This window comes from Denitromonas halophila (assembly GCF_007625155.1).
Lineage (GTDB): Bacteria > Pseudomonadota > Gammaproteobacteria > Burkholderiales > Rhodocyclaceae > Nitrogeniibacter > Nitrogeniibacter halophilus.
The window spans coordinates 1-54,035 of record NZ_VMNK01000014.1; the positions used below are offsets into that span (position 1 = coordinate 1).

At 62.8% G+C, this 54,035-nt stretch carries 65 protein-coding genes and 6 tRNA genes (1 of these 71 running past the window's edge); 53 read left to right on the top strand and 18 right to left on the bottom strand.

Annotation, left to right across the window (positions count from 1 at the left end; genetic code table 11):
• The 9 genes from FHP91_RS13565 to FHP91_RS13605 form a co-directional block, all read right to left on the bottom strand.
• A partial coding sequence (locus FHP91_RS13565; RefSeq protein WP_144310110.1) for a hypothetical protein occupies positions 1–423 on the bottom strand: 423 nt, incomplete at its 3' end.
• A gap of 180 nt (positions 424–603) precedes the next feature.
• The gene (locus tag FHP91_RS13570; RefSeq protein WP_144310111.1) at positions 604–1,035 is read right to left on the bottom strand and encodes a hypothetical protein; all 432 of its coding nucleotides are present in this window, start codon (positions 1,033–1,035) and stop codon (positions 604–606) included.
• A gap of 8 nt (positions 1,036–1,043) precedes the next feature.
• Positions 1,044–1,304, bottom strand: a complete 261-nt coding sequence (locus tag FHP91_RS13575) for a hypothetical protein (protein WP_144310112.1) — start codon at positions 1,302–1,304, stop codon at positions 1,044–1,046.
• A 48-nt stretch (positions 1,305–1,352) separates the two neighbouring features.
• Entirely contained in the window at positions 1,353–1,601 is a 249-nt protein-coding gene (locus tag FHP91_RS13580; RefSeq protein ID WP_144310113.1) for a hypothetical protein, read from the bottom strand.
• Positions 1,602–1,833: 232 nt separating this feature from the next.
• Positions 1,834–2,067, bottom strand: coding sequence for a hypothetical protein (locus tag FHP91_RS13585; RefSeq protein ID WP_144310114.1), 234 nt, complete (start codon positions 2,065–2,067; stop codon positions 1,834–1,836).
• A gap of 3 nt (positions 2,068–2,070) precedes the next feature.
• Positions 2,071–2,412 (bottom strand): hypothetical protein, encoded by a 342-nt coding sequence (locus tag FHP91_RS13590; RefSeq protein WP_144310115.1) that lies wholly within the window; start codon positions 2,410–2,412, stop codon positions 2,071–2,073.
• A gap of 2 nt (positions 2,413–2,414) precedes the next feature.
• Positions 2,415–2,618 carry a hypothetical protein gene (locus tag FHP91_RS13595; RefSeq protein ID WP_144310116.1) on the bottom strand — a complete coding sequence of 68 codons (204 nt, stop codon included), beginning with the start codon at positions 2,616–2,618 and terminating at the stop codon, positions 2,415–2,417.
• Positions 2,619–2,715: 97 nt separating this feature from the next.
• Complete coding sequence (locus FHP91_RS13600; protein ID WP_144310117.1) at positions 2,716–3,006, bottom strand: hypothetical protein; 291 nt, start codon at positions 3,004–3,006, stop codon at positions 2,716–2,718.
• On the bottom strand, positions 3,003–3,221 hold the full coding sequence (locus FHP91_RS13605; protein WP_144310118.1) for a hypothetical protein: 219 nt from the start codon (positions 3,219–3,221) through the stop codon (positions 3,003–3,005). The genes FHP91_RS13600 and FHP91_RS13605 overlap by 4 nt, the downstream gene beginning before the upstream one ends.
• A gap of 166 nt (positions 3,222–3,387) precedes the next feature.
• Between FHP91_RS13605 and FHP91_RS13610 the strand changes: the two genes are divergently transcribed.
• Positions 3,388–3,711, top strand: coding sequence for a hypothetical protein (locus tag FHP91_RS13610; protein WP_144310119.1), 324 nt, complete (start codon positions 3,388–3,390; stop codon positions 3,709–3,711).
• 104 nt (positions 3,712–3,815) lie between these two features.
• Positions 3,816–4,049: a hypothetical protein gene (locus FHP91_RS21165; protein WP_186301558.1), complete on the top strand. Its 234-nt coding sequence runs from the start codon at positions 3,816–3,818 to the stop codon at positions 4,047–4,049.
• A gap of 95 nt (positions 4,050–4,144) precedes the next feature.
• Here the strand turns inward: FHP91_RS21165 and FHP91_RS13615 are convergent, their stop codons facing one another.
• Positions 4,145–4,684, bottom strand: a complete 540-nt coding sequence (locus tag FHP91_RS13615; protein WP_144310120.1) for a hypothetical protein — start codon at positions 4,682–4,684, stop codon at positions 4,145–4,147.
• 63 nt (positions 4,685–4,747) lie between these two features.
• Between FHP91_RS13615 and FHP91_RS13620 the strand changes: the two genes are divergently transcribed.
• The 35 genes from FHP91_RS13620 to FHP91_RS13790 all read left to right on the top strand — a co-directional run bounded on the left by FHP91_RS13620 (position 4,748) and on the right by FHP91_RS13790 (position 33,707).
• On the top strand, positions 4,748–4,978 hold the full coding sequence (locus FHP91_RS13620) for a hypothetical protein (RefSeq protein ID WP_144310121.1): 231 nt from the start codon (positions 4,748–4,750) through the stop codon (positions 4,976–4,978).
• 187 nt (positions 4,979–5,165) lie between these two features.
• Entirely contained in the window at positions 5,166–5,525 is a 360-nt protein-coding gene (locus FHP91_RS13625; RefSeq protein WP_144310122.1) for a phage regulatory CII family protein, read from the top strand.
• Between the two features lie 165 nt (positions 5,526–5,690).
• Positions 5,691–5,876, top strand: a complete 186-nt coding sequence (locus tag FHP91_RS13630; protein WP_144310123.1) for a hypothetical protein — start codon at positions 5,691–5,693, stop codon at positions 5,874–5,876.
• A gap of 161 nt (positions 5,877–6,037) precedes the next feature.
• Entirely contained in the window at positions 6,038–8,536 is a 2,499-nt protein-coding gene (locus tag FHP91_RS13635) for a DUF5906 domain-containing protein (protein ID WP_144310124.1), read from the top strand.
• A 293-nt stretch (positions 8,537–8,829) separates the two neighbouring features.
• Positions 8,830–9,132: a hypothetical protein gene (locus FHP91_RS13640; protein ID WP_144310125.1), complete on the top strand. Its 303-nt coding sequence runs from the start codon at positions 8,830–8,832 to the stop codon at positions 9,130–9,132.
• Between the two features lie 2 nt (positions 9,133–9,134).
• Positions 9,135–9,365, top strand: coding sequence for a hypothetical protein (locus FHP91_RS13645; protein WP_144310126.1), 231 nt, complete (start codon positions 9,135–9,137; stop codon positions 9,363–9,365).
• A complete protein-coding gene (locus FHP91_RS13650) occupies positions 9,358–10,203 on the top strand; it encodes a hypothetical protein (RefSeq protein WP_144310127.1) in 846 nt (281 codons plus the stop codon). Before FHP91_RS13645 ends, FHP91_RS13650 begins: the two co-directional genes overlap by 8 nt.
• Positions 10,200–10,733, top strand: coding sequence for a hypothetical protein (locus tag FHP91_RS13655; RefSeq protein ID WP_144310128.1), 534 nt, complete (start codon positions 10,200–10,202; stop codon positions 10,731–10,733). Before FHP91_RS13650 ends, FHP91_RS13655 begins: the two co-directional genes overlap by 4 nt.
• On the top strand, positions 10,733–10,948 hold the full coding sequence (locus tag FHP91_RS13660) for a hypothetical protein (RefSeq protein WP_144310129.1): 216 nt from the start codon (positions 10,733–10,735) through the stop codon (positions 10,946–10,948). The genes FHP91_RS13655 and FHP91_RS13660 overlap by 1 nt, the downstream gene beginning before the upstream one ends.
• 1 nt (position 10,949) lies before the next feature.
• A complete protein-coding gene (locus FHP91_RS13665) occupies positions 10,950–12,866 on the top strand; it encodes a phage terminase large subunit family protein (RefSeq protein ID WP_144310130.1) in 1,917 nt (638 codons plus the stop codon).
• Positions 12,867–13,151 carry a hypothetical protein gene (locus FHP91_RS13670; RefSeq protein ID WP_144310131.1) on the top strand — a complete coding sequence of 95 codons (285 nt, stop codon included), beginning with the start codon at positions 12,867–12,869 and terminating at the stop codon, positions 13,149–13,151.
• A gap of 80 nt (positions 13,152–13,231) precedes the next feature.
• Positions 13,232–13,459 carry a DUF6148 family protein gene (locus FHP91_RS13675; protein WP_144310132.1) on the top strand — a complete coding sequence of 76 codons (228 nt, stop codon included), beginning with the start codon at positions 13,232–13,234 and terminating at the stop codon, positions 13,457–13,459.
• 2 nt (positions 13,460–13,461) lie between these two features.
• On the top strand, positions 13,462–15,057 hold the full coding sequence (locus tag FHP91_RS13680) for a phage portal protein (protein ID WP_144310133.1): 1,596 nt from the start codon (positions 13,462–13,464) through the stop codon (positions 15,055–15,057).
• The gene (locus FHP91_RS13685; protein WP_144310134.1) at positions 15,047–16,177 is read left to right on the top strand and encodes a glycoside hydrolase family 19 protein; all 1,131 of its coding nucleotides are present in this window, start codon (positions 15,047–15,049) and stop codon (positions 16,175–16,177) included. The genes FHP91_RS13680 and FHP91_RS13685 overlap by 11 nt, the downstream gene beginning before the upstream one ends.
• Positions 16,174–16,434, top strand: coding sequence for a hypothetical protein (locus FHP91_RS13690; RefSeq protein ID WP_144310135.1), 261 nt, complete (start codon positions 16,174–16,176; stop codon positions 16,432–16,434). The genes FHP91_RS13685 and FHP91_RS13690 overlap by 4 nt, the downstream gene beginning before the upstream one ends.
• A gap of 158 nt (positions 16,435–16,592) precedes the next feature.
• Positions 16,593–17,006, top strand: coding sequence for a phage tail fiber protein (locus FHP91_RS13695; protein ID WP_144310136.1), 414 nt, complete (start codon positions 16,593–16,595; stop codon positions 17,004–17,006).
• A gap of 10 nt (positions 17,007–17,016) precedes the next feature.
• On the top strand, positions 17,017–19,263 hold the full coding sequence (locus tag FHP91_RS13700; protein ID WP_144310137.1) for a sialate O-acetylesterase: 2,247 nt from the start codon (positions 17,017–17,019) through the stop codon (positions 19,261–19,263).
• Position 19,264: 1 nt separating this feature from the next.
• Positions 19,265–20,041 (top strand): hypothetical protein, encoded by a 777-nt coding sequence (locus tag FHP91_RS13705; RefSeq protein ID WP_144310138.1) that lies wholly within the window; start codon positions 19,265–19,267, stop codon positions 20,039–20,041.
• Positions 20,038–20,355, top strand: a complete 318-nt coding sequence (locus tag FHP91_RS13710) for a phage fiber-tail adaptor protein (RefSeq protein ID WP_144310139.1) — start codon at positions 20,038–20,040, stop codon at positions 20,353–20,355. Before FHP91_RS13705 ends, FHP91_RS13710 begins: the two co-directional genes overlap by 4 nt.
• A 79-nt stretch (positions 20,356–20,434) precedes the next feature.
• Positions 20,435–21,835 carry a S49 family peptidase gene (locus tag FHP91_RS13715; RefSeq protein WP_222105213.1) on the top strand — a complete coding sequence of 467 codons (1,401 nt, stop codon included), beginning with the start codon at positions 20,435–20,437 and terminating at the stop codon, positions 21,833–21,835.
• A 1-nt stretch (position 21,836) separates the two neighbouring features.
• Positions 21,837–22,199 (top strand): DUF2190 family protein, encoded by a 363-nt coding sequence (locus FHP91_RS13720; RefSeq protein ID WP_144310140.1) that lies wholly within the window; start codon positions 21,837–21,839, stop codon positions 22,197–22,199.
• 28 nt (positions 22,200–22,227) lie between these two features.
• A complete protein-coding gene (locus FHP91_RS13725; RefSeq protein ID WP_144310141.1) occupies positions 22,228–23,172 on the top strand; it encodes a phage capsid protein in 945 nt (314 codons plus the stop codon).
• Positions 23,173–23,182: 10 nt separating this feature from the next.
• Positions 23,183–23,380 carry a DUF7210 family protein gene (locus tag FHP91_RS13730; RefSeq protein ID WP_144310142.1) on the top strand — a complete coding sequence of 66 codons (198 nt, stop codon included), beginning with the start codon at positions 23,183–23,185 and terminating at the stop codon, positions 23,378–23,380.
• Entirely contained in the window at positions 23,380–23,664 is a 285-nt protein-coding gene (locus FHP91_RS13735; RefSeq protein ID WP_144310143.1) for a hypothetical protein, read from the top strand. Before FHP91_RS13730 ends, FHP91_RS13735 begins: the two co-directional genes overlap by 1 nt.
• Complete coding sequence (locus FHP91_RS13740; RefSeq protein WP_144310144.1) at positions 23,661–24,083, top strand: hypothetical protein; 423 nt, start codon at positions 23,661–23,663, stop codon at positions 24,081–24,083. The genes FHP91_RS13735 and FHP91_RS13740 overlap by 4 nt, the downstream gene beginning before the upstream one ends.
• Before the next feature lie 11 nt (positions 24,084–24,094).
• Positions 24,095–24,841 (top strand): phage tail tube protein, encoded by a 747-nt coding sequence (locus FHP91_RS13745; RefSeq protein WP_144310145.1) that lies wholly within the window; start codon positions 24,095–24,097, stop codon positions 24,839–24,841.
• 3 nt (positions 24,842–24,844) lie between these two features.
• Positions 24,845–25,207 carry a hypothetical protein gene (locus FHP91_RS13750; protein ID WP_144310146.1) on the top strand — a complete coding sequence of 121 codons (363 nt, stop codon included), beginning with the start codon at positions 24,845–24,847 and terminating at the stop codon, positions 25,205–25,207.
• Between the two features lie 75 nt (positions 25,208–25,282).
• Positions 25,283–27,442: a hypothetical protein gene (locus FHP91_RS13755; RefSeq protein ID WP_144310147.1), complete on the top strand. Its 2,160-nt coding sequence runs from the start codon at positions 25,283–25,285 to the stop codon at positions 27,440–27,442.
• Positions 27,439–27,969, top strand: a complete 531-nt coding sequence (locus tag FHP91_RS13760) for a hypothetical protein (RefSeq protein ID WP_144310148.1) — start codon at positions 27,439–27,441, stop codon at positions 27,967–27,969. The genes FHP91_RS13755 and FHP91_RS13760 overlap by 4 nt, the downstream gene beginning before the upstream one ends.
• The gene (locus tag FHP91_RS13765) at positions 27,969–28,886 is read left to right on the top strand and encodes a hypothetical protein (RefSeq protein ID WP_144310149.1); all 918 of its coding nucleotides are present in this window, start codon (positions 27,969–27,971) and stop codon (positions 28,884–28,886) included. Before FHP91_RS13760 ends, FHP91_RS13765 begins: the two co-directional genes overlap by 1 nt.
• Before the next feature lies 1 nt (position 28,887).
• On the top strand, positions 28,888–30,816 hold the full coding sequence (locus FHP91_RS13770; protein ID WP_144310150.1) for a hypothetical protein: 1,929 nt from the start codon (positions 28,888–28,890) through the stop codon (positions 30,814–30,816).
• On the top strand, positions 30,813–31,232 hold the full coding sequence (locus FHP91_RS13775; protein WP_144310151.1) for a hypothetical protein: 420 nt from the start codon (positions 30,813–30,815) through the stop codon (positions 31,230–31,232). The genes FHP91_RS13770 and FHP91_RS13775 overlap by 4 nt, the downstream gene beginning before the upstream one ends.
• Positions 31,229–31,519 (top strand): hypothetical protein, encoded by a 291-nt coding sequence (locus FHP91_RS13780; protein ID WP_144310152.1) that lies wholly within the window; start codon positions 31,229–31,231, stop codon positions 31,517–31,519. Before FHP91_RS13775 ends, FHP91_RS13780 begins: the two co-directional genes overlap by 4 nt.
• Positions 31,519–33,276 (top strand): hypothetical protein, encoded by a 1,758-nt coding sequence (locus FHP91_RS13785; RefSeq protein WP_144310153.1) that lies wholly within the window; start codon positions 31,519–31,521, stop codon positions 33,274–33,276. Before FHP91_RS13780 ends, FHP91_RS13785 begins: the two co-directional genes overlap by 1 nt.
• Positions 33,276–33,707: a hypothetical protein gene (locus FHP91_RS13790; protein WP_144310154.1), complete on the top strand. Its 432-nt coding sequence runs from the start codon at positions 33,276–33,278 to the stop codon at positions 33,705–33,707. The genes FHP91_RS13785 and FHP91_RS13790 overlap by 1 nt, the downstream gene beginning before the upstream one ends.
• Before the next feature lie 6 nt (positions 33,708–33,713).
• On the opposite strand, the gene FHP91_RS13795 is transcribed toward FHP91_RS13790, so the two are convergent.
• Positions 33,714–35,321, bottom strand: a complete 1,608-nt coding sequence (locus tag FHP91_RS13795) for a recombinase family protein (RefSeq protein WP_186301559.1) — start codon at positions 35,319–35,321, stop codon at positions 33,714–33,716.
• 13 nt (positions 35,322–35,334) lie between these two features.
• On the opposite strand from FHP91_RS13795, the gene rimO reads away from it, so the two are divergent.
• From rimO to FHP91_RS13855, 12 genes are all read left to right on the top strand, one after another.
• Positions 35,335–36,666 (top strand): 30S ribosomal protein S12 methylthiotransferase RimO, encoded by a 1,332-nt coding sequence (rimO, locus tag FHP91_RS13800; RefSeq protein ID WP_246116312.1) that lies wholly within the window; start codon positions 35,335–35,337, stop codon positions 36,664–36,666.
• Between the two features lie 39 nt (positions 36,667–36,705).
• Positions 36,706–37,650, top strand: a complete 945-nt coding sequence (gene rssA / locus FHP91_RS13805; protein WP_144310157.1) for a patatin-like phospholipase RssA — start codon at positions 36,706–36,708, stop codon at positions 37,648–37,650.
• A complete protein-coding gene (locus FHP91_RS13810; protein ID WP_144310268.1) occupies positions 37,643–39,061 on the top strand; it encodes an FAD-binding oxidoreductase in 1,419 nt (472 codons plus the stop codon). Before rssA ends, FHP91_RS13810 begins: the two co-directional genes overlap by 8 nt.
• A gap of 69 nt (positions 39,062–39,130) precedes the next feature.
• Positions 39,131–39,206: transfer RNA gene (locus FHP91_RS13815), tRNA-Ala, on the top strand.
• An 8-nt stretch (positions 39,207–39,214) separates the two neighbouring features.
• Positions 39,215–39,290, top strand: a tRNA-Glu gene (locus FHP91_RS13820).
• Between the two features lie 77 nt (positions 39,291–39,367).
• A tRNA-Asp gene (locus FHP91_RS13825) sits at positions 39,368–39,444 on the top strand.
• 96 nt (positions 39,445–39,540) lie between these two features.
• Positions 39,541–39,616 (top strand) — tRNA-Ala (locus FHP91_RS13830).
• Between the two features lie 10 nt (positions 39,617–39,626).
• A tRNA-Glu gene (locus FHP91_RS13835) sits at positions 39,627–39,702 on the top strand.
• A 77-nt stretch (positions 39,703–39,779) separates the two neighbouring features.
• Positions 39,780–39,856, top strand: a tRNA-Asp gene (locus tag FHP91_RS13840).
• A gap of 720 nt (positions 39,857–40,576) precedes the next feature.
• Entirely contained in the window at positions 40,577–41,089 is a 513-nt protein-coding gene (locus FHP91_RS13845; RefSeq protein WP_144310269.1) for a peroxiredoxin, read from the top strand.
• Entirely contained in the window at positions 41,055–41,534 is a 480-nt protein-coding gene (locus FHP91_RS13850) for an FKBP-type peptidyl-prolyl cis-trans isomerase (protein ID WP_144310158.1), read from the top strand. Before FHP91_RS13845 ends, FHP91_RS13850 begins: the two co-directional genes overlap by 35 nt.
• 153 nt (positions 41,535–41,687) lie before the next feature.
• Positions 41,688–43,706: an ABC transporter ATP-binding protein gene (locus FHP91_RS13855; RefSeq protein ID WP_144310159.1), complete on the top strand. Its 2,019-nt coding sequence runs from the start codon at positions 41,688–41,690 to the stop codon at positions 43,704–43,706.
• A 6-nt stretch (positions 43,707–43,712) separates the two neighbouring features.
• On the opposite strand, the gene FHP91_RS13860 is transcribed toward FHP91_RS13855, so the two are convergent.
• Positions 43,713–44,957, bottom strand: a complete 1,245-nt coding sequence (locus FHP91_RS13860) for a transglycosylase SLT domain-containing protein (protein WP_144310160.1) — start codon at positions 44,955–44,957, stop codon at positions 43,713–43,715.
• Between the two features lie 78 nt (positions 44,958–45,035).
• Between FHP91_RS13860 and FHP91_RS13865 the strand changes: the two genes are divergently transcribed.
• Positions 45,036–46,073 carry a GGDEF domain-containing response regulator gene (locus tag FHP91_RS13865; RefSeq protein WP_313791158.1) on the top strand — a complete coding sequence of 346 codons (1,038 nt, stop codon included), beginning with the start codon at positions 45,036–45,038 and terminating at the stop codon, positions 46,071–46,073.
• Between the two features lie 3 nt (positions 46,074–46,076).
• On the opposite strand, the gene gloB is transcribed toward FHP91_RS13865, so the two are convergent.
• Positions 46,077–46,835 carry a hydroxyacylglutathione hydrolase gene (gene gloB / locus FHP91_RS13870; RefSeq protein ID WP_144310161.1) on the bottom strand — a complete coding sequence of 253 codons (759 nt, stop codon included), beginning with the start codon at positions 46,833–46,835 and terminating at the stop codon, positions 46,077–46,079.
• Between gloB and FHP91_RS13875 the strand changes: the two genes are divergently transcribed.
• From FHP91_RS13875 to dnaQ, 3 genes are read left to right on the top strand one after another with little or no spacing between them, the layout of a single operon-like run.
• Positions 46,834–47,622, top strand: a complete 789-nt coding sequence (locus FHP91_RS13875) for a class I SAM-dependent methyltransferase (protein WP_144310162.1) — start codon at positions 46,834–46,836, stop codon at positions 47,620–47,622. The two genes, gloB and FHP91_RS13875, sit on opposite strands and share 2 nt — an antisense overlap.
• Positions 47,612–48,064 (top strand): ribonuclease HI, encoded by a 453-nt coding sequence (rnhA, locus tag FHP91_RS13880; protein ID WP_144310163.1) that lies wholly within the window; start codon positions 47,612–47,614, stop codon positions 48,062–48,064. The genes FHP91_RS13875 and rnhA overlap by 11 nt, the downstream gene beginning before the upstream one ends.
• 11 nt (positions 48,065–48,075) lie before the next feature.
• Complete coding sequence (gene dnaQ, locus FHP91_RS13885; protein ID WP_144310164.1) at positions 48,076–48,801, top strand: DNA polymerase III subunit epsilon; 726 nt, start codon at positions 48,076–48,078, stop codon at positions 48,799–48,801.
• A 24-nt stretch (positions 48,802–48,825) separates the two neighbouring features.
• On the opposite strand, the gene FHP91_RS13890 is transcribed toward dnaQ, so the two are convergent.
• The 5 genes in view from FHP91_RS13890 to FHP91_RS13910 are tightly spaced (at most 14 nt apart) and all read right to left on the bottom strand, a layout consistent with a single transcriptional unit that may run on beyond the window.
• On the bottom strand, positions 48,826–49,578 hold the full coding sequence (locus FHP91_RS13890) for a fused MFS/spermidine synthase (protein WP_144310165.1): 753 nt from the start codon (positions 49,576–49,578) through the stop codon (positions 48,826–48,828).
• Positions 49,579–49,582: 4 nt separating this feature from the next.
• The gene (locus tag FHP91_RS13895) at positions 49,583–49,879 is read right to left on the bottom strand and encodes a hypothetical protein (protein WP_144310166.1); all 297 of its coding nucleotides are present in this window, start codon (positions 49,877–49,879) and stop codon (positions 49,583–49,585) included.
• The gene (locus FHP91_RS13900) at positions 49,852–50,793 is read right to left on the bottom strand and encodes a hypothetical protein (RefSeq protein ID WP_144310167.1); all 942 of its coding nucleotides are present in this window, start codon (positions 50,791–50,793) and stop codon (positions 49,852–49,854) included. Before FHP91_RS13900 ends, FHP91_RS13895 begins: the two co-directional genes overlap by 28 nt.
• 2 nt (positions 50,794–50,795) lie before the next feature.
• Complete coding sequence (gene mutS / locus FHP91_RS13905) at positions 50,796–53,372, bottom strand: DNA mismatch repair protein MutS (RefSeq protein WP_246116313.1); 2,577 nt, start codon at positions 53,370–53,372, stop codon at positions 50,796–50,798.
• 14 nt (positions 53,373–53,386) lie between these two features.
• Positions 53,387–54,035: the 3' portion of an inositol monophosphatase family protein gene (locus FHP91_RS13910; RefSeq protein WP_144173479.1), read on the bottom strand. The gene runs 158 nt beyond the window's last position; 649 of the gene's 807 nt are visible here — the last part of the coding sequence; its start codon lies beyond the right edge, outside the window; it ends in the stop codon at positions 53,387–53,389.

Here is a 54,035-nt window from a genome sequence, read left to right on the forward strand (position 1 = left end):
CCCGTGCGTCGCCCTAGCTTCTCCGATCAGCGCCTGAAGTTCCGTTATTACACACAGCAAATCGCGCCGCGTTGGTTTCTTAGTGATGTGCACTTCTAACTCCACATTGCAGCGCGACGGCTTCGCCGCGCCTGAATTCAGCCGTTCATCATACGTAAGTAGACAATAATCCAGCGCATCTTTATCATATTCACACCACATATCATCACCAGGTCTTGTTCCACTGGCGTACTTTCCAAACGCGATAGATAATTGATATGCGGTTGGGGGATGTTTGCTGGTTTTGATCATCCACACCTGATCATGCTTGTCATACCCATCAAATGCTTCATTGGTAAGCCCAAGTTCATGAAGAATAACAAGCCGGTCATGGCGCGACCCGCTTACAGTTTTCGCCTCTTGTTGTTTCGTGGTTTCGTTCATCTCCAATGTCTCCAGTGTTCCAGCCTCGCGGGCCGCATACCTAATCGTTATGCACCTTTCACCACCGCAGAGAAAGGAGCGTATTCGTACAGGGTCGCCCATAGCCACATCAAGACACCACCGGCAGCCAGCACTGCTACCCGATGTTTCCACGTATTATGGACGCCACCGATGTTGTATTCACCCATCCACATGAAAACAGCGCCCGCCCATGACAGCGAGATGATTGAAAGAACAATTGCTGCTGTTATAAATCCAATCCATTCCATAAGTCACCTCGGAGCATAACCAGGGCATCAAAAGGATGCCGGATAGGTCGCGGTTTAATTCAAATTCAGTGCTGGCACCTCTTATGCCAGCGTAAGGCGCTCCCCAATACTGGCGCATCATGCTTTCCAATTTGTTTAGCGCATCTTCCATGTTGTCGCCCTCTACTAAAAACCGCCCTGGTGGTAGTTGCCACCCTGGCATCATGGCAACCAGCTTGCCATCCTCCCATTGGGTGTGTATCCGCATAGGCATCAGCACCACATGCTCCACAATTCCGCTCCGTTTCATGCGTTCCCGTTCTAACTCTTTAATCGAGCGGATCCGCTGAAGCGGTCCGCTCATTGCTGGCGTCACGCCGCCCGCGCCTTATCGATCGGTCCGGCGTGCTCTTTGATGTATCCCTTGCCAGCCATGAAATTGCCGTACGCCTTGGCGGTGAGCAGCCAGATGGCGAGGCCGATTTGTGGGCCGGTTTCGATGATGTTGCCGTCGCTGTCGATGACTGCGAGCGCAGCCGGTTTTCCGTCGCGGGTGGTGGCGGTGAGGCCGCCGTGGGCGGTGGCGGTTAGCGTGGCGTGTTGCAGTTCGGGGGGTGGCGTTGCGGTGATCATAGGGACGTTATCCGACAAAAAGTGTTTGTTAATTAGAGTTGGGCGGCTTCATTCCAGCGAATCAACCCATGCCCGTAGCTCGTCTTTGCCATTGCACTTCTTTGTCCGCTTGCTGGCCAGCTGAAGTTTGCCGGCAATAAAAAGCAGCGCCAGGCAGCCGGTTGCAAAAGTCCACCATGCGCTATCGCGGCTCACATAAATGCACAAAAGCAAGAACCCGAAAGTGACGGCATCTTTCGCCCAGCTTTCAAAAACGGTTTCGGTCTTGTCGAGCACAATAAATTTTGGTTCGCTCATTTCTTTTCCTTTCCGGGCGTCAGCCGCCCAACAATTCAGTCAACGCGGACCTTCGCGCTACGCGCTCGGCCCGTTACTGCCAGCGTTCAAAACCCACCCTTAAGGCCTTACGCCTCGCAGCGCAGGGCGGTGCCTGTTGTCTGCTTGGTGCCGCGTCCGCCAGCAGCTCGGCGGGGGTTTCCCGGGCCACTTACCCCTGACCCGCCCGCGCGGCGCGGGATGTTCGGGGGCGTTATTGGTGCGGGGCGATGCCTTTGGCGTTGCGCTCGATACGGCTGACAATGGCGGCGCTGCTGGCGGTGTTCTGGCTGGCCTCGGCGCTGGCAAGCTTGCGGCGCAGGCGGTGGATGTAGCCGTCGCGCTGGTGCAGTTCTTCTGCGGCGCGCAGGGCAACGGTGTGCCGGTCGCGCTCGGCGGCTTTCAGGCGGCGATTCAAAAAGATGAGTTTCAGTTTTGCGAGGCTCATGGCTTACTCCGTGACGCGGTAGATGTTTGATCGGGTGCCGCCGATGTTGTCTTGGCGGATGGCGCGGATGCGATCGTGTTTGACGAGGCGCAGCACGGCGTGGCGCACTTCCCCCGGGGTGAGGTCGACGGCGTTGATGATCCGCCGCTGTGTTTCGGCGCCACCTCGGATGGCTTGAACAACGATGTCGTCGTGCTTTTTGCGGTGTTTTGCGGTGGGCGACTTGAGCGCGTGCCGCGCCACGGCGCTCACCTGGCGCTGGACGCGCTCTTGCTCTGCGGCGATGTAGTCGCGCATGCGCTGGAGTTGCAGCGGCATGGGCAGGGGTAGGGCGGTGTGTGTCATGGTCAGTCGATCGAAACGTTGATGGTGGCCGGTGCGCGGTTGACGATGCGCGCCGCGGTGTCGTCGTTGAGCATGAGCATGCGCAGCTCAAGCTCGGCCTGCGGTCGGGCGATGTGGCCGATGTGCAGCCGGCCGACGATGCGCTCGACGCGCTGGCGAATCGACCAGTTCATGCGCCGCTCGACGGGGTGAGGTGCGCGCATCATTCGGCGTCGTCTCCCAGGCGGTTGAACCCGACCACGCGGGCGAGAATCCACAAGGCGCCGGAGTAGATGCCGGCCAGCAGCAAAAACAAGGTGAGGCTCATAGGTAGGCCCTCGGGCGGATGGAAATGGTTTGACGGCAGGCGAAAGGCAGATCGCCATACGGCGACCAGGCCGCCTCGGTGCTGCCTGCCGGCATGGTGTCGGGAGCATCGAGCGCGCCGAGCTCGCCGGTAATGGCGGCAACCACGCCAATCGACACGCTGAACGGGTCGGCGTATTCGGGGCGGATGTCGGTCGGGCCCGTGACGAGCGTGCCGCCGACGCCCACCGGGGCGGCCAGACGGGCGCGGAACAGGCGCAGGGTTGCCGGTGATAGCGGGGCGTTCATGCCGCACCCCCGTTTTGCTCAACCCACACCCGGCCGCACTGCCGCGCCTCGCGCTGGTTGCGGGCGGCCTGCACCTTGCGGCGCAGCGCCAGCGAGGCGCGCAACACCGGGCTGCTGGCCACCGCGTCGGCGCTGATGCCGAGCGCGGGGTAGGCGCTGGCGTTGTAATCCAATGCCAACGGCGTGAAATCGGTTATTGTTGATGCGGGTGCCATGGTGGTGTCCTCGGTCTTGTAGCGATTCGCTGGACTCAAAGGTAGCAATTCGCTACCGGCGCGTCAAGCCTTTTTTGCGAGGATAAAAATGGAATGCGTTAAGTGTGGGTATGTGCGCCAGCCCTGCGATTCGGCGCCAGACTATGAGTGCCCGTCGTGTGGGGTGGTGTATGCCAAGGCGATTGCGGCGCGCTCGGCGATCGCCGAGCCTGGCGAACAGGTGGCGCCAAAGCCGCCGTTAAAAGGCGCTGATCTTTGGGAGTGCGTGGATTGCGCTGGGCTTGTGAGCCACAAGGCGGTGGCGTGCCCGCATTGCGGTCGGCCGTTCGGCAGGGGGGTTCACCCCGTGTCGGTGGTCGACGTTGGCATGCCGTTTGTCAGCATGGTGGTGTTTTTGATCAAGTGGGCGCTGGCTGCGATACCGGCGGCCTTGATCATTGGTGTACTGTATGGCGCTGTGCTGATGTTGGTCGGGTCTGTCTTTCGTTAGGGCGTGCTTTTGATGTGCGGCCAATCTTGCTGATGCTGCTCTGGCAAGATATAAAGGCACTTGGTGTTGGCCGTTTGTAATAGGCGCAATCTACCGATCCGCCTATGACTATCAGACGAGCGCCCTACAACCTTCAGCAAACGCACTCGCGCCGCACCGCCGACGCGCTCCGAGATCTGGCGAGGATGGCAGACGATGGGAAGGTTATAGGGGTTGCTGTTGGTGTGGTGATGGCCGACGGCGCACACAACGCGTTGCTGGCGGGGGTGTGCGAAAAAAACAGGGCGCTTGCCTATTTGCTGGCGGGCAAGCTTGGGAAGACTATATTGGAGGAATAGCGGGCCGCATTTGCAGTGCGGTCGGCCGCTTGAGGGATCCGGCCCTTTAAGAGCCGACCAGGTGTGTCGTTAAACCGTGAGTACGAAGCCGGGGATTATGCCCCGGTATTTTTTTTTGTGCTCGTGCTCGCGGTCACGCTTTTGGCATCAATGCTGAAAAACGCACCAGAGTCGCCGCTGGCGTTGGCTTGTTGCTGCGCGATCAGTGCGTCGGCGATCTTGTTTTGCGCGGAGACCGTGTTGGTGGCCAGCGTGATCGGGTCGATGCCGGCCTGTTTTGCCATCGCAATCACAGCCTCTTGGAGCACTTTGGCGCAAGCCAGCGCGGGTGCTCTGGTGTGATATGCCGCCCCCGGCTCGTTTGCCTGTGTCGCCGCCGCGTTGGCTGGTGGGGCGCTATAGCCGTGCTGTGAGTCCATCCAGCCGGCCGGCTTGTTGCAGGCCTTCTCAAGTCGCCGTGCCATTGCCGATCCGACGGCGCGCGGCTTCTTGTCCTTTTTGCCCATCCAGCCGCTCTGAATCTGGCTCAGATATTTTGGGTTCGCGTCAGCCTTCTCGGCGAGCGCGTCAATAGACCCGCCGGCCTCCTCGAGCAGCGTTTGCAGGTTGGCCCTGCGGATGGCGTCAATGTCCATAGCGCGAAGGGTAGCGACTAGCTACCGCGCTTTGAACTAGCGACTCGCTGATTTGTTGCAAAGATGGTAGCGATTCGCTACTATCGCCGCATGAACCTGTCAGACCTCTATAAATCGGAAGGCATTGCGGCGCTTGGCCGCCTCGCAGATGCGACTCAATCGAGTCGTAAATATCTGTATCAGTGCGCCACGACAAGCCGCCGCCCGAGCCCCGATCTGGCCGTAAAACTAATTGCGGCCGATCCGCGCCTGACGCTCGACGATCTCTACGCGGCATCAAAGCAGGCCGTGTGATGTTGTCGTGTTCAACCATTCTTCAGTCTCCTCGTGTCGCCCTTGTGGGCGGCTTTGTGCCGGGCCGGCCTCGCTGGCCCGGCATTCTTTTTGCCATGGGGACAGCTTCTTTTTTTTCGCCAAAACAGAACAGGAAAGTGCCGGAAATTGTTTTTCCGGCACTTTCCGATAGCGAGGGGAAACGTTGATGAATCAGATGTCTATTGATTTTGAGCCTGGGCTGGCCGAGCGGTACGACCGGGCCATGGATTGTGTGCGGGCGTCGGTGTATTCAAATGACAAGCCGCTCAAGGCGATCGCGTCCGACATGGACATCAGTCAGTCGGAGCTATCGCGCAAGCTGGCCGAGAACCCCAACGATACGCGGCACTTCTCGGTCGATGACCTCGAGCGCTATATGGACGCCACCGGCGACACCCGGCCCGTTCAGTACCTGGCCGAGAAGTACCTGGCCGACAAGTCAATGCGCCAGCAGGCCGCGCTTCACGAACTGGCCAAGCGCCTGCCCGATCTCGTCGCGCTGATGAAGAGCGCGGGGGTGAAGTGATGTACAGCAGACTCGACCTATCAATCATGGCGTCGACCGCGCTGATTGCCCGTGACAACCACGACGCTCGCTTTGTCCGTCTTGTTTATCGTCTGTCGCAAAGGACCGGACTTTCAACATTGGAGTGTGTCCTGCGCATTGAGGCGATGGCCGAGGGGCGTGACCATGGCTGACGTAATCGACCAAGCCAACGACCGCGCCGCCCGCGACCTGCTGCTCGCTCAACAGCAGCGCCGACCCGAAGGCCCGCAAGCCTGCGGCACCTGCCACAACTGTGGTGAGCCCGTGGCCTCCAGGCTGCGCTGGTGCGACGCGCAGTGCCGCGACGATTGGGAGCGCGACCATGTTTAACCCCGCCCCCCTTGGCTTTGGCATCGCGGTAGCCTGCGATTCAGTTCAATCCTTCAATGCACCGACTGAATCCAGTCGCGGGTCCTCCCGCAACACCCCCCTCGAGGGTAATTCGAACCCCGCGAAACGTGTAGTTAGTGGCGGCTGGAGTTACTGAAGGCATGGCGATCAATTACGATTCCGTGCTGAATCAGCTGCGCGGCCACGGCCTACTTGTTGATGCGTTTGAGGCGGACGGAAAAACCCATCGCTGCAAGATAGAAGGCTCGCGCGACAAGCCGGGATGGTATCTGCTGCGCGAGATCACGCTCGAGCGGGGCGACAAGGCAATCGTCGGTGCGTTCGGCGTTTGGCGCGGGACGGACAACGGATCGACCAAGGTCGACATGAAGTTGCCCGACCTGACGCCAGAGCAGAAAAAGGCGATCCGCGACCAGATGCGCGCCGACCAGAAGCGGGTCGAGGCGCAGCGGGCAGGGGAAGCTGCCCGTGCATCCAAGCGCGCCCGGGCGATGTGGTCAAAGCTTTCAGACCACGGCGAATGTGACTACCTGCCGCGCAAGGGTGTTGCTGGCCATGGCGTTCGCTACACGCCGACCGGTGCAATGGCTGTACCGATGATGGACAACGCCGGCCAGGTTTGGGGGTTGCAGTTCATCCTCGGCGGAAAGTCGCACGCCAATCGGATCCAGCGCATCGGACGCGACAAGGAATATTGGCCAAAGGGCCACATCAAGCGCGGCCACTACCACCTTATCGGCCTGCCGATCTGGCTGTGCCTGGTGGCCGAAGGCTACGCCACCGCCGCCAGCCTGCATGAAGCCACCGGCCTGCCGGTGGCGGTGGCGTTCGACGCCGGCAACATCGGCCCGGTGGTCGAGCAGTTGCGCGACCGTTTCCGCAGCGTCAAGTTCATCGTGTGCGCGGATGACGACCAGTTTGGCGGATGCCAATTCCGCGACGCCGCCGGCAAGCGCTGCAACCACCCCATCGACCTGTCCGACAACTCGCCAACCTGCCCGAGTTGCGGCAACGAGCACAAGGTGGGTAACGCCGGCACCACCTCCGCCGCCACCGCCGCCATGGCCTGCGCCGATCGCGTGCAGTGGATCAAACCCAAGTTCGCCGACCCCGACGCCCGCCGCGCCGCCTTCTTCGACAACGGCGGCAAGCTTTCAGATTTCAACGACCTCCATGCAACAGACGGCCTCGCCGCGGTACGCGACCAAGTCGAAGCCGCGCTCCGTCAGTTCGGATGGGCGCCGCCGGCCCGCACGCCGCGGGCAATCGAAACCGAGGGGGGCGGGGATTCATCCGGCCGCCGCGGCGCCGTCTCCATGCTCGGGCTGGATGACATCGTTGATCGCTTCATTCACATCGACGACAACACCGGCGATTTTGTTTTCGACACCTGGACCAAGTGCGTCGTTAAGCGCACAAAGGTGGTCGCCATGCTGCCCCCGCGCATCCGGTGGGATCACGTCAAAGATCACCCCGTCTGGAACACACGGGCCGTCTATATCGACCAAATCGGATTCGACCCCGCCGGCGAAGACGCCAACATTCTCTGCAACCGCTGGGACGGCTGGCCCACCAAGCCAGCCGAAGGCAGTTGCGAGCGCCTGCTCGAGCTGCTTGGCTACCTGTGCAGCGCCGAGCAAAACGGCGCCGAGGTCTATGAGTGGGTGCTGCGCTGGCTCGCCTACCCCATCCAGCACCCGGGCGCCAAGCTGCACAGCGCCATCGTCGTGCACGGCCCGCAAGGCACCGGCAAAAGCCGCTTCTTTGAAAGCTACGCCCGCATCTACGGCGACTACTCGCTCGTGCTCAACCAGGGCGCCATCGAAGACAAGTTCAACGCCGACTGGACCGAGCGCAAGCTGTTCATCGTCGCTGATGAGATCGTCGCCCGCTCCGACATGTACCACCTCAAGAACCAACTCAAAGGGTTCATCACGGGCGAGTGGGTGCGGGTCAATCCAAAAAACGTGGCCGCGCACCGCGAGCGCAACCACATGAACCTCGTTTTTCTATCCAACGAAAAACAGCCCGTCGTGCTCGAAAACGACGACCGCCGCCACCTCGTCATCTGGACCCCGCCCGCGCTCAGCCGCGACTACTTCGACGAGATCGACGCCGAGATCAACGCCGGCGGCATCGCCGCGCTGCACTCCTACCTGTTGCAGATCCCGCTCGGCGACTTCAAACCCTGGACGCGCCCACCCATGACGCGCTCAAAGCAGCAGCTCATCGACATCAACCGCGAATCCGTCGATCGCTTCCTGTCCGACTGGCAATCTGGCGACATCGACGGCCTGCCGTTCTGCCCCTGCGGCTCGTCCGACCTGTACGCCGCCTACCTCCAATGGTGCCGACGCGAGGGCGTCAAAGTCCCGCGCGAGTCAAACCAGTTCGGCGGGCACCTCGACAAGCTCCAAGGCTGGCAAAAAGGCCACCGCGACCGCTACACCACCTGCCACTACGACGGCGGCACCAAGCGCCAGCGCATGGTCATCCCGCCAGACGAAGCCATGCGCACACCCCCCTGGAACGCCAAAGGGCCAGACGGCTACGCCAAGCCGCTCAACAAATCACAAACCCAGTGGCTCACCGACAGCTATTTCGCCTTCAATGTCGCCGTAACAGGGGGCCAGCCATGACCACCGCACGGGCTACCGCACGGGCTACCGCACGGGCAAACGGCCCGCAACCCCGCATAGCGCACGGGGCGCACGGGCCGCACGGGCTACCCGCGCACGTACACGTATACACACACACGCATCCACACCACAAAAACACCTCTCCCGTGTACGTGAAACCTACCCGTGCGCCCCGTGCGCCCCGTGCGCTATGCGGCATGCAGGCGCAACAGGCGTGCGCTACCCCGTGCGCCCACGTGCGCTCGCCTTCGCGCGCGCCTTTTCTCACACACCCCATTCATGGAAAAAAAGTGATGGAAGAAAAAGCCCCCGCCTTCGAGCCGCTAAACATGGTCTGCGACGCCACCAACGCCCGCCAGTTCAACGCCGCGGTGCGTCAGCACCTCCCAGAGTTCCACGATCTCGCCAAAGCCTTCCACGCCCGCGGCCTCATCCCCGGTCTGCGCGGTGCCCGCATCACCGACATCGCCACCGCCAAAGCTGAGCGCGCCGCCACCGCCCAATACCGCGCCGTCCCCGTCGTCAGCAACGCCAGCGTCGCCGAAGGGCTCAAGCGCTGGTACGCCGACGCCAAGCGCGCAACAGGGGGGCGATGATCATGGAACTGAATCTCACCGCAGCCCACCTGGCGGGGTTTGTCTGCATGGTCTGGATCGGCGCCCACTTCATCGGCGGCGCCAGGCTTGTGAGGTGGTGCTTGTGGGCGGGCATGTGGCAACTTACGACCGTCGTCATGCCTGCACATGTCGACATACCCGCGTGCGTTGCCCTGTTCGCGCTTTGCGAATACGCATTCGCAAAACTCACAGGGGGTCGCCGCCATGGCTGAAATCATCAGCGTCACCGCCGACATCACCGCCGTCACAAAACACCTCAACCTAACCCAGCGCAGCGTCGGCATTGCCACCCAGCGCGCCATTCTCAAAACCGGCCACAAAGGATCGGCAGCAATCCGGGCTGAAATGTCGCGGGTATTCAAAAGCCCCACGCGATTCACCCTCAACTCATTCAAGGTTGTCAAAAGCAGAAAAGAGATCGCAGCCACAATCGAGCTCAAGGGGGTGCAGGGCATCCCGACCGATCGGCACGACTACCTAGACCCGCAGATACACGGCGGCCCCCGCCGCACCACGCCGTTCGAATACAAGATGCGCGCCATCGGCGCACTCCCTGCCGACCGCTTCATTGTGCCCGGCGCAGCCTGCCCGCTCGACGCCTACGGCAACATTCCGCGCGGCATGGTGCAGCAAGTGCTCTCGTACTTTGGTGCGGCCTCATACAAAGGCGTCGGCTTCGACGCCAACACCACCGACAAGTCGCGCAAAAAAATCGAGAAGAAACTCGGTAAACGCCTATTCGGGTTTGCCGGCGTGCGCGGGCAACTGCTCATCTATCGCGGCGGCGCCGACCGCGTTGCACGATCCCGCGCAGGCAAAGACGGCAGCGCCGTGCAATTCACCAGCCGGCTACCGCACCCCGGCATCTGGATACGCGCCGAGTTGTTCGGCGGCGACGCAATCCGCCCCCTGTTCATGTTCGTAAAGCAGCCGCGCTACAAAGCCCGCCTCGACTTCTACGGCGTTGCCCGCCGCACCGTCGAGCAGGAATTCCCCGGCGAGTTCAAGGCGGCCATCCAGATCGAACTCGACCGGATCGCAAACAAATGACCGAAACCTGCACCCGCAAAGAATTCGCCGCCCGTATGGGCTGGCGATCGGCCGGCCAGGTTAGCAACCTGATCCGCGACGGACTCATCAAACTCACCGACGACGGCAAGCTTGTGTGCGTGGCTGAATCCATCGCCGCCATCGAAGCCGCCCGCGACCCATCAAAACAAGGCGTCCGCGACCGCCACGCCGCAGCGCGCGGCGAAGGCGGGCAGGGCGCCGCGCCGGAAGATCGCGCCGACTACCACGCCGCCCGAGCCAAAAAAGAGCATTACGCCAGCCTCACCGCCGAAGCCGACTACCGCGCCCGCATCGGCCAACTCATGGAATCGGCCGACGTGCACGCCACCGTCGCCGATGCCATGGTCACCCTGCGCGGCGCGCTAGAAACCCTGCCCGACGTGCTCGCCCCGCAGGTGGCAGCCATGACCGACGAGCAAGCCTGCCGCACCACGATGGCAGATCACATCGAAACCGCGCTGGCTGAATGCGCCAGGCGGTTCGAAAAACTGAAAGGAGAGGGGTTGTGATGGCGTCTGATTACGCGGAAAGCGTTGAAAACATGAAGGCTTGCATGCTTAAAGGGACCGAGTCTGAGTGCGAGCAGGCTATAGGCTTGTTGCGTTGTTTGGCCCAAGATGCCGGCGCGCAAACGAAGACTGGTCGGCGCCTCGCCGACATGGCGAGAAAAGCAGAGCAAATCGGAGTAGAGCGTTTTGGTATCAACTTCGGCCTACCGTTCTGATATGACCACCCCCGCCACCACCCTCTACGCCACCGCCGCCCGCGCCATTGCGCCGCGCAAGCCGCTCACTGTTTCCGAGTGGGCCGACAAGCACCGCGTGCTATCGGCCAAGGGCAGCGCAGAGGCCGGGCGGTGGCGAACCGATCGAAACCCCCCGCTGCGCGAGCCGATGGACTGCATGAGCGCGCGCAGCCCGGTGCGCGAGGCCGCGCTAATGTTCCCGATCCAGTTCGGCAAGACAGAGGTCGAGGCCAACGCCCTTGGCTACACCATGTGCGAAGTCGGCGGCCCGATCATGGTCTGCCTGCCCGGCGAAGTGTCCATGAACAAGTGGGTCAATCAAAAGCTAGGCCCAATGCTCGAAACATCCCCCGCCGTGCGCGCCATGCTCAGCAGCACCAAAAGCCGCGACAGCGCGAACCAGCGAGAATTCAAGGATTTCGCCGGCGGCCAACTTTACCTCGAGCATGCCGGCAGCCCGTCGCGCCTAAAATCCACCAGCGTGCGCACTTTGCTGGTCGACGAAGAAGACGAGTTCGCCGCAAACCTCACCACCGGCGACGACCCCGGCGACCTGCTCGACGGACGCACCAGCGCGTTCCCAGCCACCAGTCGTCGCATGTACATCAGCACCCCGACCATCGAAGGCCACAGCCGCATCGCCGCCCGCTACGCCGCCAGCGACCGCCGCCGCTACCACATTGCCTGCCCCCACTGCGACCACGAGCAGCACCTCCAGTGGTCCGGCCTGCACTGGCGAAAGAACACCGCCGGCGAAGTTGCCGCCGCCTGGTACGTTTGCAACGATTGCGGAGCCCTTATCGACGAGCACCACAAAACCGACATGATCCGCCGAGGCCGCTGGGTGCCAGAAAACCCAGGCGCCCGCGTGCGCGGCTACCACATCAACTGCCTCTACTACCAGATCGGCCTCGGCCCGCGCTGGGCAGAACTCGCACAGAAGTGGCTTGACGCCCAGGGCGACCCCGCCAAGCTCAAAACCTTCATCAACGATCGCCTCGCCGAAACTTTCGACGACCCCGCCCTGCGCGCCGTCAAGCACAACCTCATCGCCGATCGCGCCGAGCCCTACCGCCTGCGCACCGCGCCGGCCGGCGTGCTCGTGCTAACCGCCGGGGTGGATACCCAAGACGACCGCCTCGAAGTGCAAATTGTTGGTTGGGGCCGCGGCATGCGCCGTTGGGTGCTCGACTACGCCGTACTCCCCGGCGACCCCGCCGGCGACGACGTATGGATTGCCCTCACCGAACTGCTCAACCGCCCCATACAGCACGAATCTGGCGCGCTGCTCAGCGTGCAAGCCACCTGCATCGACGCCGGCGGCCACCGCACCGAGCACGTCTACCACTGGGTGCGCCAACGCAAAGTGCGCCGCCCGACCGCCACCTTTGGCGCCAAGCACAACAACGCCCCTGTGCTCAGCAAAGGCACGCTCGTCGACGTCACCTGGCGCGGCCAAACCGACAAGCGCGGCCTGCGCATCCATCACGTCGGCACCGTTGGCATCAAACACCACTTCTACAGCCTGCTCAGCAAAGACGCCGACCTAGACACAATCGACCGTCAATGCCATTTCTCCGACGACCTGCCGCCCGAGTATTTCGCCGGCCTGGTCAGCGAACGCTACAACCCCAGCAAAAACCGATTCGACAAACCCCGCGGCGCCCGCAACGAGCCGCTCGACACCATCACCTACGCCTACGCCGCCACCCACCACCCCGAGCTGCGCCTGCACCGATACACCAACGCCGATTGGGACCGCCTCGAGCGCGCCCTAACGGCCGCGACGCAAAACACCACGCCGGACGCAACACCAACCACAGAGGCGCCACAAGAGCAGCCCGCCACCCAAATTCCAACCCGCCGCCGAGGACGCCGGGTCTATGGAGCGCGATAGATGAAAGACAGAGAGCAAGACTTTGTTTCCCGACTGGTGCAGATTGCCAGGCTCGTTACCCGAATGGACGACGACCAAGCCGCACTACTCGAAGACCAGATCAGGCAAGAGTACGGCGGCGACCGGCCCTATGTTGCCGCCACAAATCTAGAGGCCGCAGCGGCGAGAAACCGCGATATCGTGTCGCTTGTGCGCTCTGGTGCAATCACTGCCAGCGAGGCCGCGCGGCGGTTTAGCGTCAGTCGGGCGCATGTGTATCGGTTGCTGAGCGATTTCGGGCAATAACCGCCCTGTCACCTCTTCGCCTGAACATGAGACACGCCAATCTATAGCCTGCGGTGTGACACATCACACCCGGCGGGCGCATGGCAGGTATCACACTCGCACAGGCACAAGCGCAGCTTGACCTATACATCCAAGCCGAGGCGGACATCCTCACGCTTGGGCAAAGCACGCGCCTTGGCGACCGCCAGCGCGGCCGCGCCGATCTGGCCGAGGTGCGCGCCGGCATCAAAGAGTGGCGCACGACTGTCACCACCCTGAGCACTAACCGCCGTGGCCCGCGCCTGATGCGCGTCACGCCGATGGGCTAGCCATGTCGCGCCGCCCGCAAACCTTCGGTCTCGCGCAAGCCACGCAAGGCAACTGGCTCGACCGCGCCATTTCAAGCGTCTCGCCGCAGTGGGGCGCCAAGCGCATGCACGCACGCATGAGCATGTCGGTCGCTGGTAGCTATCACGGCGCAGACCGATCGCGTCGAGCCATGGCGGGGTGGGGCGCCCGCGTGCTCGACGCCGACGCCGCCACCATGCCGGGCCTCGACGCACTGCGCGCCGCGTCAAGTTCGCTGATCCAGAATTCGCCCATCGCCTCCGGCGCCATCGCCACCAATGTTCTCAACGTCGTCGGCACCGGCCTTGCGCTGAATAGCCGCATTCACGCCGCCGTGCTCGGCATGACCGACGATGCCGCAAAGGCGTGGCAGGACACCACCGAGCGAGAATTCAAGCTGTTTGCCGAGTCGCGCGACATTGACGCCGGCCGAAAACTCAACTTCTACCGCCTGCAATCGCTGGCCTTTCGCAGCACGCTTGAGGTTGGCGACACCCTCGTATTGACGCCGAGCATTGCCCGGCCTGGCCGCCCATATCGGCTGTGCGTGCAACTTGTCGAAGGGCATCGGGTATGCAACCCAGCCAACCAGCGCGACCGCGCCGGGCTTGTCGGTGGCGTTGAGATTGGCGCTTATGGCGAGGCCATCGCCTACCAAGTGGCCGCACGCCACCCCGGCAGTCGGTTCTATGGCGCCGCAAACACCTGGGCGCGAGTGCCTGCCACGTCGGCCAACGGCCGCCGCAATGCTTGGCTGATGGGCGACCCAAAGCGCATCGGGCAAACCCGCACGCCGCCGTGGCTGTCCGAGGTGATCGAGCCGCTCAAGCAGCTCGAACGATACACCGAGGCCGAGCTAATGGCCGCCGTCATCAGCGGCATGTTCACCGTGTTCATCAAGTCCGAACCCGGTACCGGCCCCGACGACATGCTGCCCGGCGCCGCATCAGCCGATGATGGCGGATGGAATGGCCAACTTGGCAACGGCACCGCTGTCGGCCTGGCCGAAGGCGAGAGCATTGAAACCGCCAACCCCGGCCGCCCGAATTCGCAGTTCGACCCGTTCGTACAGTCCATCATTCACCAGATCGGCGCGGTGTTGCAGATCCCGCACGAGGTGCTGATCAAGAAATACCAGAGCAGCTACAGCGCCAGCAAGGCGGCCATGCTCGACGCCTGGCGCTTTTTCCGCGAGCGCCGCGCGTGGCTGGTGGGCGAATTCTGCCAGCCCATCTTTGAGATGTGGTTAGACGAAGCCGTGGCCTCTGGCCGCATCTCGGCCCCCGGCTATTTCTCCGACCCGGTGCGCCGCATGGCCTATCGTGGCGCGGAATGGGTTGGCGACGGCATGGGCACCATCGACCCGCTTAAAGACGTCAACGCAGCCAAAGGCCGCATCGACATCGGCATCAGCACCGTCGCCGCCGAAAGCCTGCTGCACGATGGCCAGAGCTGGGAAGACAAGCACCGCCAACGCGTCAGAGAACACGCCGCCCGCAAAGAGGCCGGGCTGATCGTCGAAAAAGAACCCGCCCCCACCGCCCCGCAGCCCGTCGACGAGGCCGGCAATGGCGATTGACGCCACCACCCCGACCATCACCCCGGCGCTGCTGGTCGCCGCTGTCGGCTGCACGCGTTCTGCGGCTGACACCTACTGCGCGCCGCTGGCCGCCACCGCGCGCCGCTACGCCATCGACACCCCGGCCAGGCTCGCCGCCTTCCTGGCGCAGATCGGCCACGAGTCAGGCAGTTTTCGATACGCCAGCGAACTATGGGGGCCGACCGACGCCCAGCGCCGCTACGAAGGCCGCGCCGAGCTCGGCAACATAGAACCCGGCGACGGCTCGCGCTTCCGTGGTCGCGGGCTGATCCAGATCACCGGGCGGCACAACTACACCCAACTCGCCACCAGCCTCGGCATTGATTGCGTCGCACAGCCCGAACTGCTCGAAACGCCACGATTCGCCGCCCTGTGTGCCGGCTGGTACTGGCACACCCACAACCTCAACGCGCTCGCCGATGCAGGTCAGTTTGACACCATCACCCGCCGCATCAATGGCGGCACCAACGGCGCGGCCGACCGCAACGCCCGCCACGCTCGCGCACTTGCCGCGCTCAAGCAGCAACCCGCGCCAGTGGTCGAGGCCACCCCGACGCCTGTTACGGAGATCGAACCCATGCCCGCATTTGCCCTCGCCGCGCTGCCGGCGCTCATCCAGGCAGCACCCGACCTGATCCGCATTTTTGGCGGAAAGAAATCCGAGCAAAACGCCCAAGCCGCCGAGGTGGTCGCCAAGATCGCCATGGAAGCAACCAGCGAAAACACCGCAGAAGGCGCCGCCCGAGCCATCGCAGAAAACCCGCAAGACGCCGACGCGTTCCGCGCTGGGGTGCGAATGCAAATGGGAGACCTGCTCATGCTAATCGAGGCCGACGAAAAAAGCCGCACCGCCGCCATGGATCGCAACGCCCAACTCATGGCCACAGACCCGCGCTGGCTCTACATCATCGGCGGTATCGCCGTGCTGGTAGTTGTCGCAAGCTACATCCTAGCCGGCATCGTCATTACCGGCGAAGGCTTTTCGAACGAAGTCAAAGCCATGGTAATCACCGGCGTCGTGATTGGCTCGATCGGAACGGTGCTTGCCTTTTTGTTCGGCTCCAGCCACGGCAGCCGCGTCAAGGATTCGCGGCAGTGATTAAGGCCGAATGGCTCGACCATATCTCCATGGCCGCCGTCGTGGCAAACACCTCGCCGCTCGTGCAAGAGGTCGCCAAAGCCGCCGTCATCGGCGCGCTAAGCGCCGGCCTGGTGCTGTACATCTCAGACGCAAAACAAGAAAACGAGCTAAAGCACATCAGCACCGCGCTGCTAGAAATCAAACAGCGGCTGCAGCGCATGGAGCAAGACATCTACCGCCCCCGCTGGCAAGCCACCCCGGAGCAGCATAAATGACCCCGCTCTGGTGGTGCTCGTTGTGGATGGGCGCGTGCAGCACCGCGCAAGCCGGCCTGTTGCGGATGTGGCACCCGGTCATTCTGCGCACTCAGCGCAGCCCGTTTGTAAAACTCGCCGTCGAGACACGACGGCTGAAACCGTAAGGAGCCTCAACCATGGGCGCACTCACCAACTACGCCGAAGACGAAACCATCAAGCACATTTTCCGCACCGGCTCATTCACCAAGCCGTCCGGGTTGCATGTCGGCCTGTTCACCGCAGCCCCCGGCGAGGCAGGCGGCGGCACCGAGGTAACCGGCGGCAGCTACGCGCGCGTCGCTTCGGCACCGAGCGATGCGAATTGGGCCGCTACAGTCGGCGGCAACGGCACCACCAGCAACGCGGGCGCACTCACCTTTCCTGCGCCGTCGGCGAACTGGGGCAGCGTCACGCACTGGGGTATCTTCGACGCGGCCACCGGCGGCAATCTGCTCGTGTATGCCGCACTGACCACCCCGAAGACCATCAACAACGGCGACGCCGCACCGAGCTTTGGTGTGGGCGCGCTGACGTTCCAGATCGACAACTGAGCGCGCCGCAATGACATGGTCCGCACCAGTAATCGGCGCCCCTACTAACGGAGGTAGCGGCGGCGGTGATCTAACGCTGTTCGAGCCGGCCGGGTCGCAAGCCAATGACCTGCTGATTGCGGAAATCTCGCACCCTGGGCCGGGCGCGTTTACGGCGCCTGCCGGCTGGGCGCAACTCAATGGCGTGATCGGCGCCAATACTGCGCAGGCGTCACTCAGTTGGTGGTGGATCAAGCGAGGCGCCAGTGCGCCTGGGCTGCTATTTACTCGCACTGGCGGGTCAAGCGCAACAGGTCACGTCCTGCGCTACCGACCGTCGACGGGCGATTTTACGTTCTCAGACTCGGTTGCGGTTGCCAGCAACACCGTATCCACGACGCACACTCTGCCGACCGGTCTGACCACGCCAGTGGCCGGTGCGCTGGTGATCGGCGCGCACGCACTTGCCGCCGCGCGCGCCACAGTCTCGTTTGCGGCCACTGACCCATCCGGCGCATCTGGCGCGACTGACCTCGCGACCGACCCGACGGCCGGACAATGGATCGAGCGACTGGACTACCAACGATCGGCAGCACTGTCATACGCCATGGCAGAGGCCGATGCAATTCGCGCATCGGCCGGATCAACGGGCGATATGGTTGTCACGCTGAATATCAGTGCCGCCGCAGCACTTGGCATGGCGGTGTTTTACGAAGGATCTGGCGGTAGTGGCGACACCATCACGCTCGATGAGCAGCCTGTGCGCGTTTATGAGGGCTCCAGCGGAAGCTCGGTGGTTACAGTAGGCGGCTCGCATACTGGCGCGACGGATACGCTCGAAGTGCGGATCAGAGACGTGCTGTTGAATGTCATCGTCGACTGGCAAACGCTTCAGGCATCGTCCGCCGCGGGTGCGTTCTCGGGCCCGGTCACAGTGCCGAAGGGCGGACTCTACTTCGCTGACGTGCGTAAAGCGAATGACGTTACAACTACTGATTCTCAAGCTGTTCTGTGGGGCGTGGGCTATGTGATCGGCGGCTTCGGCCAGTCTCACATGGGCAACCTGATCACGCTGGGCACCGGCACGCCGGACAGCCGCGCCTTTATTCATAACGGCTCTGCGTGGGCGGCCATCCCGTCGACGGGAGAAGGTCAAAACGCGCTCGCGACGCAGCTTGTTGCGTATGCAGATGCCCCCGTTGCGCTGATCCTCACGGGGCTCGGCGGCACTGCGCTTGCGTCCTGGTGGTCGGCCGGAAAGACCACGAACTACACAGACTGGGAAGCAAAAGTCACTGCGGCCGGGCAAGGTCTATCTGGCTTCATCTGGTTCCAAGGCGACGCAGACGCTGTAGGGGCGACGGCTCGGGCAACGTACAAGTCCGGCATGGACGCGATGTTTGCGCAACTTCGTTCGGACTACGGCGCCTCACTACCCATCGCAATCGGTGTGCTCGGCGGCAAGTCTGGCGGCACTGATGCGCCGTGGGAGGCGATTCGAGACGCGCACATCGAGGCGACGACCGAGGCCAACAACTACGCGGCAATCACGCTTGACGCGGAGCACCAAGTTGATGGCCAGCACTTCACGGCAGCCGGCTCGGCAGTCATCGGACAGCGGATCGCAAGGGCGCTGGCGCATGGTCTGGGCGATGTTGCGACATCTGGCGGGCCAACGATCTCTGGCGCGTCACTTGTCAATACCACGACTGTTGATGTGACGCTGACAGCGGCGGGCGGTACAGACATCGCCCCGGCGACCGGTATTACGGGATTTCAGGTGCTCGACGACGGTACGCCCGTCACGATCAGCAGTGCAGTGCGTCAAGCCGCGTCCACCGTGCGGCTGGCGCTTGCGTCGCCCATTGCCGGCACGCCGACTGTGCGCTACGGCTATGGCGCGTTCCCGGACATGTCTGGTGCTGTGCTGGACAACTCCACGCTGCCGTTACCCATGCAATCGACGGATGCCGACGTAGCGGTGGCCGTTGTTGTGCGAGATGTTGTGTTGAGCATAATCGACCGGGTCGGCGGTGCGCCAGCGGCCAGCGTTACGGGATTGCGATGGGCGTTTTTCGATCAACCGCTGCCTGAAAACTTCACGACCCCGACCGCTGTCGGGACGGGGGCCAGCACGGACGGCAGCGGAAACATCACGCTGTCAGTTGTCGGCACGGCGCTGACAGATGGGCAGATCGGGTTCCTGGTCCTGTCTGACACAGACGGCACGCTGGCCGACTGCGCCAGCTTCGCGGCGCCCGTCCAGGTGAGCGGCTGACATGGCGGCCGTCTGGGGGTTGCACCGCAGTTCTGGCAGCGGCGTGCTGGCGTTGCAGCGCACGCCATTGTCGGCAGGAGGCGTCAGTCTCGCCGGCGCCGCTCTCTCCGTCGCCACCGCGGCCGGCGCCATCACAACAGGCATCAACCTAACCGGTGCGGCGGTAACTGCGAGCGTGGCCGGTGGCGCACTGACGACTGAAATACGCCTGGATGGTGCGGCGCTTGGCTCGGCTATGGCCTCGGCTGCGCTTTCAGCAGGCAGCGGGCTTGAGGGCGCTGCGGCGGCGGTGGCGTCGGCCTCTGGCAACGTCACGGTGGCCATCCGCCTCAACGGCGCGGCCGTTGCCGAGGCGCTGGCGATGGCCGGACTGACGACTGCGCCGCAAGGTTTGGCGGGGTCGGCGGCCGGTCAGGCTGGGGCGGCGGCGTCGCTGGATACTGCCATTGATCTAGTCGGCTCGGCATCAGCGCAAGCCGTTGGAGCAGGCGGCCTTGGCGTGCCAATCATTTTGGCTGGCGCTGGCGCCAGCGTTTCATCCGCGACCGGAGAGCTAACGATTGCTCTGGCGCTAGACGGAGCGTCCGCGTCAATCGCTGCTGCATCTGCGTCGCTTACCGCAAAAATCAGTTTGTCTGGCGATGCGCTTGCGCAAGCTGCGGCGGCGGGCTCGTTTGTTGCATCCGCGCCACGCGCGATGCCGCCTGCGCGGTTGCGGGTCGTGCCGTCGCCGTTGCGTCGGATTTCTGCAACCTCTAAACACTGGATGGCAGCATGAGCGCACCCGCGATTGTTTTTGATGCAGACGGCGCATATTGGGAAAAAGACCCCGGCGCGTCTCTGGATGTCGGCTTTGATTGGTCTGAGTGGTTGGCCTCAGCGCAAGCCACCGCGCTTGACTCAAGCGTTTGGGCCGCCGAGCCTGGCATCAGTATTTCTGCCCCGCAGGACGCGGACGGCGTAACCTCGGTGCTTGTGTCTGGCGGCACGATTGCCAGCGGAAAATATACCGACTACGAACTGACTAACACCATCGCCGCTGGTTCTCTGGTCGATGTTCGGCGTATGCGTGTGCGCGTCAAGAAAACATGATGCCCTGTCACATCTTCGCCTGAACATGAGACAGCACAACTGAAAAAATGGCACCCATCGCAAACCGCATGGGTTGCCCGTGACACAAAACGCCGTACCCTTCCCGCACCTGGCCGCGCGTATTTTCAATACGCCGCTGATGATCCACCCGCAAAAGCTGGATGCGATCATTGCCGGTCTCGGGCCGCGCCTGCTCGGGCTTGACGACGCGCCCGCGATGGCCGCAGCCGGCTTGGCCGCTGGCATGCAGTTGCCGGCCGACATGTTCAGCACGCGGCGCGGCGCCCGGTCAGAAGATCGCGGCTATCAGGTTGTTGATGGCGTGGCCGTGCTCAACGTCAATGGCGCGCTCGTGCATCGCAGCCGCATGACCGCCGATAGCAGCTTCCTGCTCGGTTACAACTCGTTGTCGATGGACGTCGAAGACGCCATGGCCAATGCCGACGTGCATGCCGTGCTGCTGTCGTTCGACTCCCCCGGTGGCGAAGTCAATGGCGCATTCGAGTGGGCCGAGCGCATGGCCGCACTGCGCGGCAAAAAACCGATGGTCGCCATTGCAGACAGCCTGGCCGCTTCGGCCGGCTATCTCGGCGCATGCGCGGCCGACTCGGTTGCCATTGCCAGCACCGGCTACGTCGGATCGATTGGCGTCGTCATGCGGCATGTCGACATGTCGCGCGCGCTGGCGAATAGCGGCGTCAGTGTGGAATACATCTATGCCGGCGCTCACAAGGTCGATGGCAATCCGCACGCGCCGCTGCCCGAAGCCGTCCGCGCCGACTACCAAGCCGAGATCAACAGCCTTTACGAGATGTTCGTCGATGCCGTGGCAGCCAATCGCCGCATGAGCACCGCCGCCGTGCGCGCCACCGAGGCCGCCGTGTATCGCGGTGCCGCCGCCGTCAAGGCCGGGCTGGCCGACCGCGTGGCAACCGCAGATCAAATCATTGCCGAGCTGGCCGCCAAGCGTCCGACTCGGGCCTATGGGCTTCCCGCCCGCAACGCTCTAAAGACAGGAGGCCAAGCTATGTCTGAGCAAATCAACGGCGTGGAGCTGACGGCGGAAACCGCCTTTGCACAAGCCGACCTTGACACCGCACGCGCCGAGGGTGAAGCCGCCGGCCGCGCTGCCGGTGCCGCAGCCGAGCGCGAACGCATTCAGTCGGTTGAGGCGCAGTGTGTGCCCGGCCACGAAAAGCTGATCGCGTCGCTGAAATTCGACGGCATCACCAGCGGCCCCGAGGCCGCCGTGCAAGTGCTCGCCGCCGAGCGCAAATTGCGCGCCGACGCCTACACCAACATGCACGCCGAGGCCCCCGCCCCGGTGCCGCACGCCGAAGCCCCCGACCACGCCGCCGCCCAGGTCATTGACCCGCGTGCGCTGGCCGCTGCTGCCGCCTCCCGCGTCGCCAGCGAAAAAGCCGCAGGCCGAAACATCACCGTGGCACAAGCCATGCAACTGCTGAAAAAGGAGGCCTGACATGGGCAACCCCGTACTGATCAAGGCGCTGGTGGCAGAGGCCGCCGTGTTGCCGTACCGCGTCGTCAAGTTTGGCTCCGCTGACGGTTACGCCGTCCAGGCTGCCGCCGCTACCGATACCAGCGTTGGACTGGCCGACAACCTCGGCCAAGCCGATGCGGGCGACACCGTCGACGTCATCGTCAACGGAGTAGGCGAGGCCGAAGCCGGCGCCGCCGTGACCCGAGGCGCACGCCTCACGTCCGACGCATCGGGCCGCGTGGTTGCCGCCGCGTCTGGCAACGCCGTCATCGGCGTGGCCATGGCATCCGCCACCGCCGCCGGCGACATCATCCCGGTCAACGTCGCACCGAGCATGTACTGATCGCCGAGCGCATAGGAGATAAACGCAAATGGCTACTCAATCCCCCATCCCGGTCAATCCGCAACTGACCGCCGTCGCGCTCGCGTATCGCAATCAGAACCTGATTCAGGATTTGGTGCTGCCGCGTGTCGATGCCCACGATGAATTTTTCTGGCACAAACACCAGAAGGACGCCGCATTCTCGGTGCCCGACACCAAGCTTGGCCGCAAGAGCGAAGCGAACGAAGTCGAATTCACCGCCACCCGCATGGACGATTCCACTCAGGATTATGGCCTGAAGGACAAGGTGCCGCTGTCGGACATGCGCAAAGCCGAAGGCACCAATATTGACCCGCTGGCCACCGCCACCGAAAACCTGACCCGGCTTGTAACGCTCGACCGCGAGCGCCGCGTGGCCGGCATGGTGTTCAACGCCGCCAACTACGCCACCGGTAACAAGGTCGTTCTGTCCGGCACCAGCCAATGGAGCGACTACAGCAACAGCAACCCGCTGAGCGCGATCCTGACAAAAATGGACGGCATGATCATGCGCCCCAACGCGCTGACCATCGGCCAGGCCGTCTGGACCATCCTGCGCCAGCACCCGAAAATCGTAGAGGCCGTCAAAGGCACCGGCGCCGGGTCCGACGCGCAAGGCATGATCAGCCGCGAACAGCTCGCCGCGTTGCTCGAAATCGACAACATCTATGTTGGCCAGGCGTTCATCAACGGCGCGAAAAAAGGCCAGGCCATGACGCTCTCCCGCACCTGGGGCAAGCACTGCGCGCTGATCTATCAAGAGCCGGTCAGCAGCACTGCCAACGCAACCACCTTCGGCTTCACGGCCCAGTCCGGCGACGGCCTGCGCGTGCGCAGCTGGTTTGACGAGAAAGTCGGGTCTGACGGTGCCGAGGTTGTGCAGGTGGTCGATACGGTGAAAGAAGTCATCACCGCAGACGACCTCGGCTACTTCTTCGAAAACGCGGTTGCGTAAAGGGGCGGTCATGGCCAAGGCAAAACACGAAGCCACATGCCAGATCGAGCACGACGGCAAGCCGTATGCCGAGGGCGACACGATCCCCTTGACAGACGAGCAGGCCGCCGCGCTGATCGCGTGCGGCGCCGTCGTTGTTGCTGGCAAAGCCGACGCGAAAGCCCCGGCCGAGCCTGCGCCCGAAGCCGACGCCGAGCAGGCCGAGTAATGGACAGCGCCGCCAAAGACCTCGCCGCGCTCTATGAGGATTTTGGCTCCACCGTGAGCCGGTCCAATGGAGCGCCCGACTTCCTCGCCATGATCTCGGTCGAGGACGACACGGTTTTTGGCAGCGCTACCGCTACCGACCGGCAGTTGCGCTACCTCAGCAGCACCACGCTAGACGCTGGCGAAACGCTGGTGATTGACGGCGTGACCTACAAGACCACCAAAAAACCGCCAGCGCGTCTTCTCGACGGGCTGGAGTCGGTGGTTGAACTGGTGCTTGTATGAGCGTCGGCATTCTCGCGCTCAACACCCTGGTAGATGCGCGCATTCGTGCCGTGCTGCCGGCGGGTATCGAGATGGTCACCGGCTACAGCTACGAAGACCTGACCGACAGCGCGCCGGCCATCCTCGCGCGGATCGTTCCGCAAGGCGTGTATCCGGCCGAGCAGAGCGGGCGCACCGCCGCGCTGGTGGCGCAATACACGCTGTTCGTCGAGTTCGACCAGGAGCGCCTGAGCACTGCCGACGAGTCCGCCGGCTACCAGTTTTTTGACGACGCACTGGCGCAGATCGCCGGCTGGGCCTACGCGCCCGGGCGCTTCGCGCAGTTCATCCATTCGCCCACCCCCATGGCCTACGACGGGCGCATCTGGCGGGTCGAGTTTTCGTTTTCCGTCCCGGTGTTTGTCACCGGAAACACGTAAAGGAGCACGACATGGCCGCATTCAAAGGCGCCGGGATCGTCTATATCGCACCGTACGCCAGCGCGGCGACGTTTTCCGCCCGCAATTTCCGCGACACCGGCAACAACTCGGTGGTGCAAGACGCATTTACCGAAGACAAGCAAGAGCAAACCAACTACCGCACCCCCGCGGGCGGCGTGTATGCGTCGATTTCGCGCATCAGCGGTTTTACCCTGCAAATCGACATGCACGATTTCACCGCCGACAACCTCGCGCTCGCGCTGTGGGGCACCTCGGCGGCCGATCTGACCACTGCCGTGACCGACGAGGCGCACACACTGCACGCGGGGGGGGTGGTCGTGCTCGACCGCATCTGTGACGACACGCAAACAGTTGTCATCACGGCCGGCGCCACCACCGTGTTGAGCGCCGACTACACCGTCAGTGGCTCCGCCATCACGTTTGCCAGCACGCTCACGACTGGCGGGGTGTCTGACGGCGACGCCATCCTGATCGACTACACCGCCAAGGCCGAAAACATCATCCAGGCCCTGACCGACTCATCGCCGACCGTGAGCGTGTTTTTCGACGGCGTCAATGCCGTCGATAGCAAAAAGATGCAGCGCCGCTATTACAAGGTCAAGGTCGGGGCTCCGGCCGGCGTGGATTCGATCAGCGAATCCTTCGCCACCCTGTCGCTGCCCTGCACAGTCGAGGCCGACACCACGGTCGTTGGCACCGGCTTGTCGCAGTACGTGGCCATCCGTCAGGAGCAATAAGCCATGGCCGCCACCATCCCCGTCCAACTCGGCACGCTAACCGTCAATGTGCGCACGCTCACTGTGCGCGAGGTCTATGACTGGCAGGCGGGTATCGAGGCCAAGTTGAGCGGGGCGGTGGCGTGCAATCCGGTGTATGACCTCGCGCTAGACGATTGCGGGATAGATGACCTCGCCATGATGAGCGACGCCACTGCCGATCAGTTGGCAGAGTACACGCACATCGAGCTGGCCGATGTCGTGCGCGCCGCGCGAGATCTGAACCCCCCTTTTTTTCGCGTGCGGGCATGGATGGCCGATCAGATCATCGGCCGGCAGGCGCTGGCACTGGCAGCAGCGCGCGAGACACCGCCCGCGCAGCCCTGATCGTGATCACCGCCGGCCACCCCGGCGCGTGGGATTACCCCTGGCCGGTGTTTGAAATGGCGTGCGAGATGCTAAATGGCAAGCCCTGAAACAAAAATCCGCATCACCGGCGACCCCAAGGGTGCGCTAACCGCCATTGATAAAGTCAAGGGCGGGCTAACCGGCCTGAGCGCCACCGCCGCGCGTCTGCCGGGCTTCACCGCGCTCGGCGCCGCCGTGGCCGGCATCTTTTCCGTGAGCGCCATCGATGGCATTGCCGACACCGCCGATGCCATGGCGAAGATGGGCCGCCGCGTCGGCCTAACAACAGAAGAACTTGGCGAGTACAAATACGCATTGAACCTGTCCGGCGTGAGCGTGGAAGAGTTCGCCATCGCGATGGACAAGCTAAACACCAGCATGATCGATGCCGCCAACGGCGTAGCGGCTCCGGCTGAGGCTTTCAGCAAGTTCGGCGTGGCGGTGCAGAACGAAGACAAGACGTTACGCAAGGGCAGGGAAGTTCTCGACGACTTGATGCAGGGGTTTATCAATGCCGGCGAGGGCGCAGAGCGGCTTGATGGCGTACGCGAAATTCTCGGCAAGAGTGGCACAAAACTAGCTAGCTTCCTGTCGCTCGGCAAAGACGGCATGGAGGCGATGCGCAAAGAGTTTCAGCTGTTCGGCGAGGTGATTACCGACGATCTAGCAGAAGCGTCAGAGCGTTTTAACGACAACATGTCCCGCCTGAGCGGGTCAATGAATCAGCTAAAAGTGTCGCTTGGCAATAGCGTCATCCCTGCGTTGGCGAGACTGTCTGACGAACTGGTTGATGCGCAACGCGCGGGGCTTGGGTTTTTCGAGACGCTTGAGGTACGCGCCTCTGTGAGCGCTGGGAAGCTAGGCAAAGACATGGAAGACATCACGGCGGAATCTGAGAAGCTAAAGAAAAAGCTGGCAGAGCTTGAGCCGCTCCGCGCCGGCGCGCTGTCGAGCGACAACCCGCTCGTCAAGTCTGGGCTGTTGCGCGACATTGAGGAGGAGGTCGCCTCAACTCAGCGACAAATCGCATACTACGAGCTGCGAAAAAAGGCGCTTGCCGAAGCCGACGCCGCAGACGACGCGAGCGCGAAAAAGCGCACACAGCTTTTCGAACGCCTATCAGCCGCACACGACCGGCTTGCAGACGCCGAAACCGCCGCCCGAAAAAAGGCGACGACCGAGCAGATCAAAGACGCCGAAAAACTACGCGACGCCCTGCAAAAAGCATGGCAAGGGTCCGTCGATGGCGCTCGCAAGGCCGGCGAAGAAGCCACCGCGCTGCTCAAGCAGGCAGCCGAAGCCCGCGCAGACTACCAGTCAAAAGCCAACGCCCGCCGCTCGCAAGACATGTCGCCAGAGGATCAGCAGGCCGAAGCCGTTTCGACGGCAAGCAAGGCTACTGACGACGCCAGTTTTTACGCCGCCGCCGCACAAGTGGCAGCGATTGACGGCCGCGCCAAAGCCGCCGCAGAGTACGCAGAGCGCGCAAAAAAGTTGATTGAGGAAGCCAGCGCCGCGACCGAAAGCATTCAGGACAACGAAACCGCCGCGAAGAATTTCGAGCGCATCGGAGAAGCCGCCGAGGCGTTGAAGAAAGCCGAGGCGGGGCTAAAGCAAGGCGAGGCGAACCAGCTCACCGAGCAGGCACAGGCGCAGCAGCAGCAGATAGCGAGCGTCGCCGCACAACTGGCCGAGCTTCAAAAATCGGTCGCTGGCGTTGAGATCAATCTCGGCGTCGAGAAGGCCAAGCGCGAGGTCGCTGAAATCGAGGCGGCCATCAAGCGGCTTGCGCAAGAGGCCGAGAAGGTCAAGATCAATGTAGGCAGCGGCAATCTGTCCGCAGCCCCGTTCCAGGGCAACGGCGCATCCGGCGGTTTCGCGTCTGGAGGCTTCACCGGCTACGGCGGCAAATACGCCCCGGCCGGCATCGTCCATCGCGGGGAATACGTATTCCCGCAAGAGGCGGTTAAGCGGCTCGGCATCAACTACCTGGCCGATCTGCACAAGCGTGGCCTGCGCGGCTACGCGTCTGGCGGCCTGGTGAGCAATCTGCGCGTACCCAACATCAGCGCACCGACACAAGCCGCCGGCAAAACGCCGGTCGTGCTCGACTTCGGCGCACTCGGACGCTACAGCGCCGCCGCCGCCGGGGCCGAGGTGGAAGGCATCGAGCGCGCACTTCGCAGGGCGAAACTCAAGGGGGGCCGCCGATGAGCGACGCCGGCAAATCATTCGAGCTAGGCGGCATCGTCGTGCCGTTCCGCGCCGCGTTGGGCTATGAGCAGCAGATCGAGCCGATTGGCGCGAGCAGCCTGCGCCGCACCATCAACGGCAGCGCCATCAAACAAACCGCGTGGGCCGGCAAGCTTCGCGTCACGCTGTCTGGCGACGGCTGGTCGCCGCTCGGGCTGGACGATCTGGATTACGCGTTGCCGATGACGCTCAAGTGTCACATGCCGATCGCGCGCCGCTCGCAGTCGCCGGCCATCACCCTGCCAACCACCCGCCGCTCCGATGCCGGTTACGCCCCGTTTGCCCGCGCCAGTCTGGCCGGTGGCGCAGAGGTTGAAACCGCTGTGTCTCTGGTGGGCGACGTGGCCACATGCACCGCCGTGGGCGGCGCCATCAGCTACGCGGTTTGGTACTGGCCGCAGCTGGTCGGGTTTGCCGAGCCGCCCACCACTACAGGCAGCGCCGGCCCCGGTGAATTCGGCTGGCAGATTGTTTTCGAGGAATCCTGATGAAACTTTTTGACCGCGTGCAGATGCGCACCGACACCAACCCGAGCACGTCGGCGCTGACTAATTTGGTTGTCACTGATGGCTATGTGGCCATGTCCGATGCAGGGGTGTCGGTGGTGACCTACTGCATTGTTGGCGAGACCTCCGGCGAGTGGGAGGTCGGCCAGGGTACGCGCGTCGGCCTGACCGGCATGTCGCGCGACTTTGTGTTGTCTCGGCATGACTACGCCGTCGGCGACACCAGTGTTCCAAAGGTTGATTTTTCAGAGCCGGTAACGGTGTCGGTGGTCGCCCCGGCCGTGTGTCTGCCTGCGCATCGTCCGCGCGTCGAGATGCCGCCCTATGCCGAGTCGCTCGGATCTCTGGCGATTGGTAGCGGCGCCGCGTGTTACGAAGAAAACGCGGTGGCTGTCGGCGCAGAAAGCGCAGCCCATGGCCGGGCGTCGCTGGCCGTGCTTGGGCAAACCCTCTACCGAAACTCTATGGCCATTGGCGAGGCATCGACTGACGCGCCGGTCGGCTGCTCGGTTGATGTGCGCGCGAACACCGACAAGTGCATGCGCGTCGAGTGGCTGGGGGAAGCGTGGATCGGTGGCGCCACATCGGGCGAATTGTACGATGTGAACAACTCACAGCCGGCCCCGGACGTGGGTACGTGGGCGCTTGACATGACGGTTGCCGGCCACCGCAGCGACGGCGCGCGATTTGTGCGCCAGTATCGCGGGGCCATCGTGCGATACAGCGGGACATCAACGCTCTACGACCTCACGCCAACCGATATTTCAATTGCCGGCGGCATTGCGTTGTCGGTCAGTGTGGCCATGTCCGGCGCGCTGCTGGTGGTGTCTGTCACCGGCGAGTCTGGATTCAATTGGGCGATCGCCGCCCGCGCGCAGATGCTGATGGTCCGCCTCTGATATGAGCATTTCCGGCGCCCCGATCTCGTCTGCACCGCTGGCCGCGTCGGCCGGTGCATTCACGCCATCCGGCACGGTAAAGAGCTGGCCGCTGGTGGTGACGGTATCGGCCGGCCCGGTCGAACAGGTTTGGCCGCTGTCGGTCACGGTAGCCATGCCGCCGCAAACAACCTGGCCGCTGCGCGTGACAGTGGCCAACGCATCCCCCGCGCAGAACTGGCCGCTGTCGGTCACGGTATTCACCCCCGGCGCATCGCCTGCACGCTGGCGCCCTGTCGTTACCCTTGGCGGGGTTGATGTATCTGCGCGCCTGGTGGGTGAGATCGAGGTTCAGGCTGGCGAAGGGGAGTCGCGTATTGCGGCATTTTCGATGCTGCCCGCGTCCGGCGTGGTGGTTCCTGTCGATTGGGTTGGCCGGGTGGTGACCATCGACTTTGCTCAAGCCGACACGGCAGGCAACGCCATCAACGTGCAGCGCATCTTCACCGGCGTGGTGGATGTGCCTGAGTACGACATCAACACAGGCGGGGCAAACTTTGAATGCACCGACCAGCGGCAGGAGGTGTTGGCCAGCACGGCGCGCACATGGTTTGATACCCACATCGGCGGCTACTACAGCGCTGCCGTGGCGGGCGAGCCTGCCGACAATCTGCAATACGCCGAGGCGCGACTTGCCAGCGTGCCAATGGCGCTTGACCTGGACGCATGGCAGCGCCCGCGCGTGACGCCGTGGAACATCTCAACGCCATACGCCAGCCTGACCGCCGACGACATCCTCGACGGCACGCTGTCTGCCAGCCTGCCGAGCCGGGCCGATCTGCGCAACGTGGTCGAAACCGCGTTTGAGTACCGCTTCCCCAGGCTCCGAAGCCGCACCATCATGGCCGGGTGGAGCCTGGCCGGCGACTACCGCGCCAAGGAAGACCTGCCGACAAAGGCCATGGTCGAGCAAGCGCTTGACGGGATGTCAGGCTGGCAGCGCATGGGCAACGTCGGATATCAAGAGCCGCCGCACGGGTCGCAGACGTTTGGCGGTGGCATCTACTACATGGCGCCCGAGGTGGCGAATCAGCTTTGCATCAGCTTCCAGTCGCGCCACATGACGCGATGGGTGCAGACCGTGACCGAGCGCTACACCCTGCGCGTCACCAACGCCGCCAGCGTGTCAGCCATTGGAGAGGCGCTGGATACCAGCGTGGGCGCCGTGCTTGGGGTCGATTACGATAGCAGTCAATGGCTGTCTGATTACTCGACGCTCCCCGCGCTAACCCGCCTGAGCGCTGGCGATGAATCATTTGACGTGGGCCACGCCGGCATCAGCGACCGCGCCGAGGCCGCCGCCGGAATTGAAGCGCTGGTGGCGCAATCGCAGGTCAATGTACTGGCGTCGCACCGGGATGGCCGGGTGCGGTTTTCCGTACCGCTGCGCGCCGACTATGACCTGACGCACCGGATAGCCATTGACGCCACGCTGGCCGATGGCAGACGCCTGCAAGCCGCAGGCAAGGCCGTGCAGATCGCCCACCGGATGGACATCGACACCGGAGAGGCCACCACCGAAGCCGCAGTAGCCATCAGCGGTCATGCCGCCGTTGGGCTGCAACCCTACGACCCGCCCGCCGCGCCGACAGCCCTGACCGACCCAACAGCAGCACCGACGCCTGCCGCATATGGCATCCAGGCCGGCACGTATTCCGGCCGGCGGGTGGGCGCGGCCGTGCATAACCCCGACACCATGATCGGATTCAGTACCAACAACGGCGCCGATGACAGCACCGGAAACTATGACGCATTCGGCGAGCTGTACCCGGTGCAGTTCTCGGTCGGAGACCCCGACATCGAGGCCGAAGCCCGCGACCCGCTAGAGCTGGCGGCGTCGCTTGAATTCGCGGTGGATGTACCGCAAGACCCATTCGAGGTGAGCGCATGAGCACGACATTTGACATCTACGCAAACGCAGGTTTGACCACCGCATTGACCGCCGGCATTCCGTTTGCCCAGGTGGCCAGCGGGTCGGCCACTGACGTGCTGGTGTATTTCGGCAGCCAGACGCCGGGCAAGACCCTGCAAGCGGCAAGCAGCCCCGGCTTTGACCAGATCACCCTGACGCCTGACGACGTGTCATCCGGCAGCGGGGTCGAGACCAGCATGATCCGGCTCGCCAGCACCGCGCTGGGCCTCGACAGCGCCACCCCGGGCGCGGCGATCAACCTCGGCGTGACGCTCACCTCGGGCGACACCAACGCGATCCCGGTGTGGATCAGGGTGGATGCCGGCGCGCTGGCCGTGAGTGGCACGCCCTACACCGACGGGCTGGTAAAACTTAATCCGGTGATTGAGACATGAGCATCAAACAGTCGATCAGCGCACTAGCCGACCAGCCGACCGCCACGCCGAGCTTTGCCCCGGCGCCGGTCGTTGGCGCGCGGCCAGGCGGTGTATCGGTGGGGCGGCAGCAAGCCAGCACGGTGGGCGGTGGGGCCGGGTTTGATGAGGCAGACTACGCACAGCGCGAATACTGGACGACGGTTAATCGCATGAGTACGGACGGGCTTTTCACCATCCAGGAAAAACCGCTCAAGTCGATCCTGCTGGTGTCCGGTGGTCGCGCCACCTTCAAAGAGCCGGTGTAATGCGTGAAGGCGTCGAAAACCTCCCAGCCGAAACAGACCGATTCGGTCTGCGCTATCACGGTCCGGTGGTTGAAGGCGTCGTTACCCTGCCATCCGGCCACACCGCAGGCAGCATCCAGGCATACGTGAGCACTATCGCCGTGAGCGGCAAGCCCGGACCCTATGGGCAGGTGCATTTCGACAACGCGGCCGACGTGTACCTCAAAAACTACGCCGTGTTGAGCCTCGACGAAGTGCTCTACAACACCAGCATCATGGGCAAGACGCTCGGCAAAGAGGCTGTGCCATTCGTTGCGCCGTCTGGGCGGGTGTGGATATTGTCCGCCACCGGCAACTGGCGATGCGACGACGCCAGCTTTGCCGGCACCGCAAAGCGCTTTGGTGTGTTCGGCAAAAACGTCGCAAACAACGCGCACACCGTCACCATCACCAACCCAGCGCTCGGCAACACCGACCTGTCGGCCTGCACCCTGAGACTGACCGACGCCACCCGCGACGGGTCTAAGCGCATCTATCGCGCAGAGGCCGGCGGCATCGCCATCGCATGGCTCGAGCTAACACTCAGCGAGCCCACTCCGACCACCATCGGCGCGTCATTTGCCATCGTGCGCGACGTGGCCACCACCAGGGGGGCATTCACCTCGCAGCCAACCACGTATAGCGCGCCAGACGATCAGTGGGACGTGTCTATCGGTGTGTACAACACAAAAACAATTGATACGCCGACGCGAATAGTGTGGGAATTCACGCCCGCCCCGCCAAATTACATACAAACGCCGACCGCCGGCACGATTACCCTGCTGACTTTTTACCGCATCACAGGGCATGTGTTTTCGATGACCTACGCCGATAACGGCGCGCTGATTGATGGCACGATGGACGTTCAGACGAAAAGATCAGGGTCGTCAACCATCGCAATCAATGTCACGTCATCCGGCACATGCACCGTCGATCAGACGTATGACGGATCGACATGGAGCGAGACGGTATCAGGGACGGTCGAGGTGGAGGTGGGCGCTACGCTGTCGAGCAATATTACGGCAGAGTCTCGCGTCACGCTCAACCGGGGCGGCTCTTCCGTTGGCTCAATCGTGTATTCGGTCGATGGCGTCATGACGGATGTCCGGTCTGAGAAAGAGGTAGGCGGCGCCGGACCGATGTACGTATCTACGCCAGGCAATGGCCTATCCCCGCTGCTACACGTCGTCAATACGACCAGCCAGGCCACGACGGAGGGCTACGAATTCAAGGCAGACGGCGCGACCGTCAAAACCTACCCCCGTCCTCCAATCAATTTCAATCAGTCCGACACAAAATCAAACATCCCGCTGGCGTCCAATGCAATCGGCCATATATTTCCGGCCGCCAACACCTACCCATCCGCAGACGGAGCCCCGCCGCCGGATAACGCGCTATTTGCACAAATTGGCGTTAGCACCATCGTACTGACGGGGGATGGATACAAATACCCGTATCTATTCAGCCGCATCATGCGGCGCAGTAATTCGGTGTTGTCAGTCCCAGGCGCTATGATCACGTCGGCAACATCTGGTGGTGGTGGCACCGTTACGATGGAGAGCGCGTGGGACTCTCATCTGCTCGGGCGAAACGGCATCCTCGACCCGACCAGACCCACCGTCGCCGCCTCATATGGCGGGGGTGAAGTCACGTGGGACCTGCCCACGGTATCAGAGCAGCCCGTGACCGGCGAGTGGGTTCGCGGTGCGACGGCGACTCAAAACGTCGGGTTTGTCTAGTGATATTCTCCGCCGCGCTGCTCGTGCTGCTCGTGCTGCTCGGCATCGTCTGGCGATACAGCGGCAACCGTAGCAATTGCCTCAACGTTGCCGCCATCGCCTGGTTACGCCGCCGCGCCCGCATCTGGTTTGCCATCCGACGCAGCCACGGCAAGCGCGGGCGCATCCCGCACGCGGCGGCCATTGCCGAGTCCGGCCCGCTCAAGTTTCACGCCATGCCCGACGGCACCTGGCACGCCACGCCAGACGGCAGCACGCTCTACGTGCTCGAGTACGCCCCGCCGGACGGCCAGCGCAAAGACTCGGTCATGCAGGCCGGGGCATTCCCGCTGCTGTTTGACGGCCTCTACTACCTGCGCCGGTATCGGCTGGATGCTGACGGCGTGGGCAACACGTTTGACGCGGCGGTGGATAGCCTGCTGACGGGCTGATCCGGATCACAACTGCGCGTCGCTCTGCGCCCGCCACGCCCCCGACCGCCGATCCACAATCAACGCCCTCGACCCGCCGCCCTTGGCCACCAGCACCAGGCCGATGGTGTTGCGGTCTGCCGAGGTGAATCCGCGCGCATACACCGCAATCCGCTCAAAGGTGTCGGCCACCAGTTGCCGCACCGTCTGCCGTGCTGGCTCGTCCATGGCCAGCGCCGCCTCGGCCAGCGCCGCCCAAGACGCCGCGGCGGGTGCATCTACCCCGGCCGCGTGCGCCAGCTCGCGCTCGGTGGCGGTCGCCTCGGTGGTGAGCGTGGCCAGCTGCGATTCAAGGTCGCGCGCTTTGCGGGCAAACGCGATGGGCGCCGGGCCGTCGTCGGCCAGCATCGCGTCTGTCACTCGCTCGATCTGTTTTTCTACCTCGGCAATCTGCGCCCGGGTGGTGGCAAGCGCCGCGCGCAAGCCCTGGGCCGGGTCGCTGCCCGCCATCAGCGCCGTGAGGTTGATCTGGTCAGAGCAGTAGGTGAGAATGGCGCGCTCCACTGGCACCACCGAGCAACTGCCCGGCACATCGCAGCCCGCGCCGTGCGAGTGCCCGTTGCAGATCAGCCGGCGGTGGCCGTCCTGCGGCGTGCCGTCTGCCTTGCGTGGCCGCGTCATCAGGTTTTGCGCTGCCACCGCCGAGCCGCAGTAACCGCAAAACGTGATGCCCATGCCGGTGACCATGGCCGTGATCTCGCCCCGCCCGCGCCGCCGCTTTCGCTGGCCAACCAGGTGCTGCAGCTCGTCAAACTCGGCCGGCGTCAGCAGGGCAGGGTAATACCCCGCCAGCGCGTACGCCTCGCCGTCAACCTCGATCCGCTTGACCCCCATCAGCGCCGGCACGCGCAGCGTTTTGTACAGGGCAGGCGCCCCGATCGGCCCGCCCGTGATCGACACCCCGCGCGCCGTCATCTCCCGCGCAATCCGCACCGCCCCATTGCCTTGCCGAAACAACCCGATCGCCATCCGGATTGCCTCGGCGCGCTCCGGTATCAGCTCAAACGCCGACCCCGTCCAGCGCACCCATGCCGGGTCCGACCCGTTGCGCACCGCCCCGCGATACGTCCCGGCCAGCCACCCCTCACACTGCCGCCGAATCGCCGCCCGCACCCGCTTGCTCTTCGTGTCGCTCTCCTCATGCGCGCGGATCATCACCAACAGCGAATACACCAAGTCCATCGGCTGCGCCTTCAGCGACTCCCGGTTGTACTCCCGCCCGTCTGATGCCGTCACCACCGTGATCCCAGCGTTGATGATCTGCGCCAACTGCGCCTGCGCCTGGATCGGCTCGGCCCGCGACAACCGGTCAAGCCCCTCCACAATCAACACCGACCCCGCCGCGATGTGCCCATCATCCACCGCCGCCAAAAACACCCCCAGCGCCCCGCGCGACACGTGCCGCTGGTGGTAAGCGCTCAGCCCCTCGTCGCGCATCGACAGCGCATCATCCAGCACCAGACCCCGCTCAGCCGCCCACCGCCGCGCGTACTCAGCCTGCCGCGCCGAGCTATCACCCGACGACTGGCGCGGGTCAGAAAACCGCAGGTAGCTATATACTCTCGGCTGGCTCATGGCTCGATCTAAAATGAAGAAAAAACACAGTATAGGTGTAGTATCACTCGGGTGCCCGAAGGCGACCGTTGATTCCGAGCATATCCTTACCCGTTTGCGGGCGGAAGGGTATGAGGTTTCCGGGTCCTACGACGATGCGGAACTTGTTGTTGTCAATACCTGTGGCTTTATTGATGCGGCGGTCGCCGAGTCGCTCGATGCTATCGGTGAGGCCTTGGCAGAAAACGGCCGTGTTGTCGTGACAGGCTGTCTCGGCGCCAAGGCCGACGTGATTCTCGACGCTCACCCACAGGTGCTGGCGGTCACGGGCCCGCATGCGACAAACGAGGTGATGCAGGCGATCCATGCGCACGTGCCCAAGCCGCATGACCCGTTTCTGGATCTCGTGCCGCCACAGGGTGTCCGGCTGACCCCGAGGCACTACGCTTACCTGAAAATTTCAGAAGGCTGCAACCACCGGTGCACCTTCTGCATCATTCCATCGATGCGCGGCGACCTTGTCAGCCGCCCGATTGGCGACGTGTTACGCGAGGCTGAAAAACTGGCCGAGGCCGGGGTCAAGGAGTTGCTGGTAATTTCTCAGGACACCAGTGCCTATGGTGTCGATGTGAAGTACCGCACCGGATTCTGGGGCGGCAAGCCGGTCAAGACCCGCTTGCTTGAACTGGCCAACGCGTTGGGTGAGCTTGGTATCTGGGTGCGGATGCACTATGTGTATCCATATCCGAGCGTGGATGACCTGATTCCGCTGATGGCCGAAGGCAAGATCCTGCCTTATCTCGATGTGCCGTTTCAGCATGCGAGCCCGCGGATTTTGAAAGCCATGCGTCGCCCGGCCAGTGCCGAGAACGTGTTGGAGCGGGTCCGTAAGTGGCGCAGCATCTGTCCGGATCTCACGATCCGCTCAACCTTCATCACCGGTTTCCCCGGCGAGACCGAGGCAGACTTTGAAGAGTTGCTTCGCTTCCTCGAAATGGCCGATCTGGACAGGGTAGGGGCCTTTGCCTACTCGCCGGTGGAGGGGGCGGCCGCAAATGCACTGGGAGAACCTGTGCCCGAAGCCGTCCGCGAGTCTCGTCGTGCGCGCTTGATGGCCTTCCAGGAAGACATCAGCACGCAGCGTCTTGAAGCCAAGATCGGTCGAGAGATGACGGTGCTGGTGGATGATGTTGATGACGATGGCGCCGTGGCGCGATCGCCTGGCGACGCGCCCGATATCGATGGTTTGGTTTACATTCCGGGAGCCGACCACCTCGAGGTTGGTGATTTTGTTCAGGTGCGCATTACCGATTGTGACGTCCACGATCTTTACGCCGACCTGTTACAGGACGACGCTCGCAGCTAAAGTCCGCTGGCGTCGCCATTCGCTCAAAAAGGGCTCGCCATGCATGATCTGGAACAACCCCGCGGTTTGAGCGACGGCCCCAGGCTGGGGTTGGCGCTCGGAAGTGGGGCGGCCCGTGGCTGGGCGCATATCGGTGTTATTCGCGCACTCAAGCGCGAAGGAATTCACCCGGACATCATTAGTGGATGTTCCATTGGCGCCTTTGTTGGTGCCGCGGAGGCGACGGGCGAGTTCGAAAAACTGGCGACCTGGGTTGAGCGGCTGACATGGCAGTCGGTGGTGTCGCTTCTTGATGTCAGCCTCAAGGGTGGGCTGATCAAAGGCGACCGCCTCATCGACTATTTCGAGCGCGAGATCGCGACGCTCGACTTCGACGAATTGCAGCTCCCCTTTGGCTGTGTTGCAACAGAACTCCAGACGGGCCGGGAAATTTGGCTGAAGGAGGGCAGTGTTGCCCGCGCTGTGCGCGCTTCCATTGCCTTGCCCGGGCTGTTCACGCCAGTTGTCGAAAAAGACCGAGTGCTGGTTGATGGGGGTTTGGTGAATCCGGTGCCGGTGTCGCTGTGCCGCGCCATGGGCGCCGACATCGTGATTGCGGTCGATCTGGGGTCCGACATCGTCGGACGGGCGAAGCGTCGCCTCCCGCACGGAAAGAAACCTGCTGTTGAGCCCAGTGCCGAGCGAAGCTGGGCGGAGCGTCTGCTCGACCGCTTTGGTTTGAACGGGAAGGACAGCGAAGATGACGAGCTCTCCATGCTGGATGTGCTCAATACCAGCATCAATATCATGCAGGTCCGGATTGCTCGCAGTCGTTTGGCAGGTGAGCCGGCTGACGTCTTGATTGCGCCGCGTGTCGGGCAGGTGGGTCCGATGGACTACCATCGAGCCAAAGAAACCATTGCGGAAGGCGAGGCAGCGGTTGCGCGGATGATGCCGGCAATCCGATATGCCTTGGGTCACGAAGGAGGTGGGCATGATGCATGAAGCCTTGCTGGGGCGCTTGGTGGTGTGTGTTGGTGAGTCTTATGTCCTCACCAGTCCTGACGATCAGGCCCCCTATATGACTGACTGGCGCGGGCGGTATCACGGTTCCGCGTATGCGGTGGTGCGTCCATCGGATGTCGCGCAAGTGTCCAGTGTGATGCGCCTTTGCCATGAACTCGGTGTTGGCGTGGTCCCCCAAGGGGGGAACACCGGCTTGTGTGGTGGGGCAACGCCGCGCGAGGACGACGCCGTCATCGTTCTGGCGCTGGATCGATTGAAGGCGGTACGGGCTATCGATCCCGTCGACAACACGATGCTGGTCGAGGCGGGTTGCACGCTGGCCCAGATTCAGCTGGCCGCTGAGGGCGCAGACCGCCTGTTTCCGCTATCGCTTGCGTCAGAGGGGAGCTGCCAGATTGGTGGCAACATCGCCACCAATGCTGGCGGCGTGCATGTCGTTAGATACGGAAACACCCGCCAACAAGTGCTTGGTCTGGAGGTGGTTCTGCCTGACGGTACGGTCTGGAATGGTTTGCGTTCGCTGCTCAAGGACAACACCGGATACGACCTCAAGCAGTTGTTTATCGGCTCGGAGGGCACGCTGGGGGTGATTACCGCCGCGACTTTGCGTTTGATGGCGCGGCCGAAACAGCGCGCAGTGGCGTGGTTGGCCGTGACTGACCCCCAGGCAGCACTGGCGCTCCTGGGGGCCGCGAGAGATCGCCTCGGTGAGCGGGTGTCGGCATTTGAATTGATCAGCCAGAACGCGCTCGATGTCGTTTTGCGCCACATCCCGGGTGCGCGCTTGCCGCTGGCGAAGAACCCGCCATGGTCGGTCTTGCTCGAGGTCTCCGACGTCGCGGCGGATACTCGACTTGATGAGTCGCTGGAGGCGCTTGCCGCCGATGCGTTTGAGTCCGGTCAGGTGAGTGATGCGGCGATTGCTGCGTCGGTTGCCCAGTGTGAGGCCTTGTGGGCGCTCCGGGAGAATATTTCCGAGGCGCAGCGCATCGAGGGCTTAAGCATCAAGCACGATGTGTCATTGCCCGTCAGTGCGATTCCTGCTTTTCTCGAATCGGCCGAGCGGGCATTGGACGCCGACTATCCGGCCGCGCGCATCGTGGCTTTTGGCCATATGGGTGATGGAAACTTGCACTACAACATTTCCTCAGTCGATGCGGCGCAAAACGCCGCCTTGATTGCGCAAACGGAAGCGGTGAATCGTTGTGTGCATGACATTGTTGCCGGTTTTGATGGCTCGATTTCCGCTGAGCATGGTATTGGTCAGCTCAAGCGCGAGGAAATGGTGCGTTATAAATCGACTGTCGAACTGGCTTTGATGCGCCGTATCAAGGAGGCAATTGATCCGCGCGGCTTGATGAATCCGGGCAAGGTGCTGCCCGATTTGTGAGGCTTCTGAAAGTCGCGTCAAAAAAGGGTTTACAGCTTTTAAATGGCCACCTATAATGCGCGCTCTTTCGGGGGTATAGCTCAGCTGGGAGAGCGCTTGCATGGCATGCAAGAGGTCAGCGGTTCGATCCCGCTTACCTCCACCAAAGAACAGGTCCCTATCGTCTAGAGGCCTAGGACACCGCCCTTTCACGGCGGCGACCGGGGTTCGAATCCCCGTAGGGACGCCAAGTTGCAAAAAGGCTGCCAGAGAAGTTTGGCAGCCTTTGATTTGGCCGGTGGCACCGGCCAAGACACCGAAAGGTGTGGAGTGGTAGTTCAGTTGGTTAGAATACCGGCCTGTCACGCCGGGGGTCGCGGGTTCGAGTCCCGTCCACTCCGCCAGATTTAATGCAGTTGTTTAGACGACAACTGCAATGAGCAACAGGTGAAAGTTGCTTGATTGGGAGTCGTAAGCAGGCTAGAATGTCACGCTCTTTCGGGGGTATAGCTCAGCTGGGAGAGCGCTTGCATGGCATGCAAGAGGTCAGCGGTTCGATCCCGCTTACCTCCACCAAAGAAACAAGGTCCCTATCGTCTAGAGGCCTAGGACACCGCCCTTTCACGGCGGCGACCGGGGTTCGAATCCCCGTAGGGACGCCAAGTTGTACGGAGGCTGCCAGAGAAGTTTGGCAGCCTTTGATTTGGCCGGTGGCACCGGTCAAGACACCGAAAGGTGTGGAGTGGTAGTTCAGTTGGTTAGAATACCGGCCTGTCACGCCGGGGGTCGCGGGTTCGAGTCCCGTCCACTCCGCCAGAAATATCGAAAAGCGGGCGCGCAAGCGCCCGCTTTTTTTGTTTTGCCGGGACCTTCCTGCTTTTTCTGGAGGCGGTTTTCACCCGTCGCCTGCTCTGGACGACCTCACACTGATTTTTTGCCATCCGTCAGTTTTCGCCCCTGCACTTCAACTCGAAGGCTTACCTACGCTGTGACTGGCGCGAGCCAGTGCTGCGCTCGATAGTGCGTAAAGTCACATCACGGATTGTGGTACCACGGCTGTGTTTTTTGGAGACACACGAGGACCGTGACGCCGAACTCGTCCTTCGATCCCGCTCTACTGTTTTGTTTCGCTCGTGACTTTTTACACCAAACGGACGGACACCTGAAACCTGTCGATTGACGAACGATTTTGTCATATTTTTCGACTACTGCTGGGTCGATGCGCCGTGCTTCAGTCAGAATGTACCGGGCTTTCAAATCAATAGGTTATCAATGGCTGTGCGCGGGAGGGGTAGATGTCAGAGGCGTCAGATGAATATTTTCAGACGTTCGTGCGTATAGCCTTAAAGGAACCATCTGGACGTTGCTGCGATGCTATCGGCACTTGAGGCGGGCAGGCTGATGGTCTATTCGTTCAATTACGCCAAGCTGAATCGACGGATAGAGGGGGTCACAATGCTGTTGCCGAATAGTTCCGCCACAAGTACAGTTCGCGCCTCAAGCAGGATCGTATCGTTTGCACTTGAAGGTGAGCCTATGTTGCGCAGCGGAGATAACGCGCCCCTTTTCTCGTTGCCGGATGCCGATATGGAAAACTTCGACATGGCGTCCGTTCGCGGCAACCGCCATGTCGTTCTGTTTTTCTATCCCCGTGACAACACCCCCAGTTGTACGCTTCAGGCCGCTGATTTCAGCGACCATGAAGATGTTTTCAATCGGCTCGATTGCATCGTTGTGGGCGTCAGCCCCGACGATTGCTTGACGCATGCAGAGTTTCGCGATGAGCATGGCTTGTCGATCCGGTTGCTGGCCGATACTGAAGCGGAAGCATGCAAGCTGTTCGGGGTTTGGCGCGAGAAAGTGGTCGATGGCGTGAAACGAATGGGTGTGTTACGTTCGACTTTTATTATCGACAAGGCCGGTCAGATTCGGCATGCACTGTATGACGTCGCGCCCCGCGGCCATGTTGCTGAAGTACTCGCTCTTGTCAGGGAACTGGAACCGGAAAAAGCTAATGCAAATCGCAAAAAACACCGTCGTAACGCTTAAATACACTGTCCACGATCCTGACGGAAACGTGGTCGATGATGGCCAGCATCCGCTGGTCTACCTGCACGGAGGCTACGACGGGATCTTTTCGCCGATCGAAGAGGCTCTGCAGGGCAAGAGCACCGGCGAAAACTTGAAAATGAAGCTTCAGCCTGACGATGCGTTTGGCGAGTACGACGAAAACATGGTGATGATGGAAGATCGCACCCTGTTTCCGGACAACATCGAAGTGGGCATGAGCTTCGAACGCGTGACCGAAGATGGCGAAGACGAGATCCTCTACCGGATCACCGATATCGCCGATGGCAAGGTCGTGGTCGACGGCAACCATCCGCTGGCTGGCGTTGCCCTGTTATTCGATATCATGATCGCAGAAGTGCGTGCCGCAACGGCTGAAGAAATCTCCCATGGTCATGTCCATGGCGCCGGTGGTCACCACCACTGACCGGATTCAAACGCACCTCAAACGGGCCGCCAGATTGCGGCCCGTTTTGATTTCTGGCGCGTTCGCAGTAGATTCTCGTAGCGGGCCTTCCATCGTCCTGTGGGCATTGCCCCGCCACTTTGCTGAACTCAAACGGGTTTGTGTGACCACTTCATGACTGTGTCCGAGCATGCTGAACTGCTGAGCGTTGAAGCCCTTTCTGTCGAAATCGATACCGGGCAGCGCGTGCGTCCCGTCGATGCTTTGAATCTGTTGATCGCGCCCGGCCAGACGGTGGCGCTGCTCGGTGAGTCAGGCTGCGGAAAGTCCATGACTGCACTGGCGCTGATGCGACTGTTGCCGGCGGGTGGGCGCATTGCCGGCGGCGCGGTGCGCTATCACGGCAATGATGTGCTGTCCTTGCCAGAAGCGCGTATGCGGCAGGTGCGTGGGGGTGGCATGGCGATGATCTTTCAGGAGCCATCGACCAGCCTGAACCCGGTGATGACCGTGTATCACCAGATTGAAGAGGTCCTTAGTCGCCATCGCGGCCTGAGCGGTGCGTTAGCGCGCGCCGAGGCGACGCGTTTGCTGTCGGCGGTTGGCATCCCGGACGCTGAACGCCGACTGGATGAGTATCCATTTCAGTTCTCCGGCGGCATGAAGCAGCGCGCCATGATCGCGATGGCGCTTGCCGGGAATCCGGATTTGCTGATCGCCGACGAGCCGACGACCGCACTGGATGTCACCTTGCAGTCGCAGGTGCTCGACGTATTGGCCGAGCTGCAGCGCTCGCGACGGATGGGCATGTTGCTGATTACGCACGACCTGGGCGTGGTGGCGCGCATGGCACATTCGGTGGCGGTTATGTATGCGGGCGAACTGATCGAGACCGGTGCGCGGAACGCCTTCTTCGGCGCGCCGCTTCACCCCTATTCACGAAAGCTGTTTGCCGCCTTGCCAACACCGGCGGGGCGCTTGCGGCCGCTCGAAACGCTGGCTGGGATGGTGCCGCGGCTCGATCAAACTTTTGCGGGCTGCCGATTTGCGCCGCGTTGCCCATCGGCAATGGCGCATTGCGCCGAGCGCCGTCCCGCTTGGTATGACGTTGAGGGCCGGCAGGTGCGGTGTCATTTGTACGATCCGGCACTGCCGGCACAAGCCGTGCCCCCGCCTCAGGTGCGCGACGATGCGCTCGGTGCGACGCGTGTGGCTGCCGAGCCATTGCTGGAGGTGTCTGATCTTAAGGTGCATTTCCCCGTACGCAAAGGAGTTCTGAAGCGCATCACGGGGCAGGTCAAAGCCGTCGATGGCATCAGCCTCACGCTCACGCCAGGAAAAACGCTGGCGCTCGTGGGCGAATCCGGTTGCGGCAAGACCACCGCCGGCAAGGCGCTGATGCAGCTTGTACGGCCCACGGCGGGCTCCGTGAAGTTGTCAGGGGTGGAGCAGACGGGGCGACGTGGCGGTGCGTTGCAGGATTTGCGTCGTCAGGTTCAGATGGTTTTTCAGGATCCGTTCGCTTCGCTGAATCCGCGCATGCGCATCGGCGACATCCTGGAAGAGGGCATGGCCGCCCTAAAGACGGCAGGAAATGCGCAGGAACGATCCCGCCGCGTGGATGCTTTGCTCGCTCGGGTGGGCCTTGATTCGGCGATGCGCGACCGTTATCCGCACGCTTTCTCCGGCGGTCAGCGGCAACGCATTGCCTTGGCGCGGGCGCTGGCAGTGTCGCCCAAGGTGATTGTCTGCGACGAGCCGACCAGTGCACTGGACGTTTCGGTGCAAGCCCAGATTCTGAATCTGATGCGGGATGTTCAGCGCAGCGAGCAGTTGGCGTATCTGTTCATTACGCACAACATCGCCGTGGTGGATTATCTGGCGGACGAGGTCGCGGTGATGTATCTGGGACGGATCGTGGAGCAGGGGGATCGCGAGCAAGTCTTGCGTCAGCCGCGTCATCCCTACACTCGCACCTTGCTTGACGCCGTGCTCAGCGCGACGCCATCGGACGCGCATGCGGCGGTGTCTCAGGTCGAGATTTCCTTGCCTTCACCGCTGAATCCGCCCACCGGCTGCCACTTTCATCCGCGTTGCGCCAAGGCCGATGATCGATGCCGGTCGGACTACCCGGAGGTGACTCGGTTTGATGGTGGCGGGTATGTTCGTTGTCACTACCCTGCGGTGAATTAAGCGGGGCTAACGTCGTTTTTTGTTGCGGCGCTTCGATTTTTTCTTTTTCGGCGCCTGAGTGCTGATTTCTTTGGCACTGGGCAAGTCGGGGATCAGGTTGGTCAGCGGCATGACCGATTGCACGTCGGCGCCTGCCGGCACCAGCAACACGGTGCCCGACTTGAGATTGAACGGCGAGGTCAGCCCGTTGACCTGAAGCAGTTCGGTGAGCGTCAGCCCGAACTTGCCAGCGACGCTTTCCACACTCTCCGAGTTGCCCAAGCGATAGGTTTGCCAGCGTGGTCCCGCGCCGGCGAGTTTTGACTGGAAGAGGTCAACCCGATCGGCCGGCAGGATCAATTGTTGTCGCCCTTCCGGAATGACCGGGCGCCGAAAAGCCGGGTTCAGCGCAACGAGTTCTTCGAGGGGGAGCTGCGCGAACGCGGCGGCCATGGCCAGATCGATGCCGGGCGGGCTTTCCACAGTCTCGAAGTACAAGCGGTTCGGCACATGCGGCAATTCGATATTGAACAGCTCAGGGCGGGCGATGATGTTCTTCAAGGCCAGCAGCTTGGGTACATAGCGACGGGTCTCGTCGGGCAGCTTGAGGTAGGCCAGCTCCGTCGGCAAGCCGGCGGCTTCGTTCTTCTTGCGCGCACGTGCTACCGCGCCTTCTCCCCAGTTGTAGGAGGCGAGAGCGAGATGCCAGTCGCCGTGCATGTCATAGATGCGTTCGAGGTAGTCGAGGGCGGCCTCGGTGGAGGCGACGATGTCGCGCCGTTCATCGACCCATTCGTTTTGATCGAGTTTGAAGTAACGGCCGGTGGATGGAATGAACTGCCATAGCCCGGCGGCGCGCGAACTCGACAAGGCCATGGGGTTGAAACCGCTTTCGACCATGGGCAATAACGCCAACTCGGTTGGCAGACCGCGGCGCTCAAGGGCGTCGACAATGTGGTAAAGGTAGCGGTAGCTGCGCTCGAACAGGCTGCGCAGCGCATTGGGGTGGCTCAGGTAGCGAATCTGCTGCGTGGCGACTTCCTCGCTATCGAGGTCGGGCATGGCAAAGCCGCGCCGGATGCGGTCCCACAAGTCGGCGGCCTGATGCGTCAGGTCGACGGTAATGATCGGCTCGTCGTTTGCGGTGAGGTCGAGCACCTGCGGCTGAACGATGGATAACCCTTGCCCTGCGGCGTCTGGCGAGAGCGTCTGCGCGCCGAGGGGAGGGCCGACCAGCGCCAAGGCAAGAAAGAGACGGACAATGCCAGTCATCGGATTCCGCAGGGTTAAAAGGCCTCGCATTGTAGAGACCCGTGAATAAAGGCGTCAAACCGGGAGAAGGCCTCGTTTTTGACGCGATTTTGCGACTTTGGTGATAGAGATCGGTGCAATAATACCCCTGTCTATAGCCCGGCCTTTCTTATGAAAGTTCTTCTGATAGAAGACACTGTGACCAGCGCCACCATCGTGACCGCTCAGCTTGCCAAGCTGGGGCTGGAGTCGGTGCATGCGCGCGATGGTGAAGCGGGGCTTGAAATATTCAAGCAATCCCGACCCGATCTGATTCTGCTCGATGTCATCATGCCCGGCCTTGATGGATTCGAGGTTGCGCGGCGGATTCGCTTGCTCGAAAAAGACGGTGACTGGACGCCGATCATTTTTCTTACGGCACGCACCAGCGACAAAGATCTGGAGCGTGGCATTGAGGCGGGTGGTGACGACTATCTGGTCAAGCCGGTATCTGAAGTCGTGTTGGCGGCCAAGGTTCGGGCGATGCAACGATTGGCGCAGATGCGGCTGTCGCTGTTGGTGCTGACGCGCCGTCTGGATGACGCCAACCGCGAGTTGAAGCGGCTGACCTCGGTCGATGGCCTGACGGGTATCGCAAACCGTCGGTGCTTTGATGAGTCGATCGCGCGTGAGTGGCAGCGCTCACGGCGTAATCGCCTGCCCCTGTCGATCCTGATGCTGGATGTCGATTTCTTCAAACAGTACAACGATCGCTACGGTCACCAGGCGGGCGATGAGTGTCTCAAAGTCGTCGCAACATGCTTTCAGTCTGAACTGAAGCGCCCCGCCGACATGGTGGCGCGTTTCGGTGGCGAAGAATTTGTGGTGATTCTGCCCGAGACCAACGTGGTGGGGGCCCGGCGAGTGGCCGAAGCGATGCGCAACGCGCTGGTCTCCTTGAAGCTGCCGCACGACAGATCGTCGGTATCCGATTACGTGACCACAAGCGTGGGTGTCACGACTGTCTATCCGTCACCCGATGACGCGGCGACGATCGCCGACATGCTCGATGCTGCCGACAAGGCGCTCTATCTGGCTAAACGCGCCGGGCGTAATCAGGTGGCCGTGGCAAATCAATCGGAAGGCGCGGCAGTCTGATCCTCAGAACGTGTTTTTCCATTCGCGCAGCGCGGTGAAGGTGGTCAGCGCAGTGTCGACCGGCTGATGTCTTTGATTGGCCAGCGTGGACCGGATGGATGGGCTGAGCGGTCGCAGGAAGGGGTTGATTGCTCTTTCGCGAGCAATGGTGCTGGGCAGCGTGGGCAGCCCCTTGAGTCGCCGATCGGTGCATTCAGCCAGCCACAGATCCCGCGTCAGGTTGTCCGGTTCGGCCGCTTGTGCGAAAGCAAGATTGGCAAGCGTGTATTCATGAGTGCAGTACACCTGCGTGTCGTCCGGTAGCGCTGCCAGCTTGTTCAGCGAGTTGAACAGTTGCGCGGGCGTTCCTTCGAATATCCGCCCGCAACCGGCACTGAACAACGTGTCACCGCAAAACAGCACGCCCGGCGCGTAATACGCAATATGGCCGCGGGTGTGCCCGGGGACGTCGAGTACTCGCAGCGTCAGTGCAAGTTCCGGTATCGCGAGTTCATTGGGCTCGCGCACCGTGTGGGTGACGCCCTCGATGGTCTCGGTGGCCGGACCATAGACCGGACACTGCGGCGCGAGAGCCGCCAGGCCGCCGACATGATCGGCGTGGTGGTGAGTAATCAACACGGCAGCCAGCGTCAGATCGTGTTGCGCGATAAAATCCTGCACTGGCGCAGCGTCGCCGGGGTCGACCACAAGCGCGTTGCGGTCGTCGTGCATCAGCCAAATATAGTTATCTTTGAACGCGGGTAAGGGAACAATCTGTCTCATGACGCCTCCTGATACCTCCTCGCTAAACCTACGCCAGCCAGCGGATCTGGCCGATTGGTTACAGACGCCCATGGGGCGGTATGTGACGGCGTGGGAGGAAAAGCAATTTGATGCCATGGTAGCGGATCTGTTCGGTTACCACGCGGTGCAGGTCGGGCTGACGCAGATCGATTTCCTGCGGAATAACCGTATCCCGTCCCGTACGTTGTGCGATTTCACGACGGACGGTCGGCTGGTGGATGTTTTGGCCAGTGCAGAGGCACTGCCTTTTGAATCTGGCAGTGTCGATCTGGTGCTCTTGCCTCACGCGCTGGAATTTGCGGAACACCCGCACCAGGTGCTGCGGGAAGTGGAGCGCATTCTGGTGCCAGAGGGCCAACTGATCGTGGCCGGCTTCAATCCGTACAGCCTGTGGGGCGCACGTCGGCTGGCACAACGGCGTGCCGGTGCGTTTCCATGGCAAGGGCAATATCTGTCAGTGCGGCGGCTCAAGGATTGGCTGCAATTGCTGAGCTTCGATACCCGCGCGGGGGGCTTTGGTTGCTACGCCCCGCCCATGCGTCAGCAGCGCTGGCTCGACCGATTCAACTTTATGGACGCGGCGGGTGAGCGCTGGTGGCCGGTGTGCGGTGGTGTTTACCTGCTGCAGGCGGTCAAGCGGGTGCACAGCATGCGGCTGATTCAGCCCAAATGGCGCACGCGCAGCGCCCGTCGTAAATCGCTCGCCCCGGTCGCTTCGCCCGGGCAGCGGGTGGCAAGAATTCACAGGAAACAGAATGACGATTGAAGTCGATATTTTTACCGATGGCGCCTGCAGCGGTAACCCCGGCCCGGGCGGCTGGGGCGCTATCCTGCGCTGGGGTACGCAAGAAAAGACCTTGTTTGGCGGCGAAGCGAATACCACCAATAACCGCATGGAGCTGCTAGCCGTCATTCGCGCGCTCGAAGAACTCAAACGGCCCGTGAAGGCGCGGGTGCACACCGACAGCCAATATGTTCAGAAAGGCATTTCGGAGTGGATTCACGGCTGGAAGGCCCGCGGCTGGAAGACGGCGAGCAAGGCGCCCGTAAAGAATGAAGATCTGTGGCGTGCGCTTGATGCCGTGCAAAGCAGCCATCAGGTGGAGTGGGTGTGGGTCAAGGGGCATGCCGGGCATGTCGAGAATGAGCGGGCGGATGGCCTGGCGCGTCAGGGCGTGGAGTCGATTCGCGCCCGCCGGGCGTCTTGAGGAAGGCGGATATGCGACAGATTGTGCTGGATACGGAAACGACGGGTCTGGAATGGCGTAGTGGCGACCGGGTGATTGAAATCGGCTGCGTCGAACTGGTGAATCGCAAGCTCACCGGGCGTCACTACCATGTGTACATCAACCCCGAGCGCGATAGTGATCCGGGTGCCATCGAGGTGCACGGCATCACCAACGAGTTTCTCGCCGACAAGCCAAAATTCAGGGATGTGGCGGCTGAATTCGAAGATTTTGTTCGCGGTGGCGAGCTGATCATTCACAACGCAAACTTCGACGTCGGCTTTCTCGACAACGAGCTGACGCTGATCAACCGGCCGCGGCTCGGCGGCATCTGCGCCGGGGTGATCGATACGCTGAAGATGGCCAAGGAGCTCAACCCGGGCAAGCGGGCCACACTCGACGCCTTGTGCGAACGCTTCGACGTGGACAACGCCCGACGGACGCTGCACGGCGCCTTGCTGGATGCGGAGTTGCTGGCCGAGGTCTATCTGGCGATGACGCGCGGGCAGGAGAGTCTGATCATCGGCCTCGACGAAGCGCCCACCGCAGCGATGACCGAAGAGCATGCGGCTTCGCTGGCTGACCGTCCGCCGCTGACCGTGTTGCGCGCCAGCGAGGACGAACTGGCTGAGCATGCAGCGGTTTTGGCCGACATCGCCAAGGCGACCAAGGGCGGCTGTCTGTGGCTGCCAAGCGAGACTCCGGCGGCCGCGGATTGAGCATCTGGTGTGGCGAGTACTCGGCTAGAGCCGCAGCCACTCGCCGCTATCGGCTTTGGCACCGAGCAGGCGATTGACGGTGGGGCGCAAGTCCAGGCCGGTCGCTGTTTGCACCGCGATCGCTCGTTCGCGTAGTTCGGCAGCGTCGAGTTCAATCGGGTGGCCGACGGCGCCAAAGGCAATCATGTTGCCGTGGTCGGCCGAGTTGAAAGCCAGCGAGCGCTGGTCGAATGCATACTCCAGGCGAGCCATGGTGCCCTCGTAGCGGCGCCCACGGTTGAACAGATTGGCCGAGAGCAGGCCGTCGTCGGTCAGGTGCTCGCGCAGGCAGCGATAGAATTCAATCGAATTGAGCGGCCCCTGGCGCACGTCGTGGTCGTAGGCGTCGAGCAGAATCAGATCCCAGCGCGCATCGGTTTGCGCCATGAACACCAGACCATCTTGCAGATGCACTTGCAAGCGATCATCGTCGGCCGGAAAACGAAAATACTGCCGGGCGATGGCCAGCACACGCGGTTCGATTTCGACCACGGTGTGAATCGCGTCGGGCAGTTGCCGGTGAATGAACTTGGCGAGTGAGCCCGCGCCCAGGCCGATCGACAGCACGCGGCGCGGCCAGGGGGCTTCGCGCATCAGCAGGCCGGCCATCATTTCGCGGGTGTAGGGCAGCTCCAGCGTATGCGGGCTGCGCAAGCGCATGGCCCCTTGGACCCACTCGGTACCAAAATGGAGAAAACGTACGCCCGCTTCTTCGCGGATATCAATGGGATTTTCCATTGGTTCAGAATCCAGTCCGGGGAAAGAGCGGCGCGTCGGCGTCGCCTATTAATGATTGCAGGTGTTGGTAGCCGATGAAGCTTCGCAGGAAGTACAGCCCCTTGAGGCGCTGGCAGGCGCGGGCTTCGGGTGAGTTGGCCGCGAAGCTCAGCGGCACGTGCAGGCTGTCGAAAATATGGTCATCCGTGTCGGTCAGATGACAGACCGCCTTCAGTTGACTGATCTGCACGTCGATCGCTTTCAATTCGCCGACGCCATTCAGATGCATTCGGCTCATGGCGCTGTCGGCGGTGGCGCCCACGGGTGGGATGTGATGCGTGCCGCACCGGGTGTATCAGCAATGTGCACTTCAACCCAACCCATGAAGGGGGCGCCGTAGGTCTCGATGCGGGTGAAGTGTGCGACGCGCTGGCCGGCCGGATCGTTGAGCGGGTGGTCGATCTTGTGGTTGTGGCTGTCGCCGTGAATCAGGATGACCTGGCGATCGGTGGCCTGCACGTGTGCTCGAAGCCGGTCCACAAAGTCGACAAAGCCGCGTTTTGGTTTGCCAGCGGCATAGGCTTTGAAGTGTGGATCGCCTTGCAGGGTGAGGACGATCAGGCGCGCATCGATTTGCGCCGCGCGGGCGAAGGCAGCGGCCATCCAGTCGATATTGGCGGCGTGGCGCTGGCGGTATTCTTCTCCCGGCGTGTCGGCCTTGCCGAAATTGTTATTGCTGCCGGTGACGTTGAGCGTGGCAAAGACAACGCCGCCATGTTCCCAGCACAGGTTCTCGGGGTAGGGTGCGGCCTTGTTCGCATCGCTTTGACGAAGCACCGGCATCGGCGGTTTGCCCAAGGATCTGGCGTCGGCAAAGAAGACGCCACGCAGGAAATTCAGCCGTTCGAGCGGATCGTAGCCACCGTTGCTGGCGCGATGACAGTCCGTCCATTCGTTGTCGCCGGGGGTGTAGATCAATGGCGCCGAAACCGCATCGAACAGCGTGCGTCGGTCGTGATACATCGCGTCGTCACAGCGCTGGCTGCCACTCTTGATGTCGCCGGCGTGGATGATGAAAGCCGGTTTGCGCTCGCCGATCTGCGTCAGCATGGCAGGCAGCAACTGGCGCTCGGCGTCGGTATAGGGCGTGTCACCAATGATCGCGAAATGCCATTCAGCGGCCGTGGCGAGCGATGCGCTTGCAGCCAGAACCAAGGCGATGAAAAAGCGGCGCATGCTCAGCTGACCAGGCGTTTGAGTGCGTAGAGTTGCTCAAGCGCTTCGCGCGGGCTCATGGCGTCCGGATCGAGGTTCGCCAGCGCGCCGATCGCCGGGTGTGAGGGCGCGTCGGGTTCGTCGGCGGGCAGGGCGGCGAACAGGTCGGGCTGGCTGCTGCTGCCGACCGATTGGTTCTCCAGTACGCGCAGGCGGCGCCGGGCATCGCGCACCACGGCGGGCGGAATGCCTGCCAGCGCGGCCACTTCAATCCCGTAGCTCTGGCTGGCCGGGCCGTCTTCGACCGCGTGCATGAAGACAATGCGGTGGCCGTGTTCGACCGCATCCAGATGCACGTTGGCGCATTCCGGGTAGTCGACGTTGACGCGGGTGAGCTCGAAATAGTGGGTGGCGAACAAGGTCAGGCTGCGGTTCTTTTCGAGCAATTGGCGGGCAATGGCAAAGGCCAGCGCCAGGCCGTCGAAGGTCGAGGTGCCGCGGCCGATCTCGTCCATCAGCACCAGGCTGTGCTCGGTGGCGCCATGCAGGATGGCGGCGGCTTCGGTCATCTCGACCATGAAGGTCGAACGGCCGGAGGCGAGGTCGTCCGAGGCGCCAATGCGGGTGAAGATGGCGTCGATCGGGCCGATGCGGGCGTGCTGAGCCGGCACGAAGCTGCCGATATGCGCCATCAGGGTGATCAGCGCGACCTGCCGCATGAAGGTCGACTTACCGCCCATGTTGGGGCCGGTGATCATCAACATGCGCCGCGTGGGCGAGAGCGAACAGCGGTTGGCGATGAAGGCTTCGACCTGGCGCTCGACCACCGGGTGGCGGCTGTCGACAAGTTCCAGCCCGGGCTGGTCGGAGAGCACCGGGCAGCAGTAATCGTAACGCCGTGCCGACTCGGCCAGCGCGGCGAGTGCGTCGAGCGTGGCAATGGCGCGGGCGACCCGCTGGAGTTCGGGGATGTCACCCGCCAGCGTATCGAGAATCGTCTCGTAGAGCGCCTTTTCGCGCGCCTGGGCGCGGTCCTGCGCCGACAAGGCCTTGTCTTCAAAGGCCTTGAGTTCGGGCGTGATGTAGCGCTCGGCATTCTTCAGTGTCTGGCGACGGCGGTAGTCGTCCGGCACCTTGTCGCCATGCACGCGGCCGATCTCGATGTAGAAGCCATGCACCCGGTTGTACTCGACCTTGAGCGTCGAGATGCCGGTGCGCTCGCGTTCGCGCACCTCCATCTCGATCAGGAACTGGCCGCAGTTGTTCTGGATGCCGCGCAGCTCGTCGAGGTCGGCGTCATAGCCGTCGGCAATCACACCGCCGTCGCGCAAGGCGGTCGAGGGTTCGGGGGTGATGGCACGGCTGAGCAGCTCGGCCGCCGCCGTTGGCGGGGCGAGTTGCTCAGCCAGCGCGGCCAGCACCGGGGCTTCGATCTCGGTAAGCGAGGCGCACAGCGTCGGCAGGCGCGCGAGGGTGTCGCGCAGGGCCGACAGATCACGCGGGCGGGCGGAACGCAGCGCGATGCGGGCGGTGATCCGCTCCACATCGGCCACGCCCTTGAGTGCGCTTCGCACATTGGCGCCGGGGCCGCTGCCGGCATCGCCGAGCAACTCGGCCACGGCGGCATGGCGGGCGGTGACGGCGGCGCGGTCGCGCAGCGGGTGGTGAATGGCGTGGCGCAGCCAGCGCGAGCCCATGCTGGTGACGCAGGTGTCGAGGCAGGACAGCAGCGTGGGCGAAGCCTCGCCACGCAGGGTTTCGGTCAGTTCGAGGTTGCGGCGGGTGGCGGCGTCGAGGCGGATGTATTCGGACTCGTGCTCGACCCGAATGCCGGTGACGTGCCGCAGGCTTTGCTGTTGGGTGCCACTGGCGTATTCATACAGCGCTGCGGCGGCGGCCAGCGCCACGGGCAGGTCGTCGGCACCATAGCCGGACAGATCGCGGGTGCCCAGATGCGCGGTGAGCAGTCGTGCGCCGTTGGCGCCATCGAACTGCCAGTCCGGCATTTTTTGCAAGGCCGGGGCGAGCGACTCGATCAGCGGCAGGCGCAGGGCGTCAGAGATCAGCACCTCGGCGGGGCGCAGGCGTTCGAACTGGGTTTGCAGTTGCTCTGGCGCGCACTCGAGCAGGCGCAGGTCACCATTGGCGAGGTTGAGCCAGGCCAGACCCAGGGTGCCGCGATGCACATGGGCGCACAGCAGCAGCGCATCGCGCCGGTCGTCCATCAAGGCCGCATCGGTGACCGTGCCGGGGGTGACGATGCGCGCCACGGCGCGCTCCATCGGGCCCTTGGTGGTGGCCGGGTCGCCGACCTGCTCGGCGATGACGATCGACTCGCCCATCTTGACCAGCCGCGCCAGGTATTGCTCGACCGCGTGGTAGGGCACGCCCGCCATCTTGATTGGCTCGCCGGCCGACTTGCCGCGGGTGGTCAGGGTGATGTCGAGCAGACGGGCGGCTTTCTCGGCATCTTCAAAAAACAGCTCGTAGAAATCGCCCATCCGGTAAAACAGCAGCAGCGCCGGGTACTGCGCTTTGAGCGCGAGGTACTGCTGCATCATGGGGGTGTGCCCCTCCGCCGAGCGGAGCGCGGTGTTCATGGGCGCAGACACCCTCAGGCAGTCATGCCAACAGGGCGGTGGGCCTGAATGATGGGCAGCATCTGGACGAAGACCTTGGGCGTGGCGGCGATGATATTGCCGGTGTTGAGGTAGTCCGATTCGCCGGATAGATCGCTGACCAGGCCGCCGGCCTCTTGCACCAGCAGGGCGCCCGCGGCGATGTCCCAGATCGACAGACCCATTTCCCAGAAACCATCAACACGACCCGAGGCAACATAGGCCAGATCGAGAGATGCCGCGCCAGGGCGGCGGATGCCGGCCGTTTTCTGGCACAGCTCGCGGAACATGCCGAGATAGGCGTCGATATTGTCGAGCTCGCGGAACGGGAAGCCGGTAGCGAGCAGCGAGTCGGCCAGCTTGGTACGGCGCGACACGCGGATACGGCGCTCATTCAGATAGGCACCACGGCCTTTCGAGGCGGTGAACAACTCGTTGCGCACCGGATCGTAAACCACCGCCTGCTCGACCACGCCTTCGCGCGCCAGGGCGATCGAAATCGCGTACTGCGGAAAGCCGTGAATGAAGTTGGTGGTGCCGTCGAGCGGGTCGATGATCCACTGGTATTCGCTGTCGGCATTGCCGGCGGCCTGGCCGGATTCTTCTGCTAAGATCCCATGCCCCGGGTAGGCGTCGAGCAGCACT

Coding starts and splice junctions, on each gene's coding strand:
- FHP91_RS13570 (WP_144310111.1), bottom strand. CDS start 1,035: ATGAGCGGACCGCTTCAGCGGATCCGCTCGATTAAAGAGTTAGAACGG.
- FHP91_RS13575 (WP_144310112.1), bottom strand. CDS start 1,304: ATGATCACCGCAACGCCACCCCCCGAACTGCAACACGCCACGCTAACC.
- FHP91_RS13580 (WP_144310113.1), bottom strand. CDS start 1,601: ATGAGCGAACCAAAATTTATTGTGCTCGACAAGACCGAAACCGTTTTT.
- FHP91_RS13585 (WP_144310114.1), bottom strand. CDS start 2,067: ATGAGCCTCGCAAAACTGAAACTCATCTTTTTGAATCGCCGCCTGAAA.
- FHP91_RS13590 (WP_144310115.1), bottom strand. CDS start 2,412: ATGACACACACCGCCCTACCCCTGCCCATGCCGCTGCAACTCCAGCGC.
- FHP91_RS13595 (WP_144310116.1), bottom strand. CDS start 2,618: ATGATGCGCGCACCTCACCCCGTCGAGCGGCGCATGAACTGGTCGATT.
- FHP91_RS13600 (WP_144310117.1), bottom strand. CDS start 3,006: ATGAACGCCCCGCTATCACCGGCAACCCTGCGCCTGTTCCGCGCCCGT.
- FHP91_RS13605 (WP_144310118.1), bottom strand. CDS start 3,221: ATGGCACCCGCATCAACAATAACCGATTTCACGCCGTTGGCATTGGAT.
- FHP91_RS21165 (WP_186301558.1), top strand. CDS start 3,816: ATGACTATCAGACGAGCGCCCTACAACCTTCAGCAAACGCACTCGCGC.
- FHP91_RS13615 (WP_144310120.1), bottom strand. CDS start 4,684: ATGGACATTGACGCCATCCGCAGGGCCAACCTGCAAACGCTGCTCGAG.
- FHP91_RS13620 (WP_144310121.1), top strand. CDS start 4,748: ATGGTAGCGATTCGCTACTATCGCCGCATGAACCTGTCAGACCTCTAT.
- FHP91_RS13625 (WP_144310122.1), top strand. CDS start 5,166: ATGAATCAGATGTCTATTGATTTTGAGCCTGGGCTGGCCGAGCGGTAC.
- FHP91_RS13630 (WP_144310123.1), top strand. CDS start 5,691: ATGGCTGACGTAATCGACCAAGCCAACGACCGCGCCGCCCGCGACCTG.
- FHP91_RS13635 (WP_144310124.1), top strand. CDS start 6,038: ATGGCGATCAATTACGATTCCGTGCTGAATCAGCTGCGCGGCCACGGC.
- FHP91_RS13640 (WP_144310125.1), top strand. CDS start 8,830: ATGGAAGAAAAAGCCCCCGCCTTCGAGCCGCTAAACATGGTCTGCGAC.
- FHP91_RS13645 (WP_144310126.1), top strand. CDS start 9,135: ATGGAACTGAATCTCACCGCAGCCCACCTGGCGGGGTTTGTCTGCATG.
- FHP91_RS13650 (WP_144310127.1), top strand. CDS start 9,358: ATGGCTGAAATCATCAGCGTCACCGCCGACATCACCGCCGTCACAAAA.
- FHP91_RS13655 (WP_144310128.1), top strand. CDS start 10,200: ATGACCGAAACCTGCACCCGCAAAGAATTCGCCGCCCGTATGGGCTGG.
- FHP91_RS13660 (WP_144310129.1), top strand. CDS start 10,733: ATGGCGTCTGATTACGCGGAAAGCGTTGAAAACATGAAGGCTTGCATG.
- FHP91_RS13665 (WP_144310130.1), top strand. CDS start 10,950: ATGACCACCCCCGCCACCACCCTCTACGCCACCGCCGCCCGCGCCATT.
- FHP91_RS13670 (WP_144310131.1), top strand. CDS start 12,867: ATGAAAGACAGAGAGCAAGACTTTGTTTCCCGACTGGTGCAGATTGCC.
- FHP91_RS13675 (WP_144310132.1), top strand. CDS start 13,232: ATGGCAGGTATCACACTCGCACAGGCACAAGCGCAGCTTGACCTATAC.
- FHP91_RS13680 (WP_144310133.1), top strand. CDS start 13,462: ATGTCGCGCCGCCCGCAAACCTTCGGTCTCGCGCAAGCCACGCAAGGC.
- FHP91_RS13685 (WP_144310134.1), top strand. CDS start 15,047: ATGGCGATTGACGCCACCACCCCGACCATCACCCCGGCGCTGCTGGTC.
- FHP91_RS13695 (WP_144310136.1), top strand. CDS start 16,593: ATGGGCGCACTCACCAACTACGCCGAAGACGAAACCATCAAGCACATT.
- FHP91_RS13700 (WP_144310137.1), top strand. CDS start 17,017: ATGACATGGTCCGCACCAGTAATCGGCGCCCCTACTAACGGAGGTAGC.
- FHP91_RS13705 (WP_144310138.1), top strand. CDS start 19,265: ATGGCGGCCGTCTGGGGGTTGCACCGCAGTTCTGGCAGCGGCGTGCTG.
- FHP91_RS13710 (WP_144310139.1), top strand. CDS start 20,038: ATGAGCGCACCCGCGATTGTTTTTGATGCAGACGGCGCATATTGGGAA.
- FHP91_RS13720 (WP_144310140.1), top strand. CDS start 21,837: ATGGGCAACCCCGTACTGATCAAGGCGCTGGTGGCAGAGGCCGCCGTG.
- FHP91_RS13725 (WP_144310141.1), top strand. CDS start 22,228: ATGGCTACTCAATCCCCCATCCCGGTCAATCCGCAACTGACCGCCGTC.
- FHP91_RS13730 (WP_144310142.1), top strand. CDS start 23,183: ATGGCCAAGGCAAAACACGAAGCCACATGCCAGATCGAGCACGACGGC.
- FHP91_RS13735 (WP_144310143.1), top strand. CDS start 23,380: ATGGACAGCGCCGCCAAAGACCTCGCCGCGCTCTATGAGGATTTTGGC.
- FHP91_RS13740 (WP_144310144.1), top strand. CDS start 23,661: ATGAGCGTCGGCATTCTCGCGCTCAACACCCTGGTAGATGCGCGCATT.
- FHP91_RS13745 (WP_144310145.1), top strand. CDS start 24,095: ATGGCCGCATTCAAAGGCGCCGGGATCGTCTATATCGCACCGTACGCC.
- FHP91_RS13750 (WP_144310146.1), top strand. CDS start 24,845: ATGGCCGCCACCATCCCCGTCCAACTCGGCACGCTAACCGTCAATGTG.
- FHP91_RS13755 (WP_144310147.1), top strand. CDS start 25,283: ATGGCAAGCCCTGAAACAAAAATCCGCATCACCGGCGACCCCAAGGGT.
- FHP91_RS13760 (WP_144310148.1), top strand. CDS start 27,439: ATGAGCGACGCCGGCAAATCATTCGAGCTAGGCGGCATCGTCGTGCCG.
- FHP91_RS13765 (WP_144310149.1), top strand. CDS start 27,969: ATGAAACTTTTTGACCGCGTGCAGATGCGCACCGACACCAACCCGAGC.
- FHP91_RS13770 (WP_144310150.1), top strand. CDS start 28,888: ATGAGCATTTCCGGCGCCCCGATCTCGTCTGCACCGCTGGCCGCGTCG.
- FHP91_RS13775 (WP_144310151.1), top strand. CDS start 30,813: ATGAGCACGACATTTGACATCTACGCAAACGCAGGTTTGACCACCGCA.
- FHP91_RS13780 (WP_144310152.1), top strand. CDS start 31,229: ATGAGCATCAAACAGTCGATCAGCGCACTAGCCGACCAGCCGACCGCC.
- FHP91_RS13785 (WP_144310153.1), top strand. CDS start 31,519: ATGCGTGAAGGCGTCGAAAACCTCCCAGCCGAAACAGACCGATTCGGT.
- FHP91_RS13795 (WP_186301559.1), bottom strand. CDS start 35,321: ATGAGCCAGCCGAGAGTATATAGCTACCTGCGGTTTTCTGACCCGCGC.
- rimO (WP_246116312.1), top strand. CDS start 35,335: ATGAAGAAAAAACACAGTATAGGTGTAGTATCACTCGGGTGCCCGAAG.
- rssA (WP_144310157.1), top strand. CDS start 36,706: ATGCATGATCTGGAACAACCCCGCGGTTTGAGCGACGGCCCCAGGCTG.
- FHP91_RS13810 (WP_144310268.1), top strand. CDS start 37,643: ATGCATGAAGCCTTGCTGGGGCGCTTGGTGGTGTGTGTTGGTGAGTCT.
- FHP91_RS13845 (WP_144310269.1), top strand. CDS start 40,577: ATGTTGCGCAGCGGAGATAACGCGCCCCTTTTCTCGTTGCCGGATGCC.
- FHP91_RS13850 (WP_144310158.1), top strand. CDS start 41,055: ATGCAAATCGCAAAAAACACCGTCGTAACGCTTAAATACACTGTCCAC.
- FHP91_RS13855 (WP_144310159.1), top strand. CDS start 41,688: ATGACTGTGTCCGAGCATGCTGAACTGCTGAGCGTTGAAGCCCTTTCT.
- FHP91_RS13860 (WP_144310160.1), bottom strand. CDS start 44,957: ATGACTGGCATTGTCCGTCTCTTTCTTGCCTTGGCGCTGGTCGGCCCT.
- FHP91_RS13875 (WP_144310162.1), top strand. CDS start 46,834: ATGACGCCTCCTGATACCTCCTCGCTAAACCTACGCCAGCCAGCGGAT.
- gloB (WP_144310161.1), bottom strand. CDS start 46,835: ATGAGACAGATTGTTCCCTTACCCGCGTTCAAAGATAACTATATTTGG.
- rnhA (WP_144310163.1), top strand. CDS start 47,612: ATGACGATTGAAGTCGATATTTTTACCGATGGCGCCTGCAGCGGTAAC.
- dnaQ (WP_144310164.1), top strand. CDS start 48,076: ATGCGACAGATTGTGCTGGATACGGAAACGACGGGTCTGGAATGGCGT.
- FHP91_RS13890 (WP_144310165.1), bottom strand. CDS start 49,578: ATGGAAAATCCCATTGATATCCGCGAAGAAGCGGGCGTACGTTTTCTC.
- FHP91_RS13900 (WP_144310167.1), bottom strand. CDS start 50,793: ATGCGCCGCTTTTTCATCGCCTTGGTTCTGGCTGCAAGCGCATCGCTC.
- mutS (WP_246116313.1), bottom strand. CDS start 53,372: ATGAACACCGCGCTCCGCTCGGCGGAGGGGCACACCCCCATGATGCAG.